The following is a 55,757-nucleotide window of genomic DNA, read 5'->3' on the forward strand; positions in this document are numbered from 1 at the left end:
CGGCGCCGGCCATGACGACCATGGGCTCCAGCGGGGACTCGATGACCGTGGCCTGCTCACGGGTGGGGGGCAGGATGCCGAGCTTGCCGGCGAGTTCGGCGGGGGTCAGCACACCTGGCCCCCGTTGTCGTTGACCGGGCAGCTCGCCCTGGCCGCGCACGTGCGGCAGCCGTCGTTGACCTTGGCCTGGAAGAACGGCCCCGACATGCCGGTCGCCACGGTGTCGACCAGATCCTTGGCCCAGCCCGGGTCCTTGTCGTCGGCCAGCGGGGGCTGCGCCTGCTCCAGCGCGTCGTGCTTGCCCGCCGCTTTGCCGACCTGGACGAGCGCGGCGCCGCCCGGCTCGGTCATGCCGTGGCGCGCGAAGGCCCCGAGCAGCGCGGCGAGCTGGTAGACGCCGAGCTGGGGGTGGCGGTCGAGGTCGCCGGCCTTGGGCTTGGAGCCGCCGGTCTTGAGGTCGATGATCACGGCGCGGTTGTCGGAGTCGCGCTCGACCCGGTCGACGCGGCCCTTGATCTGGACGCCCTCGGTGACCATCGCCGTGAACGCCTCCTCCAGGGCCACCAGCTCGCGCGGATTTTCCTTGTGCCAGCGCAGGAACTTGCCGATCATCTGCTCGGCGACCTGGCGCTGCTTGCGGTTGTACCAGACGCCGCCGAAGTCGAGGTCGCCCCAGACCTGGTTGAGGCGGTCGCCCAGGAGGTCCTCGCTGGGCAGGTCGGTGGCCGCCAGGACGGCCAGGGCGTGGATGATGTTGCCCAGGCCCTGGGCGGTGCTGGTGCCCGCGGCGCCGACGGCCGTCTCCAGCAGCCAGCGCAGGCCGCACTTGGTGAAGCTCTCGACCGCCGAGGGCGAGATGCTCACGACGTCGTCGGGCCAGCTCAGCGGGCGGTCGTCGGAGATGGGTGTGAGGGCGTACCAGTCGTTGGGGTGGGCCCCCTGGACGCCCGCGGCGGCGAGGCGGGCGAGCTGCCTGGCCGCCTTCTGCCGCATCTTCCTGGGCTTGGTCGGGTCGGTCACCGCGCTGCGGAGGTCGGCCACCAGGGCGGACATGTTCAGCCAGCGGGCCCGGTCGTCCACCGTGGCCGACTCCACCGCCCCCGGCATCAGCTCCGACAGGAACCTGGACGGGCGCTCGTCGGTGTCCTCGCCGCCCACCGCGGTCACCACCAGCCTGCGCCTGGCCCTGGTGGCGGCCACGTAGAACAGCCTGCGCTCCTCGGCCAGCAGCTTGGAGGCCAGCGAGGCGGCGTTGGGCTTGGTGCCCTCGACCACCTCGACGAGGTCTTCGACGCCGAGCAGCGACCCGCGCAGCCGCAGGTCCGGCCAGACGCCCTCCTGCACGCCCGCGACGACCACGACGTCCCATTCGAGGCCCTTGGAACGGTGTGCGGTCAGCACGCGCACGGCGTCGCCGTCGGGGGCCCGGTCGGCCAGCGTGTCGCCGGGGATCTCCTGGGCGGCCAGGTCGTCGATGAACACCTCGGGGCCCGCCTTGGGCATCCGGTCCACGAACCGGGCCGCATGGTCGAACAGGGCCACCACGGCGTCGAGGTCGCGGTCGGCCTGCGCGCCCCTGGGGCCGCCCTGCAGGCTCAGGTCGGTCCAGCGCTGGGCCAGGCCGCTGGCGTGCCACACGGCCCACAGGAGGTCTTCGGCCGTCCCCTCCTGCTGCGCGGCCTCGCGGGCGGCGGCCAGGAGCTTGGCCACGCGCTCGGCGGGGACGGCGACGTGGTCTTCGACGCGGATGAGCTCCCTGACGTCCTGCACGGCCGCGACCAGCAGCTCGCCGGACGAGCGCGTGCCCTCCGCCTCGTTCTCGGCGATCTTGAGTGCGCGGCGCAGGCGGCGTACGCCGATCATGTCCGTGCCGCCGAGCGGCCCCGTCAGCAGCTCCTCGGCCACGCCCTCGTCGAGCTGGGCGGGGTCCATGGCCACGCGGAGCATGGTGAGCAGCGGCCGCACGCCGGGCTCCTGCGCGATCGGCACCTCGTCGCCCGCGATCATCGTCGGCACGCCCGCGTTGACCAGCGCCCGGCGCAACAGCGGCACCTGGCGCTTGGCCGAGCGGACCAGCACCGCCATGCGGTGCCACGGCACCCCGTCGATCAGGTGCGCGCGCCGCAGCGTGTCGGCCACGATCGCCGCCTCCTGGCTGGTGCTGTCGGCCAGCAGCACCCGCACGTCGCCGGCGTCCGCGTCGGGCAGCGACGCCAGGTCGCGGTGGTCGTGCTCGTGCCCGTAGGCGTGGTCGGGCATGGGCGCCACCGGCAGCCGGGCGGCCACCCGGCGGGAGGCCTCCAGCAGGTCGGCCCCGCTCCTGCGGCACACCCGCAGCGCCAGCACCGGCGCCTCGCGGCCGTCGAGGGTCTTGAACCGCTCGGGGAACTTCATGATGCCCTGCACGTCGGCGCCCCTGAAGCCGTAGATCGACTGGTCGGGGTCGCCGACGGCGACCAGGTCGGCCCCGTCGCCGGCGAGCTGGGCCAGCAGGAACTCCTGCGCCGGGTCGGTGTCCTGGTATTCGTCCACGAACACCACGTCGTGCGCCGCCCGCTCCCGCTCGCGCACCTCCGGCCGGGCCAGTAACGCGGAGGCGGCCCCGATCAGCTCGGCGTAGTCGTAGGTCTCCTCCGGGTCGAGGTCGAACCTGTCCTGGTAGCGCTCGGCGAACCTGCCCGCCGCCGCCCAGTCGCCCCGGCCGTGCAGCCTGCCGAGGGCGATCAGCCGCTCGGGGTCGAGCCCGCGCTCGTTGGCCCTGGACAGGAAGTCGCGCAGCTCCTCGGCGAAGCCCCGCGTCTTGAGCGGCTCGCGCAGCGACACCGGCCAGTCGAGCCCGCCGCCCTCCAGCTCGCCGTGGAGCAGCCGCCGGATCTCCAGGAGCTGCTCGGGGCCGGTCAGCAGGCGTGGCGGGGCCTTGCCCTCCAGCACGGCCTCGCGGCGCAGGAGCGCGTAGGCGTAGGAGTGGAAGGTGAGGGCCAGCGGGGTGCGGGTGGTGCGGCGCAGGCGGGCGGTGACCCGCTGGCGCAGCTCCTCGGCGGCCTTGCGGCTGAAGGTGAGGATGAGCACGCGCTCGGGATCGACGCCGCGGCGCTCGATCCTGTCGACGACGCTCTCGACTATCGTGGTGGTCTTGCCGGTGCCCGGACCTGCGAGAACGAGCAGCGGGCCGCTCTGGTGGGCGACCACGGCACGCTGGTGCTCGTCGAGCACAGGGGGCACAACAGAGCCAGTGCTGCCGCGCCGCACCAAGCGCCAGGTCTGACCACTCACAACACTAGATTCCACCAGACCACAGGGACAGATCGTGCCGACTTGCCCGGTCTCCCCACGCGATCCGCCTACCGTATCGGGGCGAATCTCCACTTTCTCGCACGACACGCCGCCCTGATGTTCGCCGACGGCGTTGCCGCGATCACCGAATACCCCGCCTACGGAGCGTAGGACCTTGTAACTTAGGGTCATGCGCTGGCAGGTCCACTCCGAGAGATCCCTGTACGCGGACCCGTGGCTGGACATCCGGGTGGCGGATGTGGAGCTGCCCGACGGGCGCCGCCTCGACCACCGGCTCGTACGCATCGCACCCGGTGCGGGGGCGGTCGTCACCGACGGCCAGGACCGGGTGCTGCTGATCTGGCGGCATCGCTTCATCACCGACACGTGGGGCTGGGAGATCCCGCTGGGCCAGGTGGACGAGGGCGAGATGCCTCAGGCGGCGGCCGCGCGCGAGGTCGAGGAGGAGACGGGCTGGCGTCCCGGCCCCCTGCGCCCGCTGCTGTCGATCCAGCCGACCAACGGCTTCACCGACAGCCTGCACCACGTCTACCACGCCGACTCGGCCACCCGCATCGGCCCGCCGTCGGACCCGTGCGAGGCGGAGCGGGTGGAATGGATGCAGGCCTCGCGCATCCGCAAGCTCATCGAGAACGGCGAGATCGTCTGCGGCACCACCATGTCGGCCCTGCTCTACCTCCTGGTGGAGCACCTGCCGACCGTCGGATTCCCCCGCGCCGAAGACCTCACCTCCGACTACGACCCCGACCGCCGCTTCCTCCTGCCCGACCTCCCGGACCTCTTCTGACAGCGCTGAGGGGCGCGCCCTTGACCACGGAGCCGGTCAAGGACGCGCGTCGTCACGGCGAGCAGCCCGTGAGCCTTCACTACCGGCCATGACGGACGGCCACCGACGTCGGCGCGTGCGGCCCACCGTGCGCAGCCGTAAAGGATGAAGGTCTTGATGGGCGGGCCGCTATGAGAAGCGGCCCGCCACGACTACGAGAAGAGATGATCGACGACGCGCGCAGTAGCCTTGCCGTCGTCGCGGGGGGCGAAGGTGGCGCGGAAGGCTTCGTAGCGGTCGGCGTGGGCCGCCGCCACGGAGTCGATGTCGCGCAGGGCCTCGATCACCTCGGCCGACGTCGGCAGCACCGGCCCCGGCGCCTGCTCGGCCAGGTCCAGGTAGAGGCCCCGCTTGGTCGAGTATTTGGGCAGGTCGTAGCCGTAGAACACGATCGGCCGGCCGGTGCACACGAAGTCGAACATGACCGACGAGTAGTCCGTCACCAGCACATCCGTCACCAACAGCAAGTCGGCAATATCGGGATAAGTTGTGACGTCGTGGGCGATGTCCGGGACGGCCGGCACCGCCTGCATCGGATGCGCCCGCACCAGGATCTCGTGGTCGGCCCCGAGGGCCTCGCGCGTCTTGGCGAGGTCGAGCTTGACCATGGCGTTCTTGCGGTCGTAATCCCGCCACGTGGGCGCGTACAGGATCACCCGCTTGCCCTCCACGAGCCCCAGCCGCTCCCGCACCGCGGCGGCCAGCGCCTCGCGGTCGGGTGAGTTGAGGACGTCGTTGCGCGGCAGCCCGCTCTCCAGGATCTCGCCCTTGTAGCCGAACGCCTTGCGCAGCACCGGCGTGGCCCACGGCGACTGCGACAGCAGCAGGTCCCAGCCGCGCACCTCCGCCGCCTGGCGGTGCCAGATCGGCGGCTTCGGGTCGCGGGCCATGTGGGACTGGTCGTTGCCGATGTGCTTGGCCGGGGTGCCGTGCCAGGTCTGCAGCACGACCTGGTCCTCGCGGGCCCTGAACCAGACCGGCAGGAACGAGTTGGTCACGATGTGGCGGGACCTGGCCAGCGCGGCGTGGTGCTCGCGGCTGCCCGCGCGGATGACGGTCGCGCCGCCGGGCGGCACGAAGGCGCCGTCCTTGACCACCCAGATGTGCTCGCGGTCGTCGCCCCGCCGCAGCCGCTCCTCGTAGATGGCGCGGACGCTGTCGGCGTAGAGGCGGCCGTCGTTGACGACGTAGACGGTCGCGTCGTTCAGCGGCTCGGTGCGCTGGGCCGGGTAGAACACGCGGCGCAGCACGTGGGTGCCGGCCACGCCCCGCTCGTCGGCGGGCCGGGCCTCCTCCACCGTCACGACCGGCACGTCGAATCGGGTGGAGATCATCCGGTACGTGTGCCCGCCGAGCGTGCGCGGCTCCTCGTCGAGCCCCGGCAGGGCCGCGTGGTCCATGCGCAACGGCACGATCTCGCCCGACGGGTGGCGGATCGACATGTTCCAGGTGCCGGAGGCGAGCGGCACGGGCTCGCCGAAGCGGTCCATGGCCGAGGGCTCGACGCGTACGGAGAACTCCTCGCCGGAGCGCTCCATGGGAAGCAGATAGGACAGCCCGGAGCGGTGCCGCAGCGTCAGCGTGCGGGAGCCCGGGGCATCGGGATAGTGGCCGCGCAGCAGGAGCGCGGAGCCCTCCCAGACGGCCGAGGTGATCACCGGCCGGATGCGGTGGGCGGAGACGACCACGCGGTCACGGCGGTCGCCGAGCACGGTGATCTCGCGGTCGCCCACCGGCGTGCGCGTCTCCACGAGGTCGGCGAGCATGACGGACGCCGCCGGGTCGCCCTTGGGCTCGACCCAGAGCCGCCGCCCGTCCTTCTCCTGCAGCAGGGTGGGCACGGCCAGCCCCACCGTGACCTCCGTGCCGTCGCCGGCCGGGGTGAAGTCGGCGGCGATGCGGTGACCGCCCAGGCGGGCGTGGCCCTTGGTCACCGTGCGGCCGGGCAGGGAGATCTTCAGCTCCAGGCGCTCGCCCTCGACGGACACGCCCTTCAGCTCGGCCCGGTTGGGCTGGAGCACGACCTGCAGCGCCCGGTCGGACGTCCACACCGGCCGGATCCACAGGCCCGGCTTCAGCTTGAGCCCGGCGGGACGCTCGGGCCGGCCGACCGAGGAGCCGCGCAGCAGGCCCGTGGCCCGCGCGCCCCGGCTCCAGAACACGATCTCGGCCCGCCAGGTGGTCGTGTCGGGCACCGACGGGCGGTGCCGCATCCGCCGCCGCACGGCCGACACCACGTCGCGTACGGCGCCGCGCCAGCGCAGCGGCCACGGGCTCAGCTCGGCGCTGAACCCGGACCAGTCGTAGTTGCAGCCGGGCTCGCGCGCGCCATGGGTGGCCTCGGGCGCGAGCACGCGCCGCGTGCGCATGCGGATGGGCGGCAGCCAGCGCGGCCCGCGCAGCACCACGCTCGCCCAGTTGAACCTGCGGCTGCGGACGGAGAGCCCCGCCAGGTACGCGAACCCGGTGACGCGCAGCTTGCCGTCGACCCAGACGATGTCGTCGATGTGGGTCACCGGCACCATGTCGGCGCGCCGCAGCCGGTAGAGGTCGGGCGAGAGCTCGTCGCGGAAGGGCAGGTCCGCGTACCAGCGCAGGCCCTTGCGGATGCGCTTGGACGGCTCGGCGGCGGCCGTCACGACCTTGGTGAGCGTCTCGCCCTCGACGAGCTCCTCGTCGGGCCGGTGCTCGATCAGGTGACATATGACACGCCGCGCGACCGGCAGATCATGCTTGACGCGCGCGTCGACGGCCGCGAGGTAGGGCCGGACGAGGTCGAGCATCTCGCGCCGCCGTGCCGCGCCGCGCTTGACCGCGAGGTCCATGCGGGACCCGAGTGGGCCGCTCAGCACCTCGGTGTCGTACGCCGCGTCGCGACCGCCGGGGCCGACGGCTCGCATGACCGCTTCGAGGGGCTCTCCACGATCACAAAGATCCTGGACAGCCTTGAGGCGGTCGGCGAGCGAATCGCCGCCCTGGCTCTGGGCTGTGACGCCGGTTGCCATTGGGGTGGCACCGCCTTTCGGGCCGCCATTCAGTGTTCTGCCCATGGTAATGCGAGTCACATGTCACAATTTCGCCGGTTCGGCGAAACGGCAGGTCATGACCCTTACTGAAAATCCGCTGAAGGCCCGTCCCAGCGGGCCTGTCTCATGTCCACCCGTTCGCCCCGCAACGGCGTGCCTTCCTCACGCCAATGGGCCAGGCAGCGTTGCAGGTGGTCAGGGGCCGCGCCGGAGCCGTCGGCGTGGACGACGCGCCACCACGGCACGCCGCCGCCCCACGTCGACATCACCTTGCCGACCTGGCGGGGACCGCCCTCGCCCAGGTATTCGGCGATGTCGCCATAGGCCATGACCTTGCCGGGCGGGATGCGCTCGACGAGGTCGAGCACCCGCTCGGCGAAGGGGTTCAGGGGGTCCATGCCGCCGGGCCCGCTTCGATGATCTCCTCGAACTTGCCGATCTCCATCGCGCTGCCGCCCGTCACGACCTCGATGACGCCGTCGCGCAGCGCGTAGACCTCGCCGTCCTCGCCCACGAGCCGGGCGCCGAGCGCGGCCGAGAGCCGGACGAGTTGCGCGACCTGCCAGTCGGAGCCGGGCTCGCCGACCAGCTGGCCCTGCCAGCGCGCCACCGCGTGCGTGCCGCCCCTGTGCGCGGCCACGATCTCGTCATCTCCGCTCAGCCCGAAACCGGCCGGTGCGATGGCCTTCGCGAGCTCCGCGAAGGCGAGTGGCGACTCGCGCACCACCCGCAGCTCGTATCCCATGACGCGGGACCATAGCGGATCTTTACTGTTCCTTGCGCTGATTGAGCACGATGATCGCGCCGCAGAACATGACCAGCGCGACCAGCACTCCTCCCCCGTACAGCCACAGCCGCAGCGGATCGGGCCCCGGCCGGGTCGGCACGGGTGAGTCCTCGCCCTGCCCGAAGTGGTCCTGACCTGACATGACGCTGCGCTGTTCCCCGGTCAGCCGCTCGGCGGCGTTGAGCGCGGCGGCCGCGTCGACCACCCCGAACCCGGTCTGGTCGTCGTACCCCGGGGCGGGCCGGCCCCGCGCGCTGGAGGCCAGCGCCTGGGCGACCTGCTCGGGCGGCAGGTCCGGATAGCGGGACTTGACGAGCGCGGCCACTCCCGCCACGAGCGCGGCGGCCGAGCTGGTGCCCTCCGACAGCTCGTAGCCGCTCTTGCGCTTGACCACCGGCACGCCCACGCCGGGCGCGGCGACCAGCACGGACAGGTTGTCGCTGCTGAACGTGGCCCGTTTGCCCTGCTTGTCGGTGGCCGCCACGCCGATGACCCCCGGGTAGCCGGCCGGGAAGCTCCAGTAGGAGGTGCCGTTCTCCTTGGCGTAGGCGGTCAGGCCGTCGTTGCCCACGGCGGCGACCAGGACGACGCCCTTGCCGAGCGCGTAGGAGACGGCCTCGCGCTCGGACCTGAGCGGGCCGTAGGAGCCGATGGACATGCTGATGACCTTGGCTCCGTGGTTGGCGGCATACCGCAGGGCTCGCGCGAGGGGGCTCTCCGAGGTCTGCTCCTCGTCCTCCACGGGAGGGACGCCCAGCTCGGGGTTGTCGTCGGTGACCATGGGCAGCGACAGGATGCGGGCCTGCGGGGCGACGCCGATCAGGCCGTCGTCCTCGCCCGATGCCGCGATCAGCCCGGCCATGGCGGTGCCGTGCCTGCCCGGCGCCGTCTCCTTGACGACCGCGCCCGCGGTCATGTCGGGGCCCGCGGTCACCCTGCCCTTCAGCTCCTTGACCTGGTCGTCCACACCGCTGTCCACGACGGCGACGGTGATGCCCTCGCCCTTGGTGACGGTCCAGGCCTGCTCGACGTTGAGGGCGTCGAGCACCCACTGCTGCTGCTCCCGCACGGGGTCGGCGGCGGGTCCCGCCAGTACGAGGAGCGCCGCGGTGAGCGCGCGTACGGTCGCTAGCACACATTCCCCTGGGTGCAGGGCGGGACCTTGGGCGGGTCCGCGAGGAAGTAGGCGATCTGGTTGCCGACGGACTTCGCGGCCGGCCACAGCTCGGAGTGCAGGATCTCCTCCGGCGGGATCGCGGCCCTGGTCCGGCCGTCGGCGTAGCCGGCCGTGGAGAACACGATGTACGGCCCGGCGCCCACCCAGCCGGTGCGCTGGCGCTGGTCGGGGCCGAAGCGTTCGGTCACCGTGCCGGGGAAGGCGACGGGCAGCACGCCCACGCGGTCGTCCTGGGTGAGCTCCTCGCTCGCCGAGACCCTGGACGCCTCGTCCTTCAGCACGGCCACCCCGACCGTGATCACGAACGAGGCGGTCTGGTCGACGTACGTGGCCCGCAGCATCGTGACGCAGCCGTGGTTGTCCAGGATCCCGGCCACGGAGGCGTCCACGCCCTTGCCGCACTCGGTCTCGGGGGCGATGCCGACGCGCCTGGCGTACTGCTGGGCCCGGTCGAGCCCGAGGTACTTCACCTCTTCCGGGAAAACGCCCGTCGCCGGCCACGCCTGCCAGCGCCTGGCGATCTCCTCCTGCTTGTACTGGTTCTGCTCGGCGGGGGTCAGCGGGCGCGCGCGGGTCTCGGCGAACAGGCCGATCGTGCCCAGCAGCACGACCACGGACGACACGACCACGATGACGCTCAGCAGCATCACGAAAATGCGCCGATACCGGACGCCCTGCTGGAGCGCCTCCCTCTCGACGCGGTCCCTGGCGGCCGCACGCGCGCGGGAGCCCGCCGCCGGCCACGTACGCACGCGCGAGCGCCGGCCGGTGGTGGCGCCGAGCGGATTCCTCCGTTCCGGCGTGGTCCCGCCCTCGGCGCGCGGTAGCCCTGAAGTCGACCTACGAGCCCTCACCACCGCCTCATCCTCGCCGTCCTCCCTGCCCGTCGCCGCACTGCGTGAGGCGGGCTGGGGAGCCGTTGGCGTCCCGTGTCTATTTCGTCCCCCTTAGCAGGCGGATCATGCGTCTTGTGAGCCGTACACCCGACGTACGCGTCTGACCAGGATGAATATGACGCCCAAAGAAGCGAACGCGCCGGCGGCCGCCGCGGCGGCGATGGCCGCGTAGACCGTGACGCGCTTGTCGTCCCTGACGATGACCTCGATGGGGGCCGCCCGCCCGCCCGCCAGGGGCTCGGCCGGGTCCTGGGCCTGGTCGCCCGCGGCGGTCTCGGTGTAGCCGGCCAGCTTGCCGGCCTCGGACAGGGCTCTGGCCGCGTTCACGACGCCGAAGCCGGTGCCGGTGTCGTAGCCACCTGGGGGCCTGTCGATGGCGCCGGCCGTCAGGGCGCGAGCCACCAGCGGCGGCGACATGCCCGGATATTTGGCCTTGATGAGGGCGGCTATGCCCGAGACCAGCGCGGTCGCCTGCGAGGTGCCCCTGCCGACCCAGTACTCGCCGCCGGGGCCCGCGCCCATGATGTCCACGCCCGGGGCGGCCACCAGCACGGAGGAGTTCCAGTTGGAGAACGTGGCCCGCCGCAGCCGCCGGTCCGTCGCCCCCACCGAGACCACCCCGGGGAACGCGGCCGGATAGGAGTAGGGGGCGAAGTCGCCGTCGATCTTCCGGTCGCCGTCGTTGCCCGCGGCGGCCACGAGCACGACGCCCTTGGAGATGGCGTAGCGGATGGCCGCCCGCTCCTCCCTGGTCGCCAGCTCCTTGGAGATCGACATGTTGATCACGTCCGCACCCTCGTCCACCGCGTAGCGAATGCCTTGGGCCACCACGTCCTCGAAGCGCTCCGCCGAGTTGAACTCCCGGAAACCCGGCTCCTCGTCCTCAAGGATGACCCTTACTGACAGTACGTCCGCTTCGGGCGCGACGCCGATGATCCCCAGATTTCCCCCATTGCCGTGGCCGTGCCCGGCGATCAGGGAGGCCATGTACGTGCCGTGCAGGCGGCTCGGGGCGACCCCCGGCGGGTTGGCGCCCTCGGTGAAGTCCTTGCCCACCCGCACCGAGCCGACCAGGTCGCGATGGTGCGGATCGACCCCGGAGTCGAGCACCGCCACCGTCACCCCGCCGCCCTTGCTGGTGCGCCACGCCTGGGTCAGCGCCAGCGTCTTGATGACCGGCCGCTGCCCGCCGCGTACGTCGTCGGCCCACGCCGGCGCGGCCGCGTACAGCAGCATCCCGGCCGCCACGGCCGCCGTTCCCCGCCTGAGCATGACCCCCGTACTGCCCCGGCTCAGCACCGCCACTCCTCTGCCGTGCAGTCGGGCATCCGCGGCGTGCTCAGGTCGGTCAGCACCCGCTCGGAGATCTCGGTGGCGAAGGCGAAGATCGAGGGCCGCTGCTCGTCCGCCGCGTCCGCGGGCCGGCCGTCCACCTGGCCCGCCGTGGTCAGCACCAGGTACGGCCCCGCCTGCCGCACCGAGCCGGCCTGGCGCACGTCCGGGGTGAAGCGGTCGGCGACCGTGTCGCGGAAGGCCAGCGGGTGCAGGCCCGGCACGGGTTTGCCGCTGTCGGAGAAGGCGGCCTTCGCGCGTACGGCGTCCGGCTCGTCGCGCAGCGCGACCACGCCGATCGTGACGAGCACGCCGCGCAGCGCGTCGATGTAGGTGGCCCGCAGCAGGCCCTGGCAGCCCGCCTCGCGCAGGGCCTTGATCGCCTTGGGGTCGACCGGGTAGCAGCCGGTCTCGGGCGAGATGCCGATCCGGCTGGCACGTTCCCGGCCGCCCTGCTCGGCGGAGTACGGCAATGTGGCGGGGAAGATACGTCCGCTGGGCCAGGTGCGCCAGCGCTCGGCGACCTCGCGTCTGGCCGCCGCCTGGAGCTCGGCCGCGCTCGGGCCCCGGGTGAGCTCCGTGCCCGCCGCGCTGCCCGACACTCCGGCGGCCACCGCGCAGACCAGGGTCAGCGCGGAGGCCACCACGAGCGTCGGCCACGGACGGGCGGTGTTCACGCCATCGACCTTAACCGGGCCTTACGGGGAACACCCCCAGAAACCATCAGTAGGAGGGCAGGCTCGGGTCGACGGTCTTGACCCAGCTCAGAACGCCGCCACCGACGTGTACGGCGTCGGCGAACCCGGCGTTCTTGACCACGGCCAGCGCCTCGGCCGAGCGCGCGCCCGACTTGCAGTGGAGCACGATGCGCTTGTCCTGCGGCAGCTTCTCCAGGGCCGAGCCGTTGAGGAACTCGCCCTTGGGGATCAGCGTGGCGCCGGGGATCGAGACGATCTCGTACTCGTTGGGCTCGCGGACGTCGACGAGGAAGATGTTCTCGCCGCGGTCCTGCATGCCCTTGAGCTCCATCGCGGTGATCGTGGAACCGCTGGCGGCCTCGGCGGCCTCGTCCGAGATCGCGCCGCAGAAGGCCTCGTAGTCGTCGAGGAGCTGCGTGACCGTCGGGTTCTTGCCGCACAGGACGCACTCGGGATCCTTGCGGACCTTGACGTCGCGGTACTTCATCTCCAGGGCGTCGTAGATCATCAGCCGCCCGACCAGCGGGTCGCCGATGCCCGTCAGCAGCTTGATGGCCTCGTTGACCTGGATGGAGCCGATCGACGCGCACAGCACGCCGAGCACGCCGCCCTCGGCGCACGACGGCACCATGCCGGGAGGCGGGGGCTCCGGGTAGAGGCAGCGGTAGCAGGGCCCGTGCTCGGCCCAGAACACGCTGGCCTGGCCGTCGAACCGGTAGATCGAGCCCCAGACGTACGGCTTGCCGAGCAGCACCGCGGCGTCGTTCACCATGTAGCGGGTGGCGAAGTTGTCGGTGCCGTCGACGATGAGGTCGTAGCCGGAGAAGATCTCCATGACGTTCTCGGTGGTCAGCGCCGTGTTGTGGATGACGACGTCGACCAGGGGGTTGATCTCGCGGACTGACGCCGCGGCGCTCTCGGCCTTCAGCCTGCCCACGTCGGACTGGCCGTGGATGATCTGGCGCTGCAGGTTGGACTCATCGACCACGTCGAAGTCGATGATGCCGAGGGTGCCGACGCCCGCCGCCGCGAGGTACATCAGCGCGGGCGAGCCCAGGCCCCCGGCGCCCACACACAGCACCTTGGCGTTCTTCAGCCGCTTCTGCCCCGCCATGCCCACATCGGGGATGATCAGGTGGCGCGAGTAGCGGCGCACTTCGTCGACGGACAGCTCTGCGGCCGGCTCGACCAGCGGTGGCAACGACACTTTCTACGCTCCCGTTCCAGGGGGTCCTATCTCACCTTGAAACCTAGCTGGCGAGTGGGGCATTCCCCAATCGAGTCTCACGGATCAGACGGCGTGCTTCCGCCGCCACGACCTGCGGCATCTCCATCATCGCCACGTGACCCGCCGTCGGCAGCAAGACAAGCCGGACCTGCGCGAACGTACGGTATGCCTTCGCGGCCATGGCGGGCCGGACCAGCCGGTCGTGCCTGCCGTGCACGATCAGGGTCGAAGCCTTGACCTTGGCCGCCTGGTGCCACAGGTTGTCCTCGCCGCGGCGGAAGTATTCGGCCACGATGCCCCTGGCCGACCTGATCATGGCCTCGCCCGAGTAGGGGAGGTCGTCGCGCCTGCGGAGCTCGTCGATCGCGTCGCGCAGGCGTAGGGGATGGACGCCGTTGGTGTTGGCCCAGACCATGGACACGGAGGCGTTGACGCGGTGCTCGGCGGGCACCAGGCGGAGCCTGCTCGCCACCCATTCGCCCAGTACGGGCACCGCGGCGGCGGCCACCCGGACGGGGCCGTACCTGGGGAGCAGGTCGGGCAGCGCCGGGGAGACGAGGGTGAGCGAGCGGACCAGGTCGGGGCGGGTGGCGGCCACCCGGACGGCGACCGCGCCCCCGAGCGAGTTGCCGAACAGGTGGGCCGGGCCCGTGTGCTCCATCAGCTCGGTCACGGCCCTGGCGTGGCCGGCGACGGTGTAGTCGCCGTCGGCCGGGGCGGGTGAGAAGCCCGCGCCGGGAAGGTCGAGGGCGTGGCCGGTGACCATGTCCTTGAGCTCGTCCATGAGGTCGGTCCAGTTGGTGGCCGACCCGGCCAGGCCGTGTACGAAGACGGCCTGCTCGCGTTGTCCCCGCTGGTCGCTCGTCGATCGGACGTGCACCGAGCCGACCATGCGGCCCGGCCAGTCCGGGACCGGCTCCGCCATCATGCGTCCTCCCTGCCGTTCCTTCGCGTTCCCTCAACGATAACCACAGCGTCTGGGTGGGGTCTGGATTCCGTACAGAAGCCCGCTTATGCCACCTTTTCCGGCATCAGGTACATACGGCATCACATGCCTCAAACACCCCGCTGGTGCGACCCCCGGCGGCCGTGGCGGCGTCTCGGTGCCCGGCGCGGCGCCCGGATCCGGGGCGGCGGGTGGATCCCCGGCGATCATCGCCAGGTTCGGACATATCGCCATATATCGAGGCTTAGAGGTCTAATCGATCTCATCGCATGCCAAGAGTGTGGCAAAAGCCACCGAACATCGTTTATGGCGCACCAAGGTCGGAAAGCATGACAACCAGCAGCACTTAGCGTGACGGTTGAGGAACGCACCGTTAATGGCGGGACAGACCAGCCTCGAACGCACCACCGCCGGGTGCCGCAAAAAAAGCGGGAGACATTTTCGGAGGGCGCACAACGGCGTCCTCCGAATGATGACGCCGGGCGTCGGCGAAGCGCCCGGCGTAATGGCCGTTGATATGTTCGCGGACTTTCACCGGTCCGAGGGCGGCACCGCAGTCAGGCAAATCACCACTCGCAGAACCGGCACGGCCGATGACGACAGGCCAGTCCGGGGCGCGAGCGTTGCCACGCGTGGCCGCCCTATCAATTGCACCACAATCGGACATATCATGCCATTTCATTGGATAGATCTGTAATGCGAGCAATAAGATTCTTAATGCATAGCAAAATAGGGTCTCTCCAGTTTGCCCGCCCGTCGCCCCGGAAATGACATTCAATGGATGACTCTTCAGCAGCCGTCCAAGACCTGTTTTCAGGTACCCGGAAACGTCGAGAACGGGGCAATCGATCCTTTAGGGGGAAAACGCAATGCCCAAGCTCAAGAGTGTTATCGCAGGCCTCGCCGTCAGCACGGCGCTGACCGGCGGCATGGTCTGCGCGGGCGCGGCCACCACTGCGGTCAGCGCCGACGCCATCAAGCTCAACACCTCGTCCATCCTCACCGGCATCGACGACGACGGCCTCGATGACGGCCTCGGCATCGATGAGGGCATCGACGACGGCCTCACCAACGGCATCGTCATCGACCGCCGCGACCGTGACCGTCACCGCCGGCAGTGCCGCCGTCACCACGGCTGGGGCGGCGGTTGGGGCGGCGGCTGGTGGGGTGGTCGCCACCGCCGCGGCGGCGAGGTCTGCGTCGTCATCCGCAACGACAACGTCAACGACAACAGGCCCGAGCGCCGCCGGGTTCGTACCTGGTAACAAAACCGTGTGTTAATGGCGGGAGGATGAGCGTCCGCACCTTCGGGTAGGTCCTGTCTTCTCGTCTTCCGCGGGGGGCTTAGTGAGGGCTCTCCCGGCCTTTGGCCGGGGGAGCCCTCACTGCGTTGTACGGCGAGGGGGCGGTGTCATGCCGGTACGGCGGGCGACGGGGCTATATGGGTGGAAGCTTTTGTTTTAACCATGAGGAAGTCTGTGGTCAGCCAAATCAAGGTAGTTCCGGTTTGCTGCTGATTTGTCCGGAAATATGCATCGTGCGGGAGATTCTCTAAGAATCGTCCGTAGCGTTTCCCCGATGCGACCGGATCTGCATTCGCCGGGCGGGGGGCGTGAAACAGGGCAATCGAACCTTTAGGGGGAAAACAATGCCCAAGCTCAAGAGTGTTGTCGCAGGTCTCGCCGTCAGTACGGCGCTGACCGGTGGCGTGGTAGCCGCGGGCGCGGCCACGTCTCCGGCCGGCGCGGCCGTCCAGGTCAAGTCCGCCGCTCCCGTCCTCACCGGCAACTGCCGCGGCGGAGGCTGGCGCCGGTGCGGCTGGGGCGGTCGCTGGGGCGGTCCCCGCTGGGCCTGGGGCGGTCCCCGCTGGGGCTGGGGCGGCGGCTGGGGCGGCCACAACAGGGGCGCCCGGGTCCGGATCGTCATCGTCAACCAGAACCACAACATCAACCGTGTCGGCCGTGGCGACCGTGACGAGTGGTAGGACTCAGACACTGAGCTGAGCATCGGCGCGCCTCTGAGGCCGCCATAGCGGGCGGAGCCCCCGAGCGATGGTCCTCCGCCCCGACAAACGAGTGTCCGTATTCATCGGGACCGGCGCCACCCTCCGACCGGCGCCGCCCAGCGAATACGGGCACTCACTTCTGTTTTCGACGGTCTTGAAGCGCTCCCCACGGATGAATCCCGGGGATTCCAGCCGTCCCAACCGTGCGGCTACGCGCATGGTCGCGACGCTGTTGCTTGGCGGTTTCGACCGCGACTCACCATACTCACGCCGGGGCACGTCACCGCAGTCGATTCCCGTCAATGCACGCTCGCGCCCTGGCGGGCACTCCCGCGCCGGGCTTACCCCCATGGCTGAAGCCAGGGGTCCGCGCCCGGCATTCTCGATCGCCTGTCTCGAGCGGGCCCCTGTCCCCCGGCTCACCGGCACCCGGCCGCCATCGCCACGGATCGTCCGTTTCCCTGGAAGAGGGCGGTCGCGGCCCTCTCCCAGGTCGCCCGTCTTCGCACGCCGGCGGCAGCGGACATGCGGACATGTCGAGTGCCCGTATTCGGTGGGTCGACGTCGGCACTGTCGGGGTGGACGTCGCAACCCGGTGAATACGGGCACTCGATCGGCGTGGCCGGGGCTTATCGCCCAGGGGACTCCTGGTGTGGCGCGGCCCGCGCCACGGGTTCGCCTGTGCGCTGAGCTCTACTGCCACGTGGGCTGGTTGTTGTCCTCGTGGTGGTCCATCTCGTGGCGCTCTTCCAGGCGCTGCTGCACGTTGCGGTTGCGGTTCGTGTTGATGATGATGATCTTGATGCGAGGCATGCGGTGGCGCCAGTTGGCCCAGCGGCCGCCGCCCCAGCCGCCCCAGCCGCCCCCGCCGCAGCGGCGCCAGCCCCCGCTGCCGCAGCCCCCGGCCAGGACGGAGGTGGCGGTGCCGACCTGGGTCGCCGCGTCGGCCGCGGACATGGCCGCGCCCACGCCGACCACGCCGCCGGAGAAGGCCGTACTCATGGCGAGGCCCGCCATAACACTTCTGAGCTTGGGCATTGCGTTTTCCCCCTACAGGTTCGATTGCCCCGTTCCTCACGTTCCCGGCCAATCCCCGAAAACCCGATCGACTAGGAAACGCCCCGGGATGATCCTTAACGAATCATCCGCATCATGCATATTTCCGGTTGAAACAGCAAGCAAACTGGAATTGCCGTCATTTGGCCCACCACAGACATTGCCATGATTCGACGCAAACGCCATAGATCCGGACACAGCAAGGGCTCCCCAGCCCTAAGGTCTGGAGAGCCCTCGTCGAAAGCCTGCCGTGGGAGGCGTGGAGAAAGCCCCCTACCGCGAAAACGCGGTCATCCCCACGCCGTCAGCACACGGCTATGACCAGTTGTCGTCGTTGTTGTGGTGGTGGCGGAACTCACGCTCACGCTCACGCTCGAAGCGGTTGATGTTGATGTTCCGGTTGTGGACGTTGACCCGAACGCGGCTGTTCTGGTGGTGGCGACGCCAGCCCCAGCCACCGCCCCAGCCGCCGCCCCCGCCGCAGCGACGCCAGCCCCAGCTGCCGCAGCCATTGGCGAGGACGGAGGCGGCGGACTTGACCTGAGCGGCGGCGCCGGCACTGGCCGAAGTCGTGGCCGCGCCCGCGGCTACCACGCCACCGGTCAGCGCCGTGCTGACGGCGAGACCCGCGAAAACAGTCTTGAGCTTGGGCATTGCGTTTTCCCCCTAAAGGATCGATTGCCCCGTTCTCGACATTTCCGGTTATCCCGGAAAGAGGTCTTGGACGCCTGCGAAGAGCCATCCATGAACTGTCATTTCCCGACAGCAGCCCAACAAACGACACCTAGCCGGTTTTACTATGCATTAAGAATCTTATTGCTTGCATTAAAGATTTATAGAGCGAAATGACATGACTTATCCGGATATGTCCTATTTGGTGATCGCGCCGAAGAGGCCTGGGGCAGCACGAAAAACCCCACCTCGCGGTGGGGTGGGTACCTGAGAAAGGCGGCCGGAGGCTCGACGCGAAAAGCGCCGGCGAGGCCGTGGATCGCCTTCCCGCACGAAGGCGTGCGGGAACGCTGAGAGAGGTTCTGAAGGGGTCAGGCCGTCTTGCGCGTCTTGCGCTTGGCGGGGGCCTTCTCCTCGTCCTTGGACTTGGCGGCGGCCTTCTTGGGCTTGGCGGCCCCGCCCTCCCGCTCCCGCTTCGCGGCCTCCACGCTGGCGCGCAGCGCGGCCATGAGGTCGACCGCCGGTCCGGCCTCCTCTTCCTCCCGAGCCGGGACGACCTCCTTGCCGGCCACCTTCGCCTCGATCACCTGCTGCAGCGCCTCGCGGTACGTGTCGTGGTACTCGCCCGGGTCGAAGTCCGACTCCATGGTGCTGATCAGCGACTCGGCCATCTGGAGCTCCTGAGGCCGTACCTCGATGTCCTCCTCGAGGAAGCCGAAGTCCGGCGTGCGGATCTCGTCGGGCCAGAGCATGGTCTCCAGGACGAAGACGCCGTCCCGTACCCGCAGCGTGGCCAGGGACTCGCGCTGGCGCAGCGCCACCTTGACCACCGCCACCTGGCCCGAGCTCTCCAGGGCGTTGCGCAGCAGCACGTACGGCTTCGCCCCCTGCGCGTCGGGCTCCAGGTAGTACGACTTGGCGAAGTAGATCGGGTCGATCTGCTCGGCCGGGGCGAACTGCAGGACGTCGATCCTGCGGGACGTGCTCAGCGGCAGATCCTCGAAGTCCTCGTCGGTGAGCACGACGATCTCGCCCGTCGCCAGCTCGTAGCCCTTCGCGATGTCGGAGTACGGCACCTCTTCGCCGTCCAGCGTGCACACGCGCTTGTAGCGGATCCGGCCGCCGTCCTCGCGATGGACCTGGTGGAACGTCACGTCCTTCTGCTCGGTGGCGGAGTAGAGCTTGACGGGGATCGTGACCAGGCCAAAGGAGATCGCACCCTTCCAGATGCTGCGCATGGTCACTCCTCAGCTCTCAATCGTTCGCCAACGGGCACATACCCGTCATGGGGCAACCAATGCCATACCCGGTCGAACCGATGCTGGCCGTACCTGGGGAACTACCCTCCGATCGCGAGAGGTACGGACTGGAGGTCAAGTGGGACGGCATCCGCGCCGTCGTCCATCTTGACGGCGGGCTGAGGGTGACGGGGCGGCACGGAGTCGAATACACGCGGAGGTATCCGGAAATATCTGGTTTCGGGATCAAGAACGCGATCATCGACGGCGAGGTCGTCGCGCTCGACAAGCGGGGCAGGCCCAGCTTCGTACGGTTGCAGCACAGGATGCACCTGACCGATCCCGAGCCGGTCATGCTGGAGCTGTACCCCGTCACGTACATGCCGTTCGACCTGCTCTATCTCGACGGCACCCCGCTGTTCGACCTGCCCTACCGCGACCGGCGGGCGCTGCTCGACGAGCTGGACGTCGGCGCGCCCCCGTACTTCCCCGGCGACTCCGACCTGCTCACGGCCACGTCCGAGCAGGGCCTGGAAGGCGTGGTCGCCAAGCGGCTGGACTCGCCCTACCGGCCGGGCACCCGGTCCCCGTGGTGGATCAAGGTGAAGCACCTGCGCACCAGAGAGGTCGTGATCGGCGGCTGGAAGCCCGGCAAGGGGCGGCGGGCTGGCGGGATCGGCTCGCTGGTGATGGGGATGTTCACCGATCGAGGGCTCGCGTACGTGGGGCACGTCGGGACCGGGTTCACCGACACCGTGCTCGACGAGCTCCACCGGCGGATGCGGCCGCTGGAGGTCACGCACAGCCCGTTCAGCAACGCGGTCCCGTGGCGAAATCGGTGGGTTAGGCCGGATCTCGTCGGGGAGGTGGCCTACACGATGTGGACCGACGAGCAGCGGCTGCGCCACCCCGTGTGGCGCGGCCTGCGCCCCGACAAGCTCCCCTCGGAGGTGACGCTGTGAACAGCCCGGCGAAGGTGCCGGTAAAGGTCGACGGGCGAGCGCTGACGCTGAGCAACCTGGAGAAGGTCCTCTACCCCGAGTACGGCTTCACCAAGGCCGAGGTCATCGACTACTACAGCCGCGTGGCCCCCGTGCTCCTCCCCCACCTCCGGGGCAGGCCCCTGACCGTCAAGCGCTACCCGAACGGCGTCGACGGCCAGTCCTTCTTCGAGAAGAACGCCCCCGACCACACCCCGGACTGGGTCAGGCGGGTCAAGCTCCCCGTCCCCGGCAGCACCAAGAACCGCGAGGCCATCGACTTCGCCGTCATCGAGGACCTGCCCACGCTCGTCTACTACGCCAACCTGGCCGCGCTGGAGCTGCACGTACCCCAGTGGCGCGTCGACGAGGACGGCGAGGCGCTGCCGCCCGACACGCTCGTGTTCGACCTCGATCCCGGCCCGCCCGCGACCATCGTCGAGTGCTGCCGCGTGGCCCTCAGGCTGCGCGAGGTGCTGGCGGCCGACGGGCTCACCGCCCTGCCGAAGACCAGCGGGAACAAGGGCATGCAGCTGTACGCCGACTGGGACTGCCGCGAGGAGCCCTCCGCGTACGCCAAGAGGCTGGCCCGGCTCCTGGAGAAGGAGCAGCCCGGGCAGGTCGTCAGCGTGATGACGAAGAAGGCCAGGCCCGGCAAGGTGTTCATCGACTGGAGCCAGAACAACCCGGCCAAGACCACCGTGGCGCCCTACTCGCTGCGGGCCAGGGAGCTGCCGACCGTCTCGACACCGCTGAGGTGGACGGAGGTCGAGGGCTGCGAACGGCCCGAGGAGCTGGTGTTCACGGCGGCCGACGTACTCGCCAGAGTGGAGAAACGCGGCGACCTTTTCGGCCGGGCGTAGGCTGGGTCCGTCCACACCAAGAGGGGGACCAGAAGATGTCGGAGATGGACACACGCGGGGACGAGCTCTCCTACGACCCGGAGGAGCCAGAGCTGTCGATCGAGACGCCCGAGGCGGACGCCGCGGAGCAGCATTTCGAGATCCGCCAGAGCGCCGGGAGACAGCGCCGCGAGCTGCCGCTCGACGTCGACCCCGCCGACGCGGCCGACCAGGACCGAGTGGTGGATCTCGACGACGACGAATATCGCTGAGCACGGCTGCGCGACGACCGGTCGGCCTCGCGGAGTGAGGCGATGAACAAATGAACAAGTGCCCAACCCGCACGTAGGATGTCCGCACAGCCCGCTGAGAGACCTATGGAGACCCGCGTGACCGCAACCCCGGACGCGAAGCCCCGGGGCACCCGGCTGCCCCGACTCGCCCGCCGCCGGCAGCTGCTGAGCGCCGCGCAGGAAGTGTTCGTGGAGAACGGCTATCACGCGGCCGCCATGGACGAGATCGCCGATCGGGCGGGCGTCAGCAAGCCGGTGCTCTACCAGCACTTCCCCGGCAAGCTCGAGCTCTATCTGGCGCTGCTCGACCTCCACGTCGACGACATGGTCAACCGCTGCCGGGAGGCGCTGGCCTCCACCCACGAGAACAAACTCCGCGTGCAGGCCACGTTCAGCGCGTTCTTCGACTTCGTCTCCACGCAGGGCGAGGCGTTCCGGCTGGTGTTCGAGTCCGACCTGCGCAACGTCGCGCCGGTGCGGCAGCGCGTGGAACGCTCGCTGCAGGAGTGCGCGGAGATGGTCAGCGTGCTCATCCAGGAGGACACCGGGTGCACCAGCGACGAGGCGCACCTGCTCGGCGTGGGGCTGGTCGGCATGGCCGAGGTGAGCGCCCGCTACTGGGTGACCCAGCACGGCTCGATCCCGAAGGACGCGGCCGAACAGCTCATGGCCCGGCTGGCCTGGCGCGGCATCAGCGGTTTTCCGCGTACGGCATAACCCGTTCGCTGGGCGCGATCATTTGCCCCTTTCCCGGTTACGAGCCGCCACGATGGGAGTGAGCCAGCCCGTCGACTAGGGAGCCACATGGAAGTCAAGATCGGCGTACGCTCCGTACACCGCGAACTCGTTGTCGAGACCGACCTCTCCGCTGAGCAGGTCGAAGAGGAGATCAGGAACGCGTTGTCGGTCGATCGTGGCGTGTTCGCCCTGACCGACGTGAAGGGCAGGCGGGTCATGGTGCCGGTGGCCTCGCTCGGTTTCGTCGAGATCGGTGAGGACGAGGCCCGGCCCGTCGGGTTCGGCGGCACCCTCTAGGAGTTTCCTGACCTGGGGGTACGGCCCACCCGCCGTACCCCTCCCAGGGCTGGCCCCGCTCCGACGATCGTCCCGCGCGTGGGACGGTGCGGCTGCGAGAGGTCGGCGCATGGCGCCCACGCACGACCGTCTCGCGCGCGTGGCGCAGTGCGCGCCCAGCGGGCGTCGCAAGGGTCCGATCCGTCCCAAGGGGCAGTACGCGCCCAGCGGCCGTCGCAATAGCCCGGCCCGTCCCCAGAGGCAGCGCGCCGAGCGGGCTGGCCCGTCCCGAAGGGCAGTGCGCCCAGCGGGCGTCGCAAGACCTGGCCCGTCCCAAGGGGGCAGCGCGCCCAGTAGGCATCCCAAGACCTGGCCCGTCCCAAGGGGGCAGCGCGCCCAGTAGGCATCCCAAGACCTGGCCCGTCCCAAGGGGGCAGCGCGCCCAGCAGGCATCCCAAGACCTGGCCCGTCCCAAGGGGGCAGCGCGCCCAGCAGGCATCCCAAGACCTGGCCCGTCCCAAGGGGGCAGCGCGCCCAGCAGGCATCCCAAGACCTGGCCCGTCCCAAGGGGGCAGCGCGCCCAGCAGGCCGGCCTGTCCCAAGGGGCAGCGCGTCCCAGCGACCGCCACAACCTGGCCCATCCTGGGGCAGTGCCCGACCGGCGAGCGTCGCAAGAGCCCAGCCCGCTCATCTGCGTCACCCGGCAGCGCCGCGCTGGAGGGTGGCGCCCGCGGCCGCATGCCGGCGCTGGATCGCCCGAACACCTCGCCACACCTTGCCCACAGCACGCCGACCATGGGCGTCGGCCGGGCGTGGCACGGGCCTCAGGGCTGCCACACCACGTCCCACCGACCCCGGCGACTCGGAAAGCGGCGCATTCCCGCCACCCCGCGCCGACCGTAGGCGTCGGCTGGGCGCGGCACGGGCCTCAGGGCTGCCACACCACATCCCGCCGACCCCGGCGACTCGGAAAGCGGCGCATTCCCGCCACCCCGCGCCGACCGTAGGCGTCGGCTGGGCGCGGCACGGGCCTCAATCACTGCCACACCACATCCCACCGACCCGGCAACTCGGAACGTGGGGTCAGGTCCCGCCACACACCGCATCTATCGCACGCGTCGGCTGGGCGTGACACGGGCCTCAGGCGCTGCCAGACCACGTCCCCCGACCCAACGACTCGGAAAGCAGCGTCAGGTCCTGCCATGCCGCACCTACCGCACGCCGCCAGCTCGACGACTCGGAAAGCGGCGCCAGGTCCCGCCATGCCGCACCTACCGCACTCCGCCGACTCGGCGCCTCCGATGGCGGCACCGAAAGGCAGCCCCGAAGGCGGCATCGAGTCGCGCCACGACCGTGCCTCTCTGACCCGACGCCCTTGGAAGCCGTGCCCTCGGAAGCCGTGCCGTCGGAAGCCGTGCCCTCGGAGGCCGTGCCCGGGGCGGTCAGAGGCCCAGGGTGGCCATGCGTTTGTTGTGGGCCTCCGTCAATGTCGCGAAAAGTCGGGAAATATCGGTGGCGCCCTCCCCCGACACCAGCAGCAGCGCCAGCTCGGGCCGCGCCGAGGCCACCTGCTGCCCCTGGCTCAGCGCCTCGCCGACGAGCCGGCGCGCCCACAGCGCCAGCCGTCCGGCGACCGCGGGCGCCGCCTCGATCCCGGCCCTGACCCGCTCGACCGCGAACTGCGAGCGCCCCTCGTCCACCAGCACCTCGTCCACCAGCTTGGCGATCGAGGGGTCGAGGTGCCTGGCCGCCTCGCGGTAGAAGTCGAGCGCGATGCCGTCCCCGACGTACGTCTTGACCAGCGCCTGCAGCCAGTCGGCCGGCCTGGTCTGCGCGTGCCAGGCGTCGAGCGCGCCGACGAACGGAGACATCGCCGCGTCGGGATCGGCCCCGAACTCGGCCAGGCGGTCGCGCAGCAGGCGGAAGTGGGCGTACTCGGTCACGGCCAGCTCACTCAGCGCCGCGCGGTCGGCCAGCGAAGGCGCCAGCGTGGCGGCGTCCTCCGTCATCCGCGCGTACGCACTGAGCTCGGCGTAGGCGAGCACCCCGAGCAGATCGACGACTCCTGGAGACTCCTTCATGACTGGCAGCGTACTTCCGCGAATCTTCGGGAACATACGTAAGCTCGGCCAGCGTTGTGGTATCGAGTACACTGCTCTGTGAAAGTGCGACCGCACTGTGTAAATTCGGGGGTTTCTCCCGGATACCCCCACTTCCGGGTGCGCGGTCGCTGATGACGCGAGAGGGCTGGCTCTACCGCGAGGACCCACGTTACGAGGGCTGTTTCATGCCCGTCGGTCCCGGCAGGCCCGCCTTCATTTGAGAACTGAGGCAGGCCACGCTGACGACTTTCCGAGACCTCGGAGTCACACCTGAGATCGCCGATGCCCTTGAGACCGAGGGCATCGTCACACCGTTCCCCATCCAAGAGATGGCTCTCCCGCTCGCCCTGAGCGGCCAGGACCTCATCGGTCAGGCGCGCACCGGCACGGGCAAGACCTACGCGTTCGGCATCGCCATGCTCCAGAGCATCGGCAAGCCGCGCAAGAACCGCAAGAAGCCCCGCGGGCTGGTCGTCGTGCCGACCCGCGAGCTGGCCACGCAGGTCAGCGAAGACCTCGTCACCGCCGCCGGCAAGCTCGGGTCCCGGGTTCTGACCGTTTACGGCGGGCGCGCGTACGAGCCGCAGATCGAGGCGCTCAAGGCCGGGGTCGACGTCATCGTCGGCACCCCCGGTCGCCTGCTCGACCTGGTCAAGCAGAAGCACCTCGACCTGAGCCAGATCACCACCCTCGTGCTCGACGAGGCCGACCGCATGCTCGACCTGGGCTTCCTGCCCGACGTAGAGCGGATCTTCAGTCTGATCCCCGGTCAGCGGCAGACGATGTTGTTCTCGGCGACCATGCCGGGCGAGATCGTCACGCTGTCCCGTAAGTACCTCAACCGTCCGACGCACGTACGCGCCGAGCACGAGAGCGGCGAGGGCGAGACCACGCCGCAGGTCCGCCAGCTCGTGTGGCGCGCGCACCGGATGGACAAGATCGAGATCCTCGGGCGGCTGCTGCAGGCCGAGGGGCGCGGGCTCACGATGGTCTTCTGCGAGACCAAGCGGGCCTGCGACATGGTCGCCGAACAGCTCGACACGCGCGGCTTCGCCGTCGCGGCCGTGCACGGCGACCTCGGGCAGGGCCAGCGCGAGCAGGCCCTGCGCGCGTTCCGCAACGGCAAGATCGACGTGCTGGTGGCCACCGACGTGGCGGCCCGCGGCATCGACATCGACGACGTCACCCACGTGGTCAACTACGACTGCCCCACGGACGACAAGACGTACGTGCACCGCATCGGCCGCACCGGCCGGGCCGGGCGCACGGGCATCTCGGTCACATTCGTGGAGTGGGAGGAGCTGACCCGCTGGAAGATGATCAACCAGATGCTCGGGCTCGAGTTCGCCGAGCCCGAGGAGACCTACTCCACCTCGCCGCACGTCTACTCCGAGCTCAACATCCCCGAGGGCACCAAGGGCGTCCTGCCGCACGCGAGCCGATCGCGTGCCGGGCTGTCCGCGGAGCACCTCGAGGACCTCGGGGAGACCGGCAGGGCCCGCGTTCGTGGTGGCGGCCGTCGCCGCGAGGAGCGCGAAGAGCGCCCTGCCCGTACGCCGCGCCAGCGCCGCCGCACCCGTGGCGGCAAGGAGCTGGCGGAGACCGCAGTCGTCGAGACTCCGGAGGTCGAGCTCGTGGATGCCAAGGGGGAGGAGACTCCCGCGATCTTCTCGACGGACGAGATCCAGTCGGCCGCCGAGCCGAAGCGGACGCGTACGCGGAGGGGGGCGGCGTCGTCGGCCATCGAGCAGGCGCTCGCCGAGGCCCCTGAGGCACCCGTCAAGGCCACCCGGTCGCGGCGGGCCGCCAAGGTGACGGCCCCTGAGGCCGGCACCGTCACGGCCCCTGAGGCCGCCGGCATCACGGCCCCTGAGGCGGGCACCGCCGAGGAGGCGCCGGCGAAGGGCACCCGCTCTCGCAGCACCGTCGAGGAGGCGCCGGCGAAGAGCACCCGCTCCCGCCGCGCCGCCGAGCCGGCGCCCGTCGCAGAGGTCCCGCCCGCTCCTCCGGCCGCCGAGCCGGTGCCGAGCTTCCTCGCGACGCCGCCTCCGCCGGTGCGCAAGGAGGCGGAGCGGATCGTCCCGCCGAACCCGTTCACGGTGATCTTCCAGTCGCCCGACCTGGCTTCGGACGACGACGACATCGCCCCGTCGGCGGCCACGGAGCGCAAGCAGCAGCGCCGCCAGCCCCGTGGCGGGGGCGGCAACCGCCGCCGCACGGGCTGAGCGCCGTCTGACACCGCCTGAAAGGCGCGCACCCTCATTCGGATGCGCGCCTTTCCGGTCATAAGGCCCGCGGGCCCTCTCAGGCGCTCTGAGCGCGTCGTGGGCTCCCGCCACGGAGTCGCGTTTGCCCGGTGTAGTGCCCATCACGGTGTCGAGCCGCTGACCTCTGGGTATTGTTGCCCCACGTGAGTACGCCGCGATTCCTCGATCTGCCTCCTGGCGTCGCACCACAGAAGATCGAAACGCCACAGGGCACGTTCGCGGTCCTGGAGGCCCTCCCGGTCAGTGGTGTGATTGAGCGCTGGCCCGCCCTCCTGGTCCCCGGCCTGACAGGCAGCAAGGAGGACTTCCTCGCGGTGCTGATGACCCTGGCCCACTCGGGGCGCAGGGTGATCGCCGTCGATCTGCGCGGCCAGTACGAGACGCCGGGCCCCGACGACCCCGCCGCCTACACCTGCCCCGCGCTCGGCGCCGACGTCGACGCGCTGGCCCAGATCATCGGCGGCGGCGACCCCGTTCACCTGGTGGGCCACTCGTTCGGCGGCCTGGTGGCCAGGGAGGCGGTGATCGACGGGCTCACGAGGTTCGCGTCGTTCACGCTGATGGGGTCCGGGCCCTCGGGCATCGAGGGCAAGCGGGCGCTCAACGGCCGCAAGATCATGGAAGAGGTCCAGGAGTTCGGCCTGGAGCACGTGTGGCACCACCGGCTGGAGCCCGAGGCGCTGTCCAACGACGTGTCCGACGAGATCCTGGCGTTCCTGCGCAAGCGCCTGCTCACCAACTCCCCGACCGCGCTGGCGTGCATGGCCGAGCAGGTGCTGAGCATGCACGACCGCACCGACGATCTGCGCCAGGTCGAGGTGCCCACGCTGGTGCTCTACGGCGAGCACGACGACGGATGGCCGCCGGAGGCGCAGTCGGAGATGGCGGCCAGGCTCGGGGCCGAGTCCGTGGTCGTGCCCGGCGCCGTCCACTCGCCGGCCGTCGAGGCGCCGGAGACGACGGCGGCGGCGCTGGTGAGGTTCTGGAACGCGGCCGAGAAACACTATTTGGACACCAGGTCCAATGCCATGTAATTCTTTACTTACTATGGCGAACATCGAGGACCTCGTCGTGCAGCCACCGCAGAGCGCGACGTGGCAGGTGCATCTCGACCGGTCGATGTGGGTGGGCGGCGTCCGCGGCCTCATGCTGCAGGCGCTGCACCCGCTGGCCATGCGCGGCGTCTGGCAGAACTCCAACTTCCAGGAGGACCCGTTCGGACGGCTGCGCCGCACGGCGGACTTCGTGGGGCGGGTGACGTTCGGCAGCCCGGAGCAGGCCGACGAGATCGGCAGGCGGGTGCGCGGCATCCACAAGGCGCTGCGCGTCCACGACCCCGACACCGGCCGGACCCATCGGGTGGACGAGCCCGAGCTGCTGCTGTGGGTCCACTGCGCGGAGGTGTCGTCGTACCTGGAGGTGGCCAGGCGCGGCGGGCTGGGCCTCACCGAGCGCCAGGCCGACCGCTACCTCCACGAGCAGCGCAAGAGCGCCGCGTACGTCGGCCTGCATCCCGAGGACGTGCCCGGCTCGTGCGCGGAGATGGACGCCTACTTCAAGCAGGCGCGTCCCGGCCTGCGCGTCACGGAGGAGGCGGCCTCGACCGTGCGGTTCCTGATGTGGCCGAGGCTGCCGCCCGAGCTCAGGCACCTGTCGGCGGGCAAGCCCGCCTACTTCCCGTTCGGCGCGCTGTGCTACTACACGCTGCCGGACTGGGCCAGGCGGATGTACGGGGCGCTGCCGGAGGTGCCGCGCGCGACGGTCACGGCCGCGCTGAGGGCCTTCAGGCTGGGGATGAACTCGCTGCCGGAGCCGGTGCACGACCACGCGTTCATGCCGGCCACGCGCGAGATGCTGCGGGCCGCCAGGGAGCGTCTCGGCGCGGTGGGGTACGACGTGAGCAGGGGCCTCAAGGGCCTGACCGATCCCCGTCGGTGGCCGCGGGAGCCGGCCGCCTGACCGGCAGGAGCGCGCCGCCGACCAGCACGACCGCCGACACGCCGGCCATCGTCCATCCGCTGCGGCCCATGCCCCCGCCGTCGAACAGCACGCCGAGCAGGGTGGACGCGGTCGCGGCGCCCACGTACCTGGACGACTGGAAGAACCCCACGGCGACCCCGGTCTCGCTCCTGTCGGCGTGGACGAAGACCAGCGAGTTGAGCCCGAACTGGCTGAGCGCCGACGCCACCCCCAGCAGTCCCGCCGCCACCAGCACCAGCCAGACGGGGCCGACGGCGGGGATCAGGAAGGAGCCGGCGAGCAGCAGCGCCGCGCTCGCCACCAGCACGGTCCGCATCCCCAGCCGCGCGGCCAGCGCCACCGCGACCGGCGTCATGACGATCGCCAGCCCGGCCATGGGGAGCACCAGCAGGCCGGCGATGTGGGCGGGCAGTCCCGCCGAGCGCTGCGCCCACAGCGGCACCACGAAGAACGCCGAGTAGAACACCACGTTGACCAGGGCGAACTGGCCGCAGGTGGCCAGCAGCCCGGGCCTCAGCCGGGGCAGCAGGGCCTGCTTCGGGCCGTCCACGCGGACCTTGGGCAGCCAGCGCAGGGCCGCGATGAGCGCGACCGCCGCGAGCGGGACGTTGACCAGGAAGATCGCCTGCCAGCCCCACAACGAGACCAGGAACCCGCCGAGCACCGGACCGGCGGCGGCGCTGGCGGTGAGCACCATGGAGATCGTCGCGATCACGCGCGGCGGCGGCCTCCCGTCCTCGCCCGGCATCACGGCCTGCACGATCGCCATCCCGGCGGGCATCGTCGCGCAGCTCCCGAACGCCTGCAGCAGCCTGATCCCGACCAGCGCCGGATAGGACGGGGCCAGCGCGGCCAGCACGCCCGTGACGGCCATCGTCACCAGCCCGGCGCAGAACACCAGCCGCGGGCCCAGCCGGTCGGCCAGCGTGCCCATCACGGGCGGGACGAGGATGCCGGCCAGGTAGAACCCGCCGGCCAGCCACGTCACGGCCGCGATGCCCACGTGGAACTCGGCCTCGATGTGGGCCAGGGCTACGGCGATCATGGACGAGTTCAGGGGATTGAAGAGTGTGCCCAGCGCCACTGCCGCCGGTAACCGCCCGATAGGAGCCACTTTCCCGTCATAACCACTGTTTTCCCCGGGAAACTGTGCGCCCTCCGGCAAATGCCGTTAACCGGGGCGAGCGGTCCCCTCCGCCGCTCGCCCCGGCAGGCGGGTCACTCGGCGAGGCCGTCCCACGAATTGCGGTCGGGAGCCGCCGACAGGCCCTCCGGGCAGTGGCGGCGGAAGTCGCACCAGGAGCAGATCGGGCCGGGACTCGGCGCGAACAGCTCGTCGATCTCGTCCGGCACCGCCGCCGGTCCGACGGACGGCCGCTCTCCCGAAGCGGCGGACCCCTTCTTGGCGGGCGCGGGCGCGGGCACGAGCGCGCGGTAGCGCTCGTCGGCCGCCGACGCCTCCGTCGCGACGTCCTCGGCACGCCGGATGTGGCGGGCCAGCGACTCCTCGGTGTGCCGCCACTCCAGGATCTCGCCGGTCGGCAGGTGGTGGAGCTCGACCGTACGGCAGGGCGTGCGCATCATCGTGGAGGCCGCGACCGCGTAGACGGCCAGGGCCAGGGACGAGCGGGCGTCGTCCTCGGTGAGCGGCCGGCGGCCGGTCTTGTAGTCGACCACGACCAGCTCGTCACCGCGCCGGTCGAGCCGGTCGATGCGGCCGGAGAGGGCCATGACCTTGGTACGGGTCGCGACCGTGCGCTCCACGCCCACCGGGTCGTCGCCGGGGTCTAAGGTCGCGACGTATCCGGAGACCAGGTCGCGGGCCCGGCCCAGCCAGTGGGCCGACTGCTCGACGTCCCTGAACCCCTCGGCGATCCAGCCGTTCGTGACCAGGATGGCGGCCGTCAGCGGGGTCCTGCGGTCGTACGGCTCCCGCCACCACCCCGCCAGCGCGTTGTGCACGCTCGCCCCGACGCTGTTGTGCGCCCACGCGGGTCCCTTGGACGGCTGCGGCCGGTCAAGGTAGGTGAACCGGTAGCGGCGGCGGCAGTCGAGCCACGCGTTCAGCCGCGACGGCGTGCACGAGTAGAGCCGCCGCGGCATCCCGTCCAGCGGGAGTTGCCCCTGGGTCGCGCTCATGGCCTCCACCCCGCGAAGGCGGCGGCGCTGCCTCGCGCGCTCATGGCGTCCACTCCGTGGAGGCGGCCCGGTCGCCCGGAAGCCGCCGTCCTGTCTCGCCTCACTCGTCGTCGGGGTCGAGCTTGATCCCGGAGAGCCTGGTGCCGTCGGTCAGCGGGCCGTCGTCGGCGCTGTCCGTGCGGGTCAGCGAGCCCGACACCCAGTCGTCGAAGTGCGGCTCGAGGTCGCCGATCGTGACCTCGTCGCCGTGGGCGGCCAGCACCCGCGTCTCGGCCGGCAGCGTGAACAGCCGCCCGCCGATGGAGGTCAGCTGGTCGGCCAGGGCGGGGTAGTCGCCGCCCAGCTTGCCGGGCCCGTCGGCCTGCAGGGCCTTGCCGGTGAAGACGGCCCCGAGCGCCTCGCAGTAGAGCGACACGCCGCCGGGCGAGATGCCGGGCGTCTCCATGACGTCGAGCTGGACGTCGGCCACCCCGAAGATGCCGTCGTCCTCCATGTCGATGTCGGGCCAGGTCTCCCGCCAGGTCTCCCGCCACAGCGGCTTGTCCTTGGGATGCAGGGCGACCACGGCCTCGTCCCGGCTGGCCACCTCGATGGCCGCGGAGACGTGGTCGGGCAGGCCCGCCGTGCAGATGACGGCCAGCACTTCCCGCTCGCCCACCTGCTCCAGGATCTTCTCGGCGGCGCGCGCCGGGTCGATGACGATGACTTCGTCGTCGTCACCGATGATCCAGGTGTTGTTCTCGACCTTGTACTCGGTGCCGTCGATGTCGACGACGCCCTCGGTCACCACTCGCTCGATACGCGCTGTCACGCCTCCGAACTCTAGCCCGTCTGCATGAGAGCGCGAATCAAGAGCGTGAAAGCACGCCTAATCCTCGAGCCTGGGCGAGAAAGCGCCGAACGGCACGTCCAGCTCATGGTCGCGGGCGTCGAGCAACGACAGCTCGGCCAGCGCGATCATGCACCCGGCGTCGGCCGGCCACGCGATGGCCCACAGCCAGTTGCCCAGCGCCTCGCCCGCGTAGACGGCCCGGTCGTCGGCGCCGTCCACGCACCACAGCGCGGTGGGATGCCCGAGCACGCCGATCTTGGCGTTCGGCGGCCCCGTGTCGAACCCCTCGCCCGGATCGGGGCCGTCCAGCCCGGCGAACGCCGCGCCGAGCCCGATGCCCGGCTCCTCCGCGATGACGAGCAGGTCGGCGGGGCCTTCCGTCAGCGACGGCCCCGTCAGCGCGACCACGCTGGCCCGGGCGCCGGTGCGCTCGTCGCCGACCTCCCCGAAACCGGTCACCAGCCAGCCGGCGGGCAACGGCCACGGCAGCCACACGGGCACCACGGAGCTCTTGCGGATGGCCTCCAACGCCGTGCCGGTCGGCGGCCACGGAGGCTGATACGGCAGGACATCACCGTGCGTGTCGCATCGGTACGCGCTGGACCACACACTCGGCCCGTGAAGCGGGCCAAAGCACCGTGGGCAAGTCGGAGCCGCTCTCACAACTACCCACGGTGCTTTCTCCGGCACCGGCCCGTCAAGGGTGCTTCCCGTTGTCCCGTCGTAATCTTGGTCATGTGCGCGTAAATTGTGTCGGCGCGATTATCTTCGACTCCTCCGACCGGTTGCTCCTCATCAAGCGGGGGCGTCCCCCGGGCAAGGGGCAGTGGTCCATCCCCGGTGGCCGCCTGGAGGCCGGGGAGACGGACGCCGAGGGCGTGCGGCGCGAGGTGCTGGAGGAGACCGGGCTGCGCGTGGAGGTGGGCCGCCTGGCGGGCACGGTGGACCGCCCCGGCCTGGGCGGGGCCACGTACGTGATCCGCGACTACCTCGCCACCGTGGCGGGAGGCGTGCCCGTGGCCGGGGACGACGCCGACGACGTGCGCTGGTGCGGCGTGGACGAGCTGGCGCGGCTGCCGCTCGCCGACGGCCTCCTGGAGTCGCTGACCGACTGGGGTGTGCTGCCCCGCTGAAGCGGCGCAGCACACCGGGGTCCTATCGGTTCGAGGTGAGGCTGGAGGTCCAGAGGATCAGGTGGTCGGCGTTGTACGTGGTGGAGCGCCCGAGCGCCACGACCTCCGAGCCCGACACGGCCACCGCCGACAGCCACTGCGCCCCCTGGCCGGCCAGCCGGTCCTTGGTCAGCGCCATGCGGTTCCACGACAGGCCGTCCTGCGAGGTCCAGGCCGCGCTGTCGCCCTCTCCCGGTACGCCGTGCCAGCCCACGGCCACCAGCCCCTCGTCCGCCGCGGCCAGGTCGTACACCGCCGCCGCCTGGTCCGCGGGCAGCCAGGCCGTCTGCCAGGACGAGCCGTCGTCGTCCGAGACCGCCGCGAAGGCGCGCCGCGAACCTCCCGACACGGCCGTGCCGACGGCCACCAGCTTGTCCTGATAAGTCGTGACCCGTCGCAGCCCGGCCGACGTGGCGTCCGGCGGGACCACGCGCTTGCGCGCGCTCCAGTTGACGCCGTCCGAGGAGTGCCAGACCACGCTGCTCTCCTGGTCGGCCCCGCCCGAGCCGCCCACGGCCACGTAACCGCCGTCCCCGGTGGCGACGGCGTCGTAGATCCGCACCCCGGAGCCGCCCTGCGGCAGCTTCTTCGACCTGGTGAACTTGCGCAGATCTGGGGTGAACCACATGGCGGCGCTCGCCGTGCCCATCTGGTCCTTGGCCTCGCCGGCCAGCACGTAGCCCTCCTTGCCGGCCGTCACGACGTGGGTCTCCAGGGAGGGGGCGTTCGGGTCGCGGGCCAGGTCGCCGGTGACGTCCACCTTCTTCCAGCTCTCCCCGTCGGCGGAGGTGACGAGGAGCGGGTCGGTGAGGGCCACGTTCGTCTCGGTCGAGCCGACGGCCAGCCAGCCGCGGCTGCCGTGCGCCACGTCCTCCAGCGTCTGCTTGCCCGGCCCGCCGAGGCTCATGGACTTCCAGCTCGCCCAGTCCCTGATCGTCCACAGGCCCGCGTCGCCGGAGGCCGAGCCGACGGCGACGTACCTGCCGGCGAAGCCGGCCAGCGCGTTGGTCTCGCGGGCGATCCTGGTCAGGCCCTCGACCTGCCCGAGCTGGACGCGCGAGGCGCCGCCGCGCGGCGGCGCGGCCATGAGCACGAGCTGGTTGTCGACGTCGGACACCGCCTGGTCGCCGCCGGCGAACAGGGTGCCGCCGTCGGCGATCGTGAACCCGCGCAGCGTCGCGCCGGTCAGGTTGCCGAGGTCGGTCCGCTTGCTCCACGAGCGCCCGTCGGTGCTGGTCAGCACCGAGTAGCGGCCCAGGCCGGCCTGCGTGATCGCCGCGATGCCCGACGGGAAGGAGACCAGCGTCTCCACGCCCGTGCTCTCGCCGCTCAGGCCGCCGATGGAGCCGCACTGCGACCACTGCGCCCCGGTCGGCGAGCAGTAGACGCGCAGGTCGCCCGTGAACGTGGGGAAGCGCGTCGGCACCAGCACGAACCTCTTGGGCGACACGGCCACCATCCCGCTGTGCGGGGCGACCTCGGGCAGCTGGAACGCGGTCGCCTGCCAGTCCCGCCCGCCGTCCGCCGATCGGAGCACCCGCGATCCCTCGCCGACCGCGGGGTCTCCGATGGCGACGACCGTGTCGCCCTTGGCGACCACGGCCTTGATCTCGCGTACCTCCAGCTCCCTGGTCTCGACCCGCTCCCAGGTCCGGCCGTCGGCGGAGCGCCAGGCCGCGGGGCCCGAACCGCCGTCGTCTCCCGTCGTGCGTCCCACGGCCACGAAACCCGAGGCGGTCCTGGCGATGTCGTTGATCTGGTCACCGGACCTGAACGCGGCCAGCCCCGCCGCCTCCACGGCCGTCCAGCTGAACCCGTCGGTGCTGGTCCACAGGCCGCGTTCGCCGGACACGCCGTCGCCGCCGCTGGCCAGCCAGCGCCCGCCGCCGCCGACGACCCGCTGGACCGTGGGGGTGGAGGCGCCGTTCACCTGGCCGAGCTGCCAGGTCTTGCCGCCGTCCGGCGAGAACAGGAAGAGCGGGCGCGGGGTCGGGCTCGTCGTGTCGCTGCCGACCGCCACGACCGCGCGGCCCACGGACGCCATGTCGTTGAGCTTCTGGTTGGCGCCTTCGCCCGCGGCCGGCACGGTGAACAGCTCGTCCCCCGAGCGCCCCGTGCCCGCCTCCAGCCGCAGCCCCGGGGCCTCGTCCGAGGTCCACTGCCACACGAGCACGCCGGCGGCCACGAGGATCGCCACGGCCAGGGTCAGGGCTACGGGGGTGGACCTGCTGCGGCGGCGTACGGGGCTGGACCTGCGCACGGCGGAGGGCGCCGGGCCTCTGTGGTGCCGGCCGCTCGACCCCTGGGGCGCCCCGCCGGTGGCGACGAGGAGGTCCGGCCTCGTGGGGCGGCCCGCCGGCGGGCGCCCGACGCGCCGCACCTCGGGCTCGCCGTCCTGCTCCGGGGCCTCGGGGGTCTCGTCGCGCCCGGCCGGCTCCTCGTCCTGCTCGGGTGCCGGCTCGGGTGCGGCGGCCTCGGCGCGTTCCGGGACGGGATACACCAGCCGGTACGGCGGCGCGGGCCGGGACGACCGCTCAGGGGAGGGCTCGGGGGCGGGTGCGGCCTCCGCGTCCGGCTCGGACCGTTCGGGCGCCTCCCGCGGCGGATGGAGCGGGGCGCCCGCGACGAGCTTGTCCGGGTGGTTGACGACGCGGCGGGGGCGGCGGCGCGGCTCGACGTCGGGCTCGGCCGTCGGCGAGCTGTACGGCCGGCGCCCCTTGGGCGGCTCCTGCGGCTCGTCGTCCGGGACGGGGGCGGCGAAGGGCGGCATGCCCCAGGGCGAGCTCAGCGGTAAGCCCCTGGCCCGGTCGTCAGTGGGACCCGGCGGCGAATGGCTGATCCTCGGCTCTTCGGAGGAATGCGGTTCAGAGGCGCCCTCGGGACGAGGTTCGTCGTCATCCGGCGGTCGCCGTGGCGGTTCGCTGGGGCCGGAGGCCACGCGCCCTACCTCCTATGGGGTCGAACGTCGTACGGGTGGAACGAGGACGCTGGTCCGTTCCACAGGACCAGACCAGCATGACTCAGCCGGAATAGCGAGACCTCTCTAGCGAGATTCCCGGCACCTCACGACCGATTTATTCCGAAGTAGTCTTAATTGACTGTTTTTTGGCTAGATACAACACACCAAACGCATACACCCCGAGCTGCACCACCGTTCCCGACAATGCCTGCCAGGGCACCGGCACCTTTCCCTGGTCCAGCGCGTCGGACAGATGCCCGGCGGCGGCGGCCTGCCCGAAGGCCAGCAGGTTGTTCAGCACGTGCAGCGAGACCGCCGACTCCAGCCCTCCGGTACGCACCGTGAGGAAGCCCATCACGACCCCGAACCCGAACACGTCCACGAGCCCCGCCCACGAATACCCGTGCAACGACATGAACAGCGCGGACCCGAGCACGATGGACCAGGCCGGATTGCGCACGTGCGCTCCGACCGCCTGGATGAACCAGCCGCGGAAGACGTACTCCTCGGCGGCCGCCTGGAACGGCACCAGCAGCAGGATCACGATGAGCGCGGGCAGGAACCCCGACCACCCGGCCCAGCCGAACAGCTCGGCGTCCTCGCCGGCCGCCGACAGCGCGAGCGCCTGCGCGCCCTGCCCCAGCAGCAGGGCCAGCACCGCCAGGCCCGAGCAGGTCAGCAGCCAGCGCCAGCGCAGCCGCCCGGCCACCGACGAGAGCGTGCCGGGGCGCCTGCGCTGGACGAGCGCCGCGGTGCCGTACACGAGGGGCAGCACGGGCGCGAGCGACAGCAACACCACGACCAGCGAGAACACCGGATCGCCGAACAGCTGCCCCTCGGACTCCAGCGGCGCGGGGATCCCGAGGAGCAGCGACATCACCACGCCGCCCCACACCACCACCGCGCCGATCACGACGAACCCGGTGGCCACGACCAGCGTGCCCACGATCGCCCGCCACGGCCGGGTCGCGGCATTCCTCGCCAGGTGGTCGTAACTCGCGCCGATCGGCGTCGGCAGGAACCAGGACGGCGGTTGATACGGATAGACCGGCGGCTGCATGCCGTAAACGGGCGGCTGGCGCCCTGGATTCTCCTGCATCTATCCATTCTGTCCGCGCGATGCGCAATAGTTCACAGACGGCTCACCGATTTAGGCGGATGCTCGGAGGCGTACGGCATTTCGACCCTGGGAGCAGTCCATGTCAAGGCTGGGACCTGTCATCACCCTCGCGGCGGGAGCAGTGCTCGCCGTGGGGCTGGGTGTCGCCAGCGTCACCGCGACACCGGCGGCCAACGACGAAGCCGCCAACACCGCCGCGGAGGCACCGTCGGCGGGCGAGACCGCCGCGGCCCCGTCACGATCGGCCGAGGCCGAGGCGGACGCCACGCCCTCGCCTCAGCGGACCGAACCGAAGAAGACCGCGAAGGCGGACTACGGAGGCTACGTCAAGGGCAACGGCGGCCTCATCGCGATCTCGATCAGAGACGGCAAGGCCGTCGGCTACTTCTGCGACGGCAAGGCCGAGGCCTGGTTCAAGGGCAGCGAGTCCGACGGCGAGCTGCAGCTGACCGGCCTCGGCGGCGCCAAGGTCACCGCCGAGCTGGGCGGCGGCCGGGCCAGGGGCTCGGTCGCGGTCGGCGGCAAGAAGTGGACCTTCGTGGCGCCCACGGTGGTCAAGCCGTCGGGCCTCTACCGCGCCACCGCGCTCGTCAGGGGCGCCAAGCTGCGGGCCGGCTGGATCGTGCTGAAGAACCCGGGGGGCGGCTACACCCAGGTCGGCGCCGCCTTCGAGGGCGACACGCAGGTGCCGATCCCCCAGTTGCAGGGCGAGCGGCCCACGGCGCCCGTGACCGTCGGCGACACCACGATCCAGCCTGAGGACGTGGACGGCTTCATCGAGGAGATGCAATGACCGCCCTCCCCCACCAGTCCCGCGGGCTGACCCCGCTCCTCGTGCCGCTGCTGGCCGGCGGCCTGGCGGCGCTCGCGCTCGGCGTCTACGGGCGCGTGCACACGCCCACCGGGTTCGCCGTGGGCGTGGCCGGGTTCTCCGGCGCGCTGCCGATGAAGGCGTGGCTGACGACGGGGGCGTTCGTGCTCGCGATCGTGCAGGTCGTCTCGGCCCTGTCGATGTGGGGCAGGCTCGGGGTCACGATCCCGCCCGGCGTGCACCGCTGGTCGGGGCGGATCGCGTTCCTGCTCACGATCCCCGTCGCCTTCCACTGCCTCTACGCCCTGGGCCTGCAGTACGACGTGCCGCGGGTGCTCGCGCACTCGCTGCTCGGCTGCTTCTTCTACGGCGTGTTCACGGCGAAGATGCTGGCCCTGCCCAAGCACGACGCGCCCGGCTGGACGCTGCCGGTGCTCGGCGGGCTGGCGTTCACCGCGCTGATCGGGCTCTGGCTGACGTCGTCGTTCTGGTTCTTCGCCGTCATCGGCTTCAAGGTGTGAAGCTCTTCGTCCGCCTCAACCCGGCGGCCCGCCCCTTGGCCGCCACGACGAGCGCCATCTTGCGCGAGGCCTCGTCGATCATCTCGTCGCCCAGCATGGCCGCGCCGCGCTTCTCGACCGAGGTGTAGTACTCGTACGCCTCCAAGATGAGCTCGGCGTGGTCATAGTCGTCCTGCGACGGCGAGAAGACCTCGTTGGCCGCGTCCACCTGGGCGGGGTGGAGCACCCACTTGCCGTCGAACCCGAGCGCCGCCGACCTCCTGGCGGCCCGCTTGAAGCCCTCGACGTCCTTGATCTGCAGGTAGGGCCCGTCGATGACCTGCAGGTCGTGCATCCTGGCCGCCATGAGCAGCCGCATGAGGATGTAGTGGTAGGCGTCGCCCTCTTCGTAGCCGGGCGGCTGCTCGCCGACGACGAGCGTACGCATGTTGATCGACGCCATGAAGTCCGCCGGCCCGAAGACCAGCGTCTCCAGGCGCTTGGACGAGCCGGCGATGGCGTCGGCGTTGACCAGGCCGCGGGCGTTCTCGATCTGCGCCTCGATGCCGATGCGGCCCACCTCGTACCCCATGGACTTCTCGATCTGGGTGAGCAGCGTGTCGAGCCAGACGACCTCGGTCGGGTCCTGCACCTTGGGCAGGATCAGGCAGTCGAGGAACTCCCCCGCGCCCTCGACGACCTCGATCACGTCCCGATACGTCCACTGCGTCGTGAGGTCGTTGACCCTGACCACGCGCGTCTTGCCGGACCAGTCGCCCTCGCGGAGCGCGGTCACGATGTTCTTGCGCGCCTCCTCCTTGGCCAGCGGCGCGACCGCGTCCTCCAGGTCGAGGAAGACCTCGTCGACGGGCAGGGTCTGGGCCTTCTCCAGGAACCTGGGGTTGCTGCCTGGCACGGCGAGCACGGAACGGCGTGAGCGCATGCGCACACGCTACTGGCCCGGCCAGGCCGATCCCATGCGGGCCTCGATCTCGCGGGAAACCTGCTCGACGCGTTCCTGCACGAAGTCCGCGCCGAGCGCCTCGGGCAGCCGCGGGGTCTGCGCGTCGATCTCCGCCATCAGGTCGTGGACCTGGCGTTCGGCGTCCCGCTGGGCGGCCCGCAGCGCCTCGCCGACCTCCCGGCCGAGCGCCTCGGCGCCCAGCCGCATGCCGCGCGGGTCGACGACGAGCTCCCGGACCCTGCCGTGGCCGTCGGCCACCGCGCTCACCAGGCCACCGGCCGCCTGGCCCGTGCCAGTGATCCGCCCGATCCTGGCCCGGGCGCCGGCCAGGCTCCGCATCATGGTCTCCGCCTGCGTGAGCAGCCGGTCCAGGTAGTCGCGGTCTTCCTCGATGGACGACGGTCTCACGCGGCCCAGTCTCGCCGGACGCCCGGAGAACGTCGGCCGTTTCGAGGATTTTCGAACTGTTCATCCGGAAGTCATCCGCTGCTTAGGCTGACCGGAATGAACGCAGGCTTCAGCGCGGATCCGCATGCCCTGGAGGCCGGGTCGAGCCGGCTGGCGCAGCACGCCGAGCAGTACCAGGCGGTGCCCCGGCAGCTGGCCACCCTGGGACTCGGCGAGTCGTGGGGGGCCGACGGGCTGATCGCGCCGTTCGCCCTGGCCGTCGCGCAGTGCGTCCAGGCGGGGGTGCGGGCGCTGTCCGTCCACGGCGCCGTGCTCGACGACACGGGACGCGGCCTCGGCGACACGGCCGCCACCCTGCGCGACGCCGACGCCACCGCCAGGGGCGCCGTCCCCGGGCACGGGGCGGCGACTTGACCTCGAACCTCGTCGACGGGCTGGCCCAGCTCGCCGGCGTCCACGTCCTCGACGTCAACCCCGACCAGGTGGCGGTGGACGCCGCGGCGGTGAACCGGATCGCCCCCGACGTGGCCGCGGCGGCCACCCAGGCCGACTCCACCGTGCGGCGCGCGACGGAGGACTACCAGGGGGCCTCCGCGACCGCCCTGGCGGAGAGCTGGGAGAGTGCCGGCGGCGGACGCATGCTGCAGACCGCCGCCGCGATGAACGTCCTGCCGCCGGTGGTGAACGGCTTCGCGACGGTGGCCTCGGCCGCCAGGCTCGCGGAGATCACGCAGCTCGTGCAGCTCGCGTCCGTGCTGAAGGTGGCCGTGGGAGCCGGCGCGCTGGGAGCGGGCGTGGTGGCCGCCAGGACGGCCACCACGCGGGTGGCGATCCAGCGGATCAAGCACACCTTCGAGCGGGGCGTGGCCGGCCGCCTCACCCCGGCGGTCGAGCGCATCACCCGGCGCCTCGAAGACCTGGGCGAACGCGTGCCCGGACCGCGCGGCGGCCTCGGCAACCTCGCGCCCGCCGGGGCGGGCCGGATCAGCCCGTACGCGGCCAGGCCGCTCGAGGCGGCCTCTCCGGGGGGTCGCGGCATGCGGACGTTCATGGGGTGGGGCAAGAAGGACAACACCGGGAAATTCCACGGGAACGTCCCGGACAGCACCATGAACATGACGGACAAGGAGAAGAAGCAGCTGAAGAAGGACCTGGAGGACAGCATCAAGACCCGCCAGGAGGAAGAGGCCTGGCTCGGGTTCTCCGACAAGGGGCACCAGGAGAGAATGCGGCGGGAGCAGGAGGCCCTGGACATGATCAACGACGACCTGGAACCGTGGTGAGGACCGGCTGATGCTGGGCGACGACCTGATCGATCGCATTTGTGCTCATGCGTCTGACCTGGACGAAGAGCTCGGGGTCGCGGCCAACGATCTGCTGCACGAGCTGTTCTCCGGATATCCCGTCGAGAACCTCACCAGGCTCCTGCGCGCCGGGGACGACACGTGCGTGCGGACGGGCACGTGGCTGCTCTCGGAGCTGGGCGAGCGCGCCGCTCCGATGACGGGTGAGCTTCCCGCGCTGCTCGGCCACCCGCTCCGGCACGTCCGTTTCTTCGCCCTCGACGTCGTGCTCGTGAACGGCCGGCACGGCGGCGTGCTCGCGCCCGCCCTGAAGCTGACCCAGGACCCCGAGGCGGCCGTGCGCTGGAAGGCGCTGTCGTTCCTCGCCGGGGCGTCGCAGGACCAGCTGGCGGCCGGAGCGGCGGGGCTGGAGGCCGGCCGGGTCAGGGACCTGACCGAATGGCTGGCCGGACGGCCGGCGTCCCGGGACGTCGTGGCCCGGCTCGGGGACCCCGATCTCACCACCCGCCTGTTCGCCGCCGCCGCGGCGGCCCGGCTGGCCGCCGAGGACACCGGCCCCCTGGAGGCCGCCGCCCGCGCGGAGGACAGGGAGATCAGCTCGTTCGCCTCGGAGCGGCTCGGGTCCTCGCGCTGAACGGACTACAGTCGAAGCTGTGAGCGACGACACCGCGGCCATCGAGGAGGGCGCCAAGAAGTCCGGCATCCTCTGGCTCACTCTCGACCGCCCCCGCCTGGCCTGGCACACCTGGCACGACGGCGCGATCTACCTGGTGACGGGCGGCGAGGAGCAGGCGCTGCCCGGCCTCGACGCGCTCGACCGGGTCCACGTCACGCTGCGCAGCAAGGACAACGGCGCCAGGCTGGTGGAGTTCGAGGCCGCGGTCGCGGTCGTCGACCAGGCCGCGGCGGCCGACGCCGTGGCCGCGCTGGCCAAGGAGCGGCTCAACGCCCTCGACAGCGAGCACCTCACCGAACGCTGGGCCCGCGACTCCACGATCCTGCGCCTCACCCCCGACCGCCGCTGAGGCCGCTGAGGGGGTCACCTCCTGGTGGTGACGGGCTCCGCGTCGAGCTCCGCCGCGGGTGAGGGCGAGGCACTCGCCGTGGCGGTCTGAGCGAGCAGCGCGCCGGACAGCACCAGCAGGCCACCCAAGATCTGGAAGACGCCCAGCGTCTCGCCGACCAGGGCCCAGGCCACCACCGCGCCGCCGATGACCTCGAGCGAGGCGACCGTGGCCCCCACCGCGGCCGACAGCCGCCGCACGGCGTTCACCCCCAGGATGTACGCGATCACGGTCGCGATCAGCACCATCCACAGGTACGCGCCCAGCACCGGCAGCGTCCGGCCGCCCTCCGGCGCGACGGTGGCCGTGAAGGCCGTCCACGGGATGTCCCACGGCCGGGCGAACGGGATCAGCACCACGGCCGCCCCCGCCATCCCCCAGGCGATGAGGCCGAGCGGGTCCACGTCGTCGCCGAAGCTATCGTTCATCAGGAAATATCCGGCGCAGCACGCCCCGGCCAGCAGGCCGAGCAGCAGGCCCACCGCGTCCAGCCGCATCCCCTGCCACGCCTCGACCACGATCCCGAGGCCCACGACCGCGACGACCGCCCCGATGTAGGCCGCCCGCGCGAGCCGCACCTTCCGTACGAACCGCACCCAGGCCACCACCATCACCGGCGCCATGAACTCCAGCAGCAGCGCGATCCCCACCGGCAGCCGCGTGATCGCCACGAAATACAGCGACTGCACGCCGGCCACCGCCATCACCGCATACAGCCCGAAGAACGGCAGCCTGGACCTGGGGATCCGCAGCGCCTGGGGCTTGACCACGGCCAGCACGGCCAGCAGCAGCAGGCCCGCGCCCGCCATCCGGGTCCAGACGGCCTCGATCGGCGCCAGCCCAGCGGTGATCAGATATTTGGCCATCGGCCCCGAGAACGCGAAACACCAGGAGGAGACGAAGGCGAGCCCGAGTCCCGCATACCTCATCGTCCACCACCTGCGCAGTAATCACCGTTAAGCACGTTTGATACTGACATGAGAGGCGTCAGAGGCGCAATGGGGCAGCACTGTTAGCCTTGGCCACGTGAAGATCTTCGTGGCCCGGCTGCCGGGCACCCCGGTCTTCGACCCCGCGGGCGACCAGATCGGCCGGGTCAGGGACGTGGTGGTCGGCCTGCGCATCGGCCTCCGGCCCACCGTGCACGGCCTGGTGGTGGAGGTGCAGCCGCGCCGCAGGGTGTTCCTGCCCATCACCCGAGTACGCCGCATCGAGACGGGGGCCGTGGTCTTCACCGGGCGGCTCAACATGCGCAGGTTCGAGCAGCGCGCCACCGAGACGCTGGTGATCGGCGAGATGCTGGACCTGAGCGTCGAGCACGAGGACGAGCCCATGACCGTCTACGACGCGGCCATGGAGGAGATCAAGCCGTCCCACTGGGAGATCACCCAGGTGGCCCTCTACAAGGGCAGGCGGCGCGACCCGCGGATCGTCGACTGGGAAGAGGTCTCCGGGTTCGACAAGCTGCAGAAGGACCAGGGGGCGGCCGGGCTGATCTCCGCGTTCGAGTCGCTGCGGGCCGCCGACATGGCCAGCGCGCTGCACGAGCTGCCGAGCAAGCGCCGCATCGAGATCGCCCGCGCCCTGAACGACGGCCGGCTGGCCGACGTGCTCGAAGAGCTTCCGCCCGACGACCAGATCTCCATCCTCGGCACGCTGGAGCCCGAGCGGGCGGCCGACGTGCTGGAGGAGATGGGCCCCGACGACGCGGCCGACCTGCTGCACGACCTCCCGGAGGAGCAGGCGGCCAGGCTGCTGGCGCTGATGGAGCCCGGGGAGGCCGCCCCCGTGCGGCGCCTGCTGACCTATCCGGAGACCAGCGCGGGCGGCGTGATGACCAACGAACCGGTCATCCTGCCCCCCACCGCCACGGTGGCCGAGGCGCTGGCCCACATCAGGCAGCAGGACCTCACGCCCGCCGTCGCGGCGCAGGTCTACGTGGCCCGGCCGCCCACCGAGACGCCGACGGGCACCTACCTGGGCGTCTCGCACTTCCAGCGGCTGCTGCGCGAGCCGCCGTCGACGCTGCTCGGCGGCGTGATCGACCCGTCGATCGACCCGATCAGGCCGGACTTCACGCTGCGCGAGGTCACCCGCTACCTGGCCAACTACAACCTCGTCGCCGCCCCGGTCGTGGACGAGCTGGGCCGGCTCGTCGGCGCCGTGACGGTGGACGACGTGCTCGACCACATCCTGCCCGAGGACTGGCGTGAGGGGACGGACGACCATGACGACCGAACGGCTTGACCAGCCCCGGGCCCTGCGCCGCTCGCTGCGGCCGCACTACGACCCGGAGGCGTTCGGCCGCCTGTCGGAGCAGATCGCCCGGTTCCTCGGCACCGCGCGCTTCATCGTCTACATGACCGTGGTCGTCGCGATCTGGGTCATCTGGAACGCGTTCGCGCCGCCGAACCTCAAGTTCGACCCGTACCCGTTCATCTTCCTGACGCTGATGCTGTCGCTGCAGGCCAGCTACGCCGCGCCGCTGATCCTGCTGGCCCAGAACCGGCAGGGCGACCGGGACCGCATCCAGTACGAGCAGGACCGCGAGACCGCCGAGCGCAACCAGGCCGAGATCGAGTACCTGACCCGCGAGATCGCGGGGCTGCGCCTGGCGCTCAACGAGCTGGCCACGCGCGACTACCTGCGCGCCGAGCTCGGACGCCTCGCGGAGGAGATCAAGGAGAGCCGCTGAGGTCCAGCTTGGCAGAGCTCAAGGAGAGCCGCTGAGGTCCAGCTGGGCGGAGCTCAGGGAGAGCCGCTGAGGTCCAGCTTGGCGACCATCGCCCGGACGCGGGTGATCTCCTCCGCGCCCAGCAGGTCGAGGAACTGGGTGCGGACGCCGCGCAGGTAGGTCGGGGTGGCCTCGGCCAGCCGCTCCGCGCCGGCGTCCGTGAGCACGGCGAACAGCCCGCGGGCGTCGTCCGCGCACGCCTCCCGCGACACCAGCCCGTCCCGCTGCAGCCGGTCGATGAGCCTGGTCAGGCCGCTGCGGGAGAGCAGGACACGGCCCGCGAGATCGTTCATGCGCAGCCGCCGCTCCGGCGCCTCGGCCAGTTGCACGAGCACCTCGTACGAGGCCAGCGGCAGGTCGTGGGCGACGAGCAGCTCCGCCTCCAGATGCCGGGTGATGCGCACCTGGGCGCGCTGCATCATCCGCCAGACCGCCAGCTCCTCGGCGGTCAGGCCCTCGTCGCGCAGAAGGGTCACGGAGTAACCTTAAGACGTTGTTGCACAGACATCTAACAGCACGGATTAACTCAGCGAGGCCGCCCGTTCATACCATGGAGGGGCATCCTCACTGGCGTCCTGCGCCTGTCACACATATACCGACAAAGGAGGGACGGCACTCCCTCGTGCCGAGACTTCGATGGCACCTACCCAGGAACAGGTGACGGCAGCCCTAGGCACCGTCATCGACCCCGAGATCCGTCGCCCGATCACGGACCTCGACATGGTCAAGAGCATCGATATCGCTCCCGACGGCGTGGTGCGCGTGGGCATCTTCCTCACCGTGGCGGGCTGTCCGCTGAAGGACACCATTCGCCGCGACGTCACCAACGCCGTCGCCAAGCTCGACGGCGTGGCGGGCGTCCAGATCGAGCTCGACGTCATGAGCACCGAGCAGCGCAAGCAGCTGCAGACCAAGCTGCGAGGCGACCGGGGGCCGGAGAAGGAGATCCCGTTCAACCAGCCGGGCTCGCTGACCCGCGTGTTCGCGGTGGCCAGCGGCAAGGGCGGGGTCGGCAAGTCGTCCGTGACGGTCAACCTGGCCGCCTCGATGGCCTCCAACGGCATGAAGGTCGGCATCGTCGACGCCGACATCTACGGCCACAGCATCCCGCGCATGCTGGGCGCCGCCGAGCGGCCCACCAAGGTCGAAGACATGATCATGCCGCCGGTGGCCCACGACATCAAGGTCATCTCGGTCGGGATGTTCAAGCCGGAGGGCAACACGCCGGTGGTCTGGCGCGGGCCGATGCTCGACCGGGCGCTCCACCAGTTCCTGGCCGACGTCTACTGGGGCGACCTCGACGTGCTCCTCCTCGACCTGCCCCCGGGCACGGGCGACATCGCGATCTCGGTGGCGCAGCGGCTGCCCACGGCGGAGATCCTGGTCGTGACGACGCCGCAGATGGCCGCCGCGGAGGTGGCCGAGCGGGCGGGGTCGATCGCCGCACAGACGCACCAGCAGATCGCCGGCGTCATCGAGAACATGGCCTGGCTGCCGTGCCCTCACTGCGACGAGCGCATCGCCGTGTTCGGGGAGGGCGGCGGCCAGACGGTCGCCGACGCGCTCACCCGCACGCTGGGCGCCCGCGTCCCGCTCCTGGGCCAGGTCCCGATCGACCTGCGGCTGCGTGAGGGCGGCGACGAGGGCAAGCCGCTGGTCCTGACGGAGCCCGACTCACCGGCGGCGGCCGAACTCCGCAAGATCGCCTCCGGCCTCAGCAAGCGCTCCACCAGCCTCAAGGGCCTCCAACTCGGCCTCTCCCCCAACCGCTGATCCTTGGTGCCCGTCCTCTGGGCGGGCACCCTTTCCCTCTCTCGGGGCCCGTTACGGCTGCGCACGGCGAGCAGCCGCGCCGTTTTCGGTGCCCGTCCTTCGGGTCCTTTACGGCTGCGCGCAGCACTACCGCCGTTTTCGGTGCCCGATCTTGGATCCTGCACGCCTTCGCGAAGTGGGCAGCGTCCCCGCCGTTTCGGTGCCCGACCTTGAGTCCTGCGCGGCTGCGCACGGCGAGCAGCGTCCCCGCCGTTTTCAGTGCCCGTCCTTCGGTCCTTTACGGCTGAGCACGGTGGGCGCCACCCGCCGACCCGGGTGGCCGACCTTCCAGGGGAACGCTCACCGGCTTCCCCGGCGCGCCACCGCTACGGCCAGGCGTGACCGGCTGGGTGGTGAACAGCGTTGACCGAGGCGCGCCCGAGAGGGCATGGAGAACCCTCAGAAGGCCATGTGTGCGCTCGTGAGCGACGGTGGTCCAGGAGGACGGCTGGCGGGCTGTTTGAGCCCTCGTGTGCCGTCCGGGGCGTGGCGAGCCGTATGGACGGCGGCGGGCCTTGCGTAGCCCGTCAGGTCGCCTCTGCGTCGTAAGGGGGGATCTCCCCGTAGCCGAGCTCGTCCACCGGCTCGGGCGAGTACGGAGCCGTCGTGGCGGGCTCCAGCTCTCGAGGCTTGTTGTTGTTCCAGTCGTCCTCGAGGTCGTCCAGCAGGTGCTTGCGGACGAAGTTCCTCGGGTTGAGGTCGGCGGGGTCGAAGTTGGAGAACTCCGGCCCCAGCCCGGAACGCAGGTCGTCACGCGCGTTGTTCGCCATCCGGCGCAGGTTGCGCAGCGTCTTGCCTGCCTGAGATGCGGCCTGAGGCAGCTTGTCGGGACCGAAGACGAGGAGCGCGATGACGATCAGCGCTCCGACCTCCATCCACCCGAGTCCGAACACCGTGAGCTCCTACCGCAGTCCAATCACTCCGAGGACAACCCCGGCCTATCCACAGACTAAGGGCTCCTGGGGGTGGGTCGGTCGTCCACCCTCGGTCATATCACCGACATCGCCCGCATACACCCCTCCGGCCCCGGTCAACGCGTCTGCCACCCAGCCGGTCGCACCGTCCGTAACGGCGGCGCGGCGGGGAAGCCGGTGAGCGTCTCCCTGGAAGGGCGGTCAGCCGGGTCGGCGGGTGGTGCCCACCGTGCTCAGCCGTAAAAGGGCCCGAAAGGACGGGCACCGAAAACGGCGGGGGTGCCGCCCACTCCGCGAAGGCGTGCAGGACCCAAGGACAGACACCGAAAACGGCGCGAGTGCTGCTCACTCTGCGAAGGCGTGCAGGACCCAAGGACAGGCACCGAAAACGGCGCGGGTGGTGAGCACCCGCGCCGTCGAAAAGACCTAAGCGTGGATCAAGACGGCGTCGGGGTGGGCTCGTCGTCGGCGACCACGGTCAGGGTGGCGGTGCGTTCCTGGCCGGAGCGCTGGTACTTGATGGTGATCTTGGCGCCCGGCGCCTTGCTGCGGATCAGGGCGATCAGTTCGTTCCCGTCCTGCAGGGCCAGCCCGTCGATCTCCAGGATGACGTCGCCCGCCTTCAGCCCGGCCTTGTCGGCCGGCCCGTTGGCGTCCACCGGCTGGCGTCCGCCGCTGGGAGACGACGCGATCTTCACGCCCTGGCCCTTGTAGTCCTTGTCCAGGACGATGCCGATCCTGGGCCGCTTGGCCTTGCCGGTGGTGATCAGCTCCTCGGCCACGCGCCGCGTCTGGTTGACGGGGATCGCGAAGCCCAGGCCGATGCTGCCGCTCTGGCTGTTCACCGAGCGGCCGAGGGTGGCGATGGCCGAGTTCACGCCGACGACCTCGCCCTTGCCGTTCACCAGCGGGCCGCCCGAGTTGCCCGGGTTGATGGCGGCGTCCGTCTGGATGGCGCTGATGTAGGCGGGCTCCTCCGTGCCGGCGCCCGTCTCGTCGCCCGCGATGACCGGGCGGTTGAGCGAGCTGACGATGCCCGTCGTCACCGTGCCCGTGAGGCCCAGCGGGGAGCCGATCGCGATGACCGGGTCGCCGACCACGACCTGGTCGGAGTTGCCGAGGGTGATCTCCGGCGTCCCGAACGTTTCCTCGGGCTTGATCACGGCCAGGTCCGAGCCGGGGTCGCGGCCCACGATCTTGGCCGGCGTGGTCTTGCGGTTGTTGAACATGATCCGGATCTCGCCGCCCTTGGCGGCCAGCGCGACGACGTGGTTGTTGGTCACCACGTAGCCGTTCTTGATCAGGAAGCCGGACCCGGTCGCGCCCTCGGTGGTGGTGCCGGCCTCGATCGAGACCACGCTGGGCAGCACCCGCGCGGCCACGCCCGCCACCGATCCGGGCTCCCGGTTGGCGGCGCCGCCGGTCGGCAGGGGGAGGCTGTAGCCGGGGTCGTTGCCGCTACTCGGCTTGGTGAGCAGGTAGGTGCCGACGCTGCCGAGCAGCGAGGCCACCAGGGCGATGGCCACGGCGGTCGAGACGAGGACGGCCGTGCTCGGCCCGCGCCTGCCCCCCGAGGTGCCCGCGTCCGCGCCGGGAGGCGGCGGCGCCCAGCCCGCGCCCAGGGGCAGCGCCTGCCGGGGCGGCGGCGGTGGCGGCGGCGTGTTGCCGCCGGTGGGACCGGACGGGGACGGGCCGCCGAACAGCGGGCTCTCGTAGGTGCGCGTCCCGTTGTCCGGGCCGCCGCCGTAGGAGGGGCTGCCGCTCCCGTACGACGGGCCGCTCCCGTAGGAAGGAGCGCTCCCATACGTGGGGCCGCTGCCGTAGGAGGGGCCGGTGGTCTCGTAGGAAGGGCTTCCGAACGAGGAGCCGCTGTCGTTGGAGGCTCCGAACAACGGGCCGCTGCCCTCGTGGCCGTATGAGGGGCTCTCGTAGGAGGTCGGGGAGCCGAACGCGGGGCTGGTGAAGGTGGGGGCGCCGGTGGCCGGGCCACCGTACGGGGGAACACCCGAAGAGGGGCGACCCGAGGGGTCGCCCCAAGAGGTGCCGAACGAGGCGGGCGGCTCCGGCAGCCGGCCGGCCTGGTCGGGCGAGTCGTCCGCGGGCAGGAAGTCCGGCCGCCCCTGTGGTTCGGGGTAGTCCGACGGCGTGCGTCCTTCGGTGGGGCGCGTCTCGTCGGTCATCTAAGTCTCACCACTCCTTGGCTCGGCCACCGCAATCCTCGCTCTTGCGGCATACGAGGGTCATAAAGCATTTGTCAGGAATCGCTTGTGACAAATCCCGAACCCAGATCGTATGCCCAGCGCGCTGCCAAGTACGCCAAGTCCAAGTCTCCCAGGCATAGCCGGAGGTCAGCCGGAGGTCAAGGAGTAGCGGTCGAGGGCGCGCCCGCCGGCGTGCGCGGCTGCTGGAACAGCTCCACCGGCGGCGCCGGGTTGTTCTGTCCGACGCCGGTGGCCGCGAAGAAGGTGCCGAGCGCGACGGCCGCTGAGACCACCCCTACGGCCACGTAGGTCGAACGCCGCCTACCGCCGCGGCCAGGGCCCGAGACCCCACCAGTGGCGTCCCTGCGCGGGCGGTTGTCCAGCGGAGCGATGGTGTGCGGCCCAGGGATGGGCACCCCGCCGAAGGTGCGCGACGGGAAAGGGCGCTCCCTCGGAGGCAGCGGCCCGCCCGGCTCCGCCATCCGGAGCAGGGACATCGTCAGATCGGCCGGCATCGCCGGCCCCTCCAGCGAGCGCAGGCGCGACTTCAGCGCCCGCACCGACTCGACCTCTTGCCGACAGTCGGCACAGAAGGTCAGATGAGCCAGCGCGCGCTCGCGCTCGGTGTGGTTGAGCTCTCCGTCGACGAGCGCGGAAACGCGTTCTCCAAGATGAGCCATCAGAATTCCTCCCCACGGATCACGGTCGGGGGGAGTTGAGAATTACGGGGGGCTCGATGATCGAGTGCCTCCCGCAACTGCGCCCGGCCACGGTGAATACGGCTTCGGACCGTACCCAGCTTGACGCCGAGCGTGGCCGCGATCTCCTCGTAAGAAAGGCCCTCGATGTCACACAGCACGATCGCGGCCCGGAACTCGGGGGCGAGCGCGTCGAGGGCGGCCTGGATGTCGGGCTCCAGGTGGGCGTCGTCGAACGCCTGCGCCGGGGACGGCTCACGGCCGCGCAGCCGCTCGGCGGCGTCGTCGGCCAGCCCCTCGAACCTGATGCGCTGCTTGCGCCGCGCCATGTCGAGGAACAGGTTCGTCGTGATCCGGTGCAGCCACCCCTCGAACGTGCCCGGGGTGTAGCTCGACAGCGACCTGAAGACGCGGACGAAGACCTCCTGGGTGAGGTCTTCCGCGTCGTGGACATTGCCGGTCAGCCGGTATGCCAGCCGATACACGCGTGCGGAGTGAGTCCGCACCACTTCCTCCCATGTGGGAGGTGTCCAGTCAGACGACACGGGAGTATCCGCCTGGTGGTCGCTTTCGTCCACCAGAACTCCTCTCTTTGGGACCACCGCTACCGCCATAGTGCCTGGTTTCGTCCCTTCGTGCGCACTGCCTGCCTTCCGGACCGGCAAAGCCCGTTTAAACCTGCAACGCCTTAGGTCCCTCCTGAGTTCCCGTCCTGGCGTGTCTCCCCTAGGCTGCGATCGGTGCCAATCTCGTGGACCAATCGCACGAAAGTGGGGGGAGGCGGCCGATGACCAACCCGGTGGAGGCCACTCTGGCCTATGCGGAGCAGTTCCATCAGGAAGATGAGCTCCTGCACACGGCGCGACAGCGCGGGCTGGAGATGGGGGCCACACCCATCCTTCCCGGCGGCGGGGCGGCACTGTGCTTCCTCGCCACCGCCGTCAACGCCAAGTCGGTCGTCGAGATCGGCACGGGCTGCGGCGTCTCGGGGCTGTGGCTGCTGCGCGGCATGCGTACGGACGGGACGCTCACGAGCGTGGACGTCGAGCCCGAGCACCAGCGGCTGGCCAGACAGGCGTTCGCGGAGGCGGGCTTCGCCGGCGGGAGGGTGCGGCTCATCTCGGGCCGGGCGCTCGACGTGCTGCCCCGGCTGTCGGACGGCGGCTACGACATGGTGTTCGCCGACGGCGCGAGGCAGGAGTACGCCGACTACCTCGCCGAGGCGGTCCGCCTGCTGCGCGTGGGCGGCATCGTGGCCTTCGGCAACATGCTGTGGCACAACCGGGTGGCCGACCCCGCGCAACGCGACGCCGACACGGTGGCGCTGCGCGAGGTGGGCAAGCTGGTGCAGTCGGACGACCGCCTGCGCTCGGTGCTCATACCGCTGGGCGACGGCCTGCTGGCCGCCATCAAGATCGCCGACTAGCCGCGCGCGACCCGCTCCGGCGAAACGTCACCCGCGCGAGCGGCCGGAGCCAGGCGAAGCGGCGGGACCGGGCGCGCGACCCGGGCGCGGGTGACCGGGCCGGGCGCGGGTGAGCGGGCTTGGCGCGGGTGAGCGGGCTAGGCGCGGGTGAGCCACTCCAGCAGGAGGCGGACTCCGAACCCTGTGGCGCCCTTGGTCAGCGTGCCCTCGTCGACCGTGCTGCGGCCGACGCCGGCGATGTCGAGGTGCGCCCACGGCCGCCGCCCCGCGAACTCCCGCAGGAACAGCGCCGCCGTGATCGACCCGGCCCCGAACCTGGACCCGGCCTCGACGTTGGCGAGGTCGGCGATCGACGACTCCAGCGCGGGCGCGTAGTCCTCGATCAGCGGCATCCGCCACAGCCGGTCGTCGCTGTCCTGCCCGGCGTCCAGGAGCTGCTTGGCCAGCGCGTCGTCGGAGGCGTAGACGGCGCCGACGTTGCGGCCGAGCGCCACCGTGATCGCCCCGGTGAGGGTGGCGATGTCCACGACCTCGTCGGGATCGAGGACGGCGTCGGCGTAGGCGAGGGCGTCGGCCAGCACCAGCCGGCCCTCGGCGTCGGTGTTGAGCACCTCGACCGTGCGCCCGCCGTAATGCTTGATCACGTCGCTGGGCCGCTGCGCCGTGCCCGAGGGCATGTTCTCGGCGGAGGCGATCAGCCCGGTGACCCGTACGGGAGCGCCCAGCTCGGCCAGCGCGCCGAGCACGGCGATCACCACCGCGCCGCCCGCCATGTCGGTCTTCTGGGTCTTCATGTTCTCGTTGGGCTTGAGCGACAGCCCGCCCGAGTCGAACGTGATCCCCTTGCCCACCAGCACCACGTGCCGGTCGGTGGGCTCGGCGGGGGTGTAGGAGAGCTGGATGAGCCGGGGCGGGCTGGCCGAGCCCCTGCCGACCGCGAGGATGCCGCCGAACCCGTCGGCCTGCAGCTGCTCCTCGTCCCAGATCCGCGCGGGCACCCCGACCTCGGCGGCCCGCTCGGCCAGCCACGCGGGGTTCTTGACGGAGGAGGGGGTGTTGGCCAGGTCACGGGCGAGCGCCACCGCCTGCGCCACGACCTGCGCGCGCCGCACCTGCGCCGCGTCCGCACCCGCGAAGGCCAGCGCCCGCACCGGCTTCTTGCCGCCGTTGCCGATCTTGAACGAGTACGCCGCGAGCAGCGCCGCCTCGGCGAACGCCGCCACGTCGCCCTCGGGCGCGACCACGGTCAGCGTGTCCCTGCCCTTGGCTCTGCGGGTGAGCGCGGCGCCGGCCTTGCGCAGGGCACGCGGCGAGCCGTCGCCCACTCCGTAGAGCAGGACGCGGCCGACACCGCCGGCCCGTGCCACGGGAACCTCGACGATCTCCCCCGCCTCCCCCTTGGCCTCGTAGTGGGCCAGCAGGTCGGACACCGGCAGGTGCAGCTCGACCTCGGGGCTGAGGGCGGAGTCAAAGGGAACGGCCAGCAGCTCGGCTCCGTCGGGAACCTGGGCGACCACCGACGCAGTGGTCTCAATGGGCACGGATTCTCTCCTCGAACGTCAGCGACCCTGGCGCCGGATTACGCCAGGGTCGTGGAACAGGTGGTCTTTCGGGAGCTCTCAGCCGACGACGTTCTTCAACGCCTCGCCGAGCGCCTTCGCCTCGTCGGCGGAAATCTCCACGACGAGCCGGCCGCCACCCTCCAGGGGAACCCGCATGACAATGCCGCGCCCTTCCTTGGTGACCTCGAGCGGACCATCGCCGGTCCGCGGCTTCATCGCCGCCATGCGTGCATCCCTTCCTGCCTTGGGCTCCCGCGGCCCGCGATTTCCGACCGCCCGTGGGGGGTGGTCGGCGCATTCACGTCTTCTGTGATGTCCTATTCTCCCGCATCGAGAGCGCTCATGGGTAACGATCTCCTCCCAGAATGCGTTGTCGAGCCGTGCGATGACGTCCAAACTGGACTTCGTGCACGCTCGCGCCGCTCTGTTCGATCTCTATGGAGACCACCTGCGCCCGCGCGGTGGACAGGCGTCCGTCGCCTCGCTCGTGAGGCTCATGAAACCCCTGGAAATAGCCGCTCCCGCCGTCCGCACCGCCGTGTCACGAATGGTGCGGCAAGGGTGGCTGCAGCCGGTGAAACTACCGCAGGGAGCCGGCTACGGGCTGACGCCGAAATGCGGCAGACGCCTGGACGAGGCCGCGCTCAGAATTTACCGAGCCGGGACGCTGACCTGGCACGGCCGGTGGCACCTGATCGTCTTCGCGCCGGTGAAGGAGCGGCCGCGCAGGGAGCGGCTGCGGGCCGATCTGGCGTTCCTCGGGTACGCGGCCCTGTCCGAGACGACGTGGATCGGTCCACGCTCGTCGATCGAGCTGGACAACCTGCTCGACGGCGAGGGGGTGCGGGCCGACAGGTTCGACTCGGCGCTGGAGGGCGACCCGCGGGAGCTGGTGGCCAGGGCGTGGGATCTGACCGCCATCGGCGAGGCGTACGAGCTCTGGCTCGCCGAGGCTGTCACGCTGATCAGCACGCTGCCCGAGAGGGCACCGGCGGACCAGGTGTTCGCCACCAGGAGCAGGCTCGTGCACGGCTGGCGCAACTTCCTGTTCCGCGACCCGGGCCTGCCGCCCGAGCTGCTGCCCTCCGGCTGGCCGGGCGAGAAGGCCAGGGCGTACTTCGAGCAGGAGGCCGCCCGGCTGCTGCCCGCGGCCGCCGCGTTCGTCGAGAGGGAGTTACTTTGATCCGCTATGACGTGGCCGACACGGTCGCCACCATCACGCTCGACCGCCCCGACGCCATGAACTCGCTGACCGCCGAGACCAAGGACGCGCTCCTCGGCGCGCTGCGCCGCGCGGCGGGCGACGCCGCGATCAGGGCCGTGCTGCTGACCGGCTCGGGCCGGGCCTTCTGCGCGGGCCAGGACCTGCGCGAGCACGCCGAGAACCTGGAGGCGGGTCGCGGCCTGGCCGACACGGTCCGCGTCCACTACAACCCGATCGTGGAGCTGATCACCACCATGGCCAAGCCCGTGGTGGCCGCGGTCAACGGCGTCGCCGCGGGCGCGGGCGCGTCCCTGGCCTTCGCCTGCGACCTGCGGGTGGCCTCGGAGAAGGCGAAGTTCGCGCTGGCGTTCGCCGGCATCGGCCTGGTGCCCGACTCGGGCGCCTCCTGGACGCTGCAGCGCCTGGTAGGTCAGGGCCGCGCGGCCGAGCTGCTGCTGCTCGGCGAGCCGCTCGACGCGGCCCGAGCGCTGGAGCTGGGCCTGGTCACGCGCGTGGTGCCCGCCGACGACGTCCTGAAGACCGCCCACGAGCTGGCCGTACGCCTCGCGCACGGCCCGACCCTCGCCTACGCCGCCACCAAGCGGGCGCTGGCCTACGCCGCGACCCACTCGCTGACCGACTCGCTCGCCATGGAGGCCGACCTCCAGGACGAGTGCGCCGCCACCCTGGATCACCTGAACGCCACCCGCGCCTTCCTCGCCAAGGAACGCCCGACGTTCCGCGCCGAGTGACGCCCCCACCGGACCCTCGCGCACCGGACCCTCGCGCACCGGACCCTCGCGCACCGGACCCTCGCGCACCGAACCCGGCCGCGCAGGAGCTCGCCGCGCAGGAGCTCGCGGCGTTCGACGCTCTTCGCGCGGGCGCGCTCGGCCTGCTCACCGGCGGCGGGATCGACGTCTCCGACCCGGTCTACGCCGGGCCGCTGGCCAGGCTGAGCGAGGCCGCCGGCGGCCTGCTGGCCTCGATGGCGCCCGGAACGCTCTGGCCGGACCTGCCGCCCGCCGGCGGCCCCGGCAACGTCACGGGCAGCTACGGCCGCCTCCGGCGGATCGCCACGGCCTGGGCCACGCCCGGCACCGCGCAGCACGGCGACGACGCCGTAGCGGCCCGGCTGGTGGACGCGCTCGACGTGCTCCACGAGCGCCACTACAACGAGCGGCTCCCCGAGACGGGCAACTGGTGGTTCTGGGAGATCGGCACGCCCGCCCACCTGAGCCGGTTGTGCGTGCTGCTCGGCGACCGGCTCGACG

Annotated in this window: 56 protein-coding genes (2 of these 56 cut by a window edge); 25 read left to right on the plus strand and 31 right to left on the minus strand. The window is 71.1% G+C overall.

Annotated features, from left to right (window positions below):
• Both H4W80_RS28410 and H4W80_RS28415 read right to left on the minus strand, forming a co-directional pair.
• Positions 1–112: the start of a UvrD-helicase domain-containing protein gene (locus H4W80_RS28410; RefSeq protein WP_192787878.1), read on the minus strand. Its footprint begins 3,176 nt before the window's first position; only the first 112 of its 3,288 coding nucleotides appear in the window; it begins with the start codon at positions 110–112; its stop codon lies off the left edge, out of view.
• Positions 106–3,213 (minus strand): ATP-dependent helicase, encoded by a 3,108-nt coding sequence (locus tag H4W80_RS28415; protein ID WP_318787096.1) that lies wholly within the window; start codon positions 3,211–3,213, stop codon positions 106–108. Before H4W80_RS28415 ends, H4W80_RS28410 begins: the two co-directional genes overlap by 7 nt.
• Before the next feature lie 250 nt (positions 3,214–3,463).
• Between H4W80_RS28415 and H4W80_RS28420 the strand changes: the two genes are divergently transcribed.
• Positions 3,464–4,081: an NUDIX hydrolase gene (locus H4W80_RS28420; protein ID WP_192787880.1), complete on the plus strand. Its 618-nt coding sequence runs from the start codon at positions 3,464–3,466 to the stop codon at positions 4,079–4,081.
• 191 nt (positions 4,082–4,272) lie between these two features.
• Here the strand turns inward: H4W80_RS28420 and H4W80_RS28425 are convergent, their stop codons facing one another.
• The 9 genes from H4W80_RS28425 to H4W80_RS28465 form a co-directional block, all read right to left on the minus strand.
• The gene (locus H4W80_RS28425) at positions 4,273–7,020 is read right to left on the minus strand and encodes a CDP-glycerol glycerophosphotransferase family protein (protein WP_192787881.1); all 2,748 of its coding nucleotides are present in this window, start codon (positions 7,018–7,020) and stop codon (positions 4,273–4,275) included.
• Positions 7,021–7,229: 209 nt separating this feature from the next.
• Positions 7,230–7,544, minus strand: coding sequence for an MGMT family protein (locus tag H4W80_RS28430; protein ID WP_192787882.1), 315 nt, complete (start codon positions 7,542–7,544; stop codon positions 7,230–7,232).
• The gene (locus H4W80_RS28435; RefSeq protein ID WP_192787883.1) at positions 7,532–7,891 is read right to left on the minus strand and encodes a hypothetical protein; all 360 of its coding nucleotides are present in this window, start codon (positions 7,889–7,891) and stop codon (positions 7,532–7,534) included. Before H4W80_RS28435 ends, H4W80_RS28430 begins: the two co-directional genes overlap by 13 nt.
• A gap of 22 nt (positions 7,892–7,913) precedes the next feature.
• A complete protein-coding gene (locus tag H4W80_RS28440) occupies positions 7,914–9,068 on the minus strand; it encodes a S8 family serine peptidase (protein ID WP_192787884.1) in 1,155 nt (384 codons plus the stop codon).
• On the minus strand, positions 9,062–9,862 hold the full coding sequence (locus tag H4W80_RS28445; protein WP_192787885.1) for a hypothetical protein: 801 nt from the start codon (positions 9,860–9,862) through the stop codon (positions 9,062–9,064). The genes H4W80_RS28440 and H4W80_RS28445 overlap by 7 nt, the downstream gene beginning before the upstream one ends.
• Positions 9,863–10,069: 207 nt before the next feature.
• Positions 10,070–11,278 (minus strand): S8 family serine peptidase, encoded by a 1,209-nt coding sequence (locus tag H4W80_RS28450; protein WP_192787886.1) that lies wholly within the window; start codon positions 11,276–11,278, stop codon positions 10,070–10,072.
• Positions 11,279–11,298: 20 nt separating this feature from the next.
• Positions 11,299–12,015, minus strand: coding sequence for a hypothetical protein (locus tag H4W80_RS28455; RefSeq protein WP_318787097.1), 717 nt, complete (start codon positions 12,013–12,015; stop codon positions 11,299–11,301).
• Positions 12,016–12,061: 46 nt separating this feature from the next.
• On the minus strand, positions 12,062–13,243 hold the full coding sequence (gene moeZ / locus H4W80_RS28460; protein ID WP_192787887.1) for an adenylyltransferase/sulfurtransferase MoeZ: 1,182 nt from the start codon (positions 13,241–13,243) through the stop codon (positions 12,062–12,064).
• Between the two features lie 43 nt (positions 13,244–13,286).
• Positions 13,287–14,192, minus strand: a complete 906-nt coding sequence (locus H4W80_RS28465) for an alpha/beta fold hydrolase (protein WP_192787888.1) — start codon at positions 14,190–14,192, stop codon at positions 13,287–13,289.
• An 887-nt stretch (positions 14,193–15,079) separates the two neighbouring features.
• On the opposite strand from H4W80_RS28465, the gene H4W80_RS28470 reads away from it, so the two are divergent.
• Together H4W80_RS28470 and H4W80_RS28475 are read left to right on the plus strand one after the other, a co-directional pair.
• Entirely contained in the window at positions 15,080–15,475 is a 396-nt protein-coding gene (locus tag H4W80_RS28470; RefSeq protein WP_192787889.1) for a hypothetical protein, read from the plus strand.
• 383 nt (positions 15,476–15,858) lie between these two features.
• Positions 15,859–16,194 carry a hypothetical protein gene (locus H4W80_RS28475; protein WP_192787890.1) on the plus strand — a complete coding sequence of 112 codons (336 nt, stop codon included), beginning with the start codon at positions 15,859–15,861 and terminating at the stop codon, positions 16,192–16,194.
• Between the two features lie 714 nt (positions 16,195–16,908).
• Here H4W80_RS28475 and H4W80_RS28480 read toward each other — a convergent pair.
• The 3 genes from H4W80_RS28480 to ku form a co-directional block, all read right to left on the minus strand.
• A complete protein-coding gene (locus H4W80_RS28480; protein WP_192787891.1) occupies positions 16,909–17,217 on the minus strand; it encodes a hypothetical protein in 309 nt (102 codons plus the stop codon).
• A 369-nt stretch (positions 17,218–17,586) separates the two neighbouring features.
• A complete protein-coding gene (locus tag H4W80_RS28485) occupies positions 17,587–17,925 on the minus strand; it encodes a hypothetical protein (protein ID WP_192787892.1) in 339 nt (112 codons plus the stop codon).
• Between the two features lie 389 nt (positions 17,926–18,314).
• Positions 18,315–19,181 (minus strand): non-homologous end joining protein Ku, encoded by an 867-nt coding sequence (ku, locus tag H4W80_RS28490; RefSeq protein WP_192787893.1) that lies wholly within the window; start codon positions 19,179–19,181, stop codon positions 18,315–18,317.
• A gap of 59 nt (positions 19,182–19,240) precedes the next feature.
• On the opposite strand from ku, the gene ligD (H4W80_RS28495) reads away from it, so the two are divergent.
• The 5 genes from ligD (H4W80_RS28495) (at position 19,241) to H4W80_RS28515 (ending at position 22,331) form a co-directional block, all read left to right on the plus strand.
• A complete protein-coding gene (gene ligD / locus H4W80_RS28495) occupies positions 19,241–20,143 on the plus strand; it encodes a non-homologous end-joining DNA ligase (protein ID WP_225963710.1) in 903 nt (300 codons plus the stop codon).
• Positions 20,140–21,024 carry a non-homologous end-joining DNA ligase gene (gene ligD, locus H4W80_RS28500; RefSeq protein ID WP_192787895.1) on the plus strand — a complete coding sequence of 295 codons (885 nt, stop codon included), beginning with the start codon at positions 20,140–20,142 and terminating at the stop codon, positions 21,022–21,024. Before ligD (H4W80_RS28495) ends, ligD (H4W80_RS28500) begins: the two co-directional genes overlap by 4 nt.
• 44 nt (positions 21,025–21,068) lie before the next feature.
• The gene (locus tag H4W80_RS28505) at positions 21,069–21,275 is read left to right on the plus strand and encodes a hypothetical protein (RefSeq protein WP_192787896.1); all 207 of its coding nucleotides are present in this window, start codon (positions 21,069–21,071) and stop codon (positions 21,273–21,275) included.
• 117 nt (positions 21,276–21,392) lie between these two features.
• Positions 21,393–22,013: a TetR/AcrR family transcriptional regulator gene (locus H4W80_RS28510; RefSeq protein ID WP_313043020.1), complete on the plus strand. Its 621-nt coding sequence runs from the start codon at positions 21,393–21,395 to the stop codon at positions 22,011–22,013.
• 87 nt (positions 22,014–22,100) lie between these two features.
• Complete coding sequence (locus tag H4W80_RS28515) at positions 22,101–22,331, plus strand: DUF3107 domain-containing protein (RefSeq protein WP_192787897.1); 231 nt, start codon at positions 22,101–22,103, stop codon at positions 22,329–22,331.
• Positions 22,332–23,752: 1,421 nt separating this feature from the next.
• Here the strand turns inward: H4W80_RS28515 and H4W80_RS28520 are convergent.
• The gene (locus H4W80_RS28520) at positions 23,753–24,391 is read right to left on the minus strand and encodes a ferritin-like fold-containing protein (protein ID WP_192787898.1); all 639 of its coding nucleotides are present in this window, start codon (positions 24,389–24,391) and stop codon (positions 23,753–23,755) included.
• A 350-nt stretch (positions 24,392–24,741) separates the two neighbouring features.
• Here H4W80_RS28520 and H4W80_RS28525 point away from each other — a divergent pair, with 350 nt between their 5' ends.
• The 3 genes from H4W80_RS28525 to H4W80_RS28535 all read left to right on the plus strand — a co-directional run bounded on the left by H4W80_RS28525 (position 24,742) and on the right by H4W80_RS28535 (position 28,638).
• A complete protein-coding gene (locus tag H4W80_RS28525) occupies positions 24,742–26,637 on the plus strand; it encodes a DEAD/DEAH box helicase (protein WP_225963711.1) in 1,896 nt (631 codons plus the stop codon).
• 185 nt (positions 26,638–26,822) lie between these two features.
• Positions 26,823–27,713, plus strand: coding sequence for an alpha/beta fold hydrolase (locus H4W80_RS28530; RefSeq protein ID WP_192787899.1), 891 nt, complete (start codon positions 26,823–26,825; stop codon positions 27,711–27,713).
• 13 nt (positions 27,714–27,726) lie between these two features.
• The gene (locus H4W80_RS28535) at positions 27,727–28,638 is read left to right on the plus strand and encodes an oxygenase MpaB family protein (protein WP_192787900.1); all 912 of its coding nucleotides are present in this window, start codon (positions 27,727–27,729) and stop codon (positions 28,636–28,638) included.
• Here the strand turns inward: H4W80_RS28535 and H4W80_RS28540 are convergent.
• The 4 genes from H4W80_RS28540 to H4W80_RS28555 all read right to left on the minus strand — a co-directional run bounded on the left by H4W80_RS28540 (position 28,589) and on the right by H4W80_RS28555 (position 32,320).
• The gene (locus tag H4W80_RS28540; RefSeq protein ID WP_318787098.1) at positions 28,589–29,773 is read right to left on the minus strand and encodes an MFS transporter; all 1,185 of its coding nucleotides are present in this window, start codon (positions 29,771–29,773) and stop codon (positions 28,589–28,591) included. The two genes, H4W80_RS28535 and H4W80_RS28540, sit on opposite strands and share 50 nt — an antisense overlap.
• Positions 29,774–29,877: 104 nt before the next feature.
• A complete protein-coding gene (locus tag H4W80_RS28545) occupies positions 29,878–30,798 on the minus strand; it encodes a RecB family exonuclease (RefSeq protein ID WP_192787902.1) in 921 nt (306 codons plus the stop codon).
• A 100-nt stretch (positions 30,799–30,898) separates the two neighbouring features.
• Positions 30,899–31,609 carry an MBL fold metallo-hydrolase gene (locus H4W80_RS28550; RefSeq protein ID WP_192787903.1) on the minus strand — a complete coding sequence of 237 codons (711 nt, stop codon included), beginning with the start codon at positions 31,607–31,609 and terminating at the stop codon, positions 30,899–30,901.
• Between the two features lie 57 nt (positions 31,610–31,666).
• Positions 31,667–32,320, minus strand: coding sequence for a DUF6758 family protein (locus tag H4W80_RS28555; RefSeq protein WP_318787099.1), 654 nt, complete (start codon positions 32,318–32,320; stop codon positions 31,667–31,669).
• Between the two features lie 47 nt (positions 32,321–32,367).
• Here H4W80_RS28555 and H4W80_RS28560 point away from each other — a divergent pair, with 47 nt between their 5' ends.
• Positions 32,368–32,763, plus strand: a complete 396-nt coding sequence (locus H4W80_RS28560; RefSeq protein WP_192787905.1) for an NUDIX hydrolase — start codon at positions 32,368–32,370, stop codon at positions 32,761–32,763.
• Positions 32,764–32,785: 22 nt separating this feature from the next.
• Here H4W80_RS28560 and H4W80_RS28565 read toward each other — a convergent pair whose 3' ends face one another.
• On the minus strand, positions 32,786–35,572 hold the full coding sequence (locus tag H4W80_RS28565; protein ID WP_192787906.1) for a DUF6242 domain-containing protein: 2,787 nt from the start codon (positions 35,570–35,572) through the stop codon (positions 32,786–32,788).
• A 304-nt stretch (positions 35,573–35,876) separates the two neighbouring features.
• Positions 35,877–36,860, minus strand: a complete 984-nt coding sequence (locus tag H4W80_RS28570) for a CPBP family intramembrane glutamic endopeptidase (protein ID WP_192787907.1) — start codon at positions 36,858–36,860, stop codon at positions 35,877–35,879.
• Between the two features lie 100 nt (positions 36,861–36,960).
• Between H4W80_RS28570 and H4W80_RS28575 the strand changes: the two genes are divergently transcribed.
• Together H4W80_RS28575 and H4W80_RS28580 are read left to right on the plus strand one after the other, a co-directional pair.
• Positions 36,961–37,674 carry a hypothetical protein gene (locus tag H4W80_RS28575; protein WP_192787908.1) on the plus strand — a complete coding sequence of 238 codons (714 nt, stop codon included), beginning with the start codon at positions 36,961–36,963 and terminating at the stop codon, positions 37,672–37,674.
• On the plus strand, positions 37,671–38,213 hold the full coding sequence (locus H4W80_RS28580; RefSeq protein WP_192787909.1) for a DUF6529 family protein: 543 nt from the start codon (positions 37,671–37,673) through the stop codon (positions 38,211–38,213). The genes H4W80_RS28575 and H4W80_RS28580 overlap by 4 nt, the downstream gene beginning before the upstream one ends.
• Here the strand turns inward: H4W80_RS28580 and H4W80_RS28585 are convergent.
• Both H4W80_RS28585 and H4W80_RS28590 read right to left on the minus strand, forming a co-directional pair.
• On the minus strand, positions 38,203–39,135 hold the full coding sequence (locus H4W80_RS28585; protein WP_192787910.1) for an HpcH/HpaI aldolase/citrate lyase family protein: 933 nt from the start codon (positions 39,133–39,135) through the stop codon (positions 38,203–38,205). The genes H4W80_RS28580 and H4W80_RS28585 overlap by 11 nt on opposite strands.
• Before the next feature lie 9 nt (positions 39,136–39,144).
• Entirely contained in the window at positions 39,145–39,564 is a 420-nt protein-coding gene (locus tag H4W80_RS28590; protein ID WP_192787911.1) for a YbaB/EbfC family nucleoid-associated protein, read from the minus strand.
• A 96-nt stretch (positions 39,565–39,660) separates the two neighbouring features.
• Here H4W80_RS28590 and H4W80_RS28595 point away from each other — a divergent pair, with 96 nt between their 5' ends.
• The 4 genes from H4W80_RS28595 to H4W80_RS28610 are packed head-to-tail and all read left to right on the plus strand — an operon-like array spanning position 39,661 to position 41,893.
• The gene (locus H4W80_RS28595) at positions 39,661–39,978 is read left to right on the plus strand and encodes a hypothetical protein (RefSeq protein WP_192787912.1); all 318 of its coding nucleotides are present in this window, start codon (positions 39,661–39,663) and stop codon (positions 39,976–39,978) included.
• Complete coding sequence (locus H4W80_RS28600) at positions 39,975–40,847, plus strand: hypothetical protein (protein WP_192787913.1); 873 nt, start codon at positions 39,975–39,977, stop codon at positions 40,845–40,847. The genes H4W80_RS28595 and H4W80_RS28600 overlap by 4 nt, the downstream gene beginning before the upstream one ends.
• A 10-nt stretch (positions 40,848–40,857) precedes the next feature.
• Positions 40,858–41,502 (plus strand): hypothetical protein, encoded by a 645-nt coding sequence (locus tag H4W80_RS28605; RefSeq protein ID WP_192787914.1) that lies wholly within the window; start codon positions 40,858–40,860, stop codon positions 41,500–41,502.
• A 19-nt stretch (positions 41,503–41,521) separates the two neighbouring features.
• Positions 41,522–41,893 carry a hypothetical protein gene (locus H4W80_RS28610; RefSeq protein WP_192787915.1) on the plus strand — a complete coding sequence of 124 codons (372 nt, stop codon included), beginning with the start codon at positions 41,522–41,524 and terminating at the stop codon, positions 41,891–41,893.
• 14 nt (positions 41,894–41,907) lie between these two features.
• Here the strand turns inward: H4W80_RS28610 and H4W80_RS28615 are convergent, their stop codons facing one another.
• On the minus strand, positions 41,908–42,861 hold the full coding sequence (locus tag H4W80_RS28615; RefSeq protein WP_192787916.1) for an EamA family transporter: 954 nt from the start codon (positions 42,859–42,861) through the stop codon (positions 41,908–41,910).
• Between the two features lie 97 nt (positions 42,862–42,958).
• Between H4W80_RS28615 and H4W80_RS28620 the strand changes: the two genes are divergently transcribed.
• Complete coding sequence (locus H4W80_RS28620) at positions 42,959–44,179, plus strand: magnesium transporter MgtE N-terminal domain-containing protein (RefSeq protein WP_318787100.1); 1,221 nt, start codon at positions 42,959–42,961, stop codon at positions 44,177–44,179.
• A complete protein-coding gene (locus tag H4W80_RS28625; protein WP_192787917.1) occupies positions 44,160–44,627 on the plus strand; it encodes a DUF1003 domain-containing protein in 468 nt (155 codons plus the stop codon). Before H4W80_RS28620 ends, H4W80_RS28625 begins: the two co-directional genes overlap by 20 nt.
• Positions 44,628–44,680: 53 nt before the next feature.
• Here the strand turns inward: H4W80_RS28625 and H4W80_RS28630 are convergent, their stop codons facing one another.
• Positions 44,681–45,142: a MarR family winged helix-turn-helix transcriptional regulator gene (locus tag H4W80_RS28630; protein WP_318787101.1), complete on the minus strand. Its 462-nt coding sequence runs from the start codon at positions 45,140–45,142 to the stop codon at positions 44,681–44,683.
• Between the two features lie 160 nt (positions 45,143–45,302).
• On the opposite strand from H4W80_RS28630, the gene H4W80_RS28635 reads away from it, so the two are divergent.
• Positions 45,303–46,439: an Mrp/NBP35 family ATP-binding protein gene (locus H4W80_RS28635; RefSeq protein WP_192787918.1), complete on the plus strand. Its 1,137-nt coding sequence runs from the start codon at positions 45,303–45,305 to the stop codon at positions 46,437–46,439.
• Positions 46,440–47,005: 566 nt separating this feature from the next.
• Here H4W80_RS28635 and H4W80_RS28640 read toward each other — a convergent pair.
• From H4W80_RS28640 to sigE, 4 genes are all read right to left on the minus strand, one after another.
• Positions 47,006–47,371, minus strand: a complete 366-nt coding sequence (locus H4W80_RS28640; protein ID WP_192787919.1) for a sec-independent translocase — start codon at positions 47,369–47,371, stop codon at positions 47,006–47,008.
• Between the two features lie 458 nt (positions 47,372–47,829).
• Entirely contained in the window at positions 47,830–49,572 is a 1,743-nt protein-coding gene (locus H4W80_RS28645) for a S1C family serine protease (protein WP_192787920.1), read from the minus strand.
• Between the two features lie 179 nt (positions 49,573–49,751).
• Positions 49,752–50,273 carry an anti-sigma factor family protein gene (locus H4W80_RS28650; RefSeq protein WP_192787921.1) on the minus strand — a complete coding sequence of 174 codons (522 nt, stop codon included), beginning with the start codon at positions 50,271–50,273 and terminating at the stop codon, positions 49,752–49,754.
• Positions 50,273–50,905 (minus strand): RNA polymerase sigma factor SigE, encoded by a 633-nt coding sequence (gene sigE, locus H4W80_RS28655; protein ID WP_192787922.1) that lies wholly within the window; start codon positions 50,903–50,905, stop codon positions 50,273–50,275. The genes H4W80_RS28650 and sigE overlap by 1 nt, the downstream gene beginning before the upstream one ends.
• A 173-nt stretch (positions 50,906–51,078) precedes the next feature.
• Between sigE and H4W80_RS28660 the strand changes: the two genes are divergently transcribed.
• Positions 51,079–51,717: an O-methyltransferase gene (locus H4W80_RS28660; RefSeq protein ID WP_192787923.1), complete on the plus strand. Its 639-nt coding sequence runs from the start codon at positions 51,079–51,081 to the stop codon at positions 51,715–51,717.
• 137 nt (positions 51,718–51,854) lie between these two features.
• Here the strand turns inward: H4W80_RS28660 and H4W80_RS28665 are convergent, their stop codons facing one another.
• The gene (locus H4W80_RS28665) at positions 51,855–53,258 is read right to left on the minus strand and encodes a leucyl aminopeptidase (protein ID WP_192787924.1); all 1,404 of its coding nucleotides are present in this window, start codon (positions 53,256–53,258) and stop codon (positions 51,855–51,857) included.
• A 78-nt stretch (positions 53,259–53,336) separates the two neighbouring features.
• Positions 53,337–53,504, minus strand: coding sequence for a DUF3117 domain-containing protein (locus H4W80_RS28670; protein ID WP_020545024.1), 168 nt, complete (start codon positions 53,502–53,504; stop codon positions 53,337–53,339).
• 160 nt (positions 53,505–53,664) lie between these two features.
• Between H4W80_RS28670 and H4W80_RS28675 the strand changes: the two genes are divergently transcribed.
• The 3 genes in view from H4W80_RS28675 to H4W80_RS28685 are tightly spaced (each overlapping or abutting the next) and all read left to right on the plus strand, a layout consistent with a single transcriptional unit that may run on beyond the window.
• A complete protein-coding gene (locus H4W80_RS28675; protein ID WP_225963714.1) occupies positions 53,665–54,462 on the plus strand; it encodes a PaaX family transcriptional regulator in 798 nt (265 codons plus the stop codon).
• Entirely contained in the window at positions 54,459–55,235 is a 777-nt protein-coding gene (locus tag H4W80_RS28680) for an enoyl-CoA hydratase-related protein (protein WP_192787925.1), read from the plus strand. The genes H4W80_RS28675 and H4W80_RS28680 overlap by 4 nt, the downstream gene beginning before the upstream one ends.
• Positions 55,232–55,757: the 5' portion of a polysaccharide lyase 8 family protein gene (locus H4W80_RS28685; protein ID WP_192787926.1), read on the plus strand. 1,814 nt of this gene lie beyond the right edge of the window; 526 of the gene's 2,340 nt are visible here — the first part of the coding sequence; the start codon lies at positions 55,232–55,234; its stop codon lies off the right edge, out of view. Before H4W80_RS28680 ends, H4W80_RS28685 begins: the two co-directional genes overlap by 4 nt.

The organism is Nonomuraea angiospora, from assembly GCF_014873145.1.
GTDB lineage: Bacteria > Actinomycetota > Actinomycetes > Streptosporangiales > Streptosporangiaceae > Nonomuraea > Nonomuraea angiospora.

Excerpts from the sequence above, each read along its gene's own strand:
- H4W80_RS28650 (WP_192787921.1), bottom strand. The coding sequence starts at position 50,273 with ATGGCTCATCTTGGAGAACGCGTTTCCGCGCTCGTCGACGGAGAGCTC.
- H4W80_RS28585 (WP_192787910.1), bottom strand. The coding sequence starts at position 39,135 with ATGCGCTCACGCCGTTCCGTGCTCGCCGTGCCAGGCAGCAACCCCAGG.
- H4W80_RS28570 (WP_192787907.1), bottom strand. The coding sequence starts at position 36,860 with ATGCAGGAGAATCCAGGGCGCCAGCCGCCCGTTTACGGCATGCAGCCG.
- H4W80_RS28545 (WP_192787902.1), bottom strand. The coding sequence starts at position 30,798 with ATGAGCGCGACCCAGGGGCAACTCCCGCTGGACGGGATGCCGCGGCGG.
- H4W80_RS28580 (WP_192787909.1), top strand. The coding sequence starts at position 37,671 with ATGACCGCCCTCCCCCACCAGTCCCGCGGGCTGACCCCGCTCCTCGTG.
- ligD (WP_225963710.1), top strand. The coding sequence starts at position 19,241 with ATGCCATACCCGGTCGAACCGATGCTGGCCGTACCTGGGGAACTACCC.
- H4W80_RS28450 (WP_192787886.1), bottom strand. The coding sequence starts at position 11,278 with ATGCTCAGGCGGGGAACGGCGGCCGTGGCGGCCGGGATGCTGCTGTAC.
- H4W80_RS28425 (WP_192787881.1), bottom strand. The coding sequence starts at position 7,020 with ATGCGAGCCGTCGGCCCCGGCGGTCGCGACGCGGCGTACGACACCGAG.
- H4W80_RS28595 (WP_192787912.1), top strand. The coding sequence starts at position 39,661 with ATGAACGCAGGCTTCAGCGCGGATCCGCATGCCCTGGAGGCCGGGTCG.
- H4W80_RS28505 (WP_192787896.1), top strand. The coding sequence starts at position 21,069 with ATGGACACACGCGGGGACGAGCTCTCCTACGACCCGGAGGAGCCAGAG.
- H4W80_RS28605 (WP_192787914.1), top strand. The coding sequence starts at position 40,858 with ATGCTGGGCGACGACCTGATCGATCGCATTTGTGCTCATGCGTCTGAC.
- H4W80_RS28565 (WP_192787906.1), bottom strand. The coding sequence starts at position 35,572 with ATGCCGCCCTTCGCCGCCCCCGTCCCGGACGACGAGCCGCAGGAGCCG.
- H4W80_RS28535 (WP_192787900.1), top strand. The coding sequence starts at position 27,727 with ATGGCGAACATCGAGGACCTCGTCGTGCAGCCACCGCAGAGCGCGACG.
- H4W80_RS28635 (WP_192787918.1), top strand. The coding sequence starts at position 45,303 with ATGGCACCTACCCAGGAACAGGTGACGGCAGCCCTAGGCACCGTCATC.
- H4W80_RS28485 (WP_192787892.1), bottom strand. The coding sequence starts at position 17,925 with ATGCCCAAGCTCAAGACTGTTTTCGCGGGTCTCGCCGTCAGCACGGCG.
- H4W80_RS28660 (WP_192787923.1), top strand. The coding sequence starts at position 51,079 with ATGACCAACCCGGTGGAGGCCACTCTGGCCTATGCGGAGCAGTTCCAT.
- H4W80_RS28645 (WP_192787920.1), bottom strand. The coding sequence starts at position 49,572 with ATGACCGACGAGACGCGCCCCACCGAAGGACGCACGCCGTCGGACTAC.
- sigE (WP_192787922.1), bottom strand. The coding sequence starts at position 50,905 with ATGGCGGTAGCGGTGGTCCCAAAGAGAGGAGTTCTGGTGGACGAAAGC.
- H4W80_RS28615 (WP_192787916.1), bottom strand. The coding sequence starts at position 42,861 with ATGAGGTATGCGGGACTCGGGCTCGCCTTCGTCTCCTCCTGGTGTTTC.
- H4W80_RS28430 (WP_192787882.1), bottom strand. The coding sequence starts at position 7,544 with ATGGACCCCCTGAACCCCTTCGCCGAGCGGGTGCTCGACCTCGTCGAG.
- H4W80_RS28670 (WP_020545024.1), bottom strand. The coding sequence starts at position 53,504 with ATGGCGGCGATGAAGCCGCGGACCGGCGATGGTCCGCTCGAGGTCACC.
- H4W80_RS28675 (WP_225963714.1), top strand. The coding sequence starts at position 53,665 with ATGACGTCCAAACTGGACTTCGTGCACGCTCGCGCCGCTCTGTTCGAT.
- H4W80_RS28525 (WP_225963711.1), top strand. The coding sequence starts at position 24,742 with ATGGCTCTCCCGCTCGCCCTGAGCGGCCAGGACCTCATCGGTCAGGCG.
- H4W80_RS28520 (WP_192787898.1), bottom strand. The coding sequence starts at position 24,391 with ATGAAGGAGTCTCCAGGAGTCGTCGATCTGCTCGGGGTGCTCGCCTAC.
- H4W80_RS28480 (WP_192787891.1), bottom strand. The coding sequence starts at position 17,217 with ATGAGTACGGCCTTCTCCGGCGGCGTGGTCGGCGTGGGCGCGGCCATG.
- H4W80_RS28515 (WP_192787897.1), top strand. The coding sequence starts at position 22,101 with ATGGAAGTCAAGATCGGCGTACGCTCCGTACACCGCGAACTCGTTGTC.
- H4W80_RS28465 (WP_192787888.1), bottom strand. The coding sequence starts at position 14,192 with ATGATGGCGGAGCCGGTCCCGGACTGGCCGGGCCGCATGGTCGGCTCG.
- H4W80_RS28435 (WP_192787883.1), bottom strand. The coding sequence starts at position 7,891 with ATGGGATACGAGCTGCGGGTGGTGCGCGAGTCGCCACTCGCCTTCGCG.
- H4W80_RS28470 (WP_192787889.1), top strand. The coding sequence starts at position 15,080 with ATGCCCAAGCTCAAGAGTGTTATCGCAGGCCTCGCCGTCAGCACGGCG.
- H4W80_RS28625 (WP_192787917.1), top strand. The coding sequence starts at position 44,160 with ATGACGACCGAACGGCTTGACCAGCCCCGGGCCCTGCGCCGCTCGCTG.
- ku (WP_192787893.1), bottom strand. The coding sequence starts at position 19,181 with ATGCGCAGCATCTGGAAGGGTGCGATCTCCTTTGGCCTGGTCACGATC.
- H4W80_RS28475 (WP_192787890.1), top strand. The coding sequence starts at position 15,859 with ATGCCCAAGCTCAAGAGTGTTGTCGCAGGTCTCGCCGTCAGTACGGCG.
- H4W80_RS28575 (WP_192787908.1), top strand. The coding sequence starts at position 36,961 with ATGTCAAGGCTGGGACCTGTCATCACCCTCGCGGCGGGAGCAGTGCTC.
- H4W80_RS28420 (WP_192787880.1), top strand. The coding sequence starts at position 3,464 with ATGCGCTGGCAGGTCCACTCCGAGAGATCCCTGTACGCGGACCCGTGG.